This window comes from Enterococcus sp. C102(2024) (genome assembly GCF_040888205.1).
GTDB lineage: Bacteria > Bacillota > Bacilli > Lactobacillales > Enterococcaceae > Enterococcus > Enterococcus faecalis.
The window spans coordinates 173,014-215,309 of the sequence record NZ_JBFOHH010000005.1 but is presented as its reverse complement, the minus strand read 5'-3'; the positions used below and the strand labels follow the sequence as shown (position 1 = coordinate 215,309).

General features: G+C 38.0%; 36 protein-coding genes, 1 pseudogene and 1 other annotated feature (1 of these 38 running past the window's edge). Of the genes and pseudogenes, 5 read left to right on the top strand and 32 right to left on the bottom strand.

The features are described 5' to 3' along the window. Both AB3I34_RS11235 and AB3I34_RS11230 read right to left on the bottom strand, forming a co-directional pair. Window positions 1-1,356, bottom strand: a pseudogene (locus tag AB3I34_RS11235) (WxL domain-containing protein); the annotation flags it as partial. Next, window positions 1,337-1,720 carry an LPXTG cell wall anchor domain-containing protein gene (locus AB3I34_RS11230; RefSeq protein ID WP_010712893.1) on the bottom strand — a complete coding sequence of 128 codons (384 nt, stop codon included), beginning with the start codon at window positions 1,718-1,720 and terminating at the stop codon, window positions 1,337-1,339. The pseudogene AB3I34_RS11235 and the gene AB3I34_RS11230, both read right to left, overlap by 20 nt. Between AB3I34_RS11230 and AB3I34_RS11225 the strand changes: the two genes are divergently transcribed. Further along, a complete protein-coding gene (locus AB3I34_RS11225) occupies window positions 1,719-1,919 on the top strand; it encodes a hypothetical protein (RefSeq protein WP_205216962.1) in 201 nt (66 codons plus the stop codon). The two genes, AB3I34_RS11230 and AB3I34_RS11225, sit on opposite strands and share 2 nt — an antisense overlap. A gap of 156 nt (window positions 1,920-2,075) precedes the next feature. On the opposite strand, the gene AB3I34_RS11220 is transcribed toward AB3I34_RS11225, so the two are convergent. From AB3I34_RS11220 to AB3I34_RS11185, 8 genes are all read right to left on the bottom strand, one after another. Continuing rightward, window positions 2,076-2,687, bottom strand: coding sequence for a YktB family protein (locus AB3I34_RS11220; protein ID WP_085444070.1), 612 nt, complete (start codon window positions 2,685-2,687; stop codon window positions 2,076-2,078). Window positions 2,688-2,721: 34 nt separating this feature from the next. Further along, the gene (locus AB3I34_RS11215) at window positions 2,722-3,279 is read right to left on the bottom strand and encodes a GNAT family N-acetyltransferase (protein WP_085444069.1); all 558 of its coding nucleotides are present in this window, start codon (window positions 3,277-3,279) and stop codon (window positions 2,722-2,724) included. Between the two features lie 84 nt (window positions 3,280-3,363). Next, on the bottom strand, window positions 3,364-4,584 hold the full coding sequence (gene pepT, locus AB3I34_RS11210) for a peptidase T (RefSeq protein ID WP_002375580.1): 1,221 nt from the start codon (window positions 4,582-4,584) through the stop codon (window positions 3,364-3,366). A gap of 21 nt (window positions 4,585-4,605) precedes the next feature. After that, a complete protein-coding gene (locus AB3I34_RS11205; protein WP_002375578.1) occupies window positions 4,606-6,249 on the bottom strand; it encodes a peptide ABC transporter substrate-binding protein in 1,644 nt (547 codons plus the stop codon). Window positions 6,250-6,298: 49 nt separating this feature from the next. After that, window positions 6,299-6,544, bottom strand: a binding site (T-box leader). Between the two features lie 323 nt (window positions 6,545-6,867). Continuing rightward, on the bottom strand, window positions 6,868-7,821 hold the full coding sequence (locus tag AB3I34_RS11200; RefSeq protein ID WP_002375576.1) for a siderophore ABC transporter substrate-binding protein: 954 nt from the start codon (window positions 7,819-7,821) through the stop codon (window positions 6,868-6,870). A 38-nt stretch (window positions 7,822-7,859) separates the two neighbouring features. Next, window positions 7,860-8,615: an ABC transporter ATP-binding protein gene (locus AB3I34_RS11195; RefSeq protein ID WP_002415456.1), complete on the bottom strand. Its 756-nt coding sequence runs from the start codon at window positions 8,613-8,615 to the stop codon at window positions 7,860-7,862. Beyond that, window positions 8,612-9,577 (bottom strand): iron chelate uptake ABC transporter family permease subunit, encoded by a 966-nt coding sequence (locus tag AB3I34_RS11190; protein ID WP_002371665.1) that lies wholly within the window; start codon window positions 9,575-9,577, stop codon window positions 8,612-8,614. Before AB3I34_RS11190 ends, AB3I34_RS11195 begins: the two co-directional genes overlap by 4 nt. After that, on the bottom strand, window positions 9,574-10,521 hold the full coding sequence (locus AB3I34_RS11185) for an ABC transporter permease (protein WP_002375573.1): 948 nt from the start codon (window positions 10,519-10,521) through the stop codon (window positions 9,574-9,576). The genes AB3I34_RS11190 and AB3I34_RS11185 overlap by 4 nt, the downstream gene beginning before the upstream one ends. A 184-nt stretch (window positions 10,522-10,705) precedes the next feature. Between AB3I34_RS11185 and AB3I34_RS11180 the strand changes: the two genes are divergently transcribed. Beyond that, the gene (locus tag AB3I34_RS11180) at window positions 10,706-11,158 is read left to right on the top strand and encodes a YueI family protein (protein WP_002367417.1); all 453 of its coding nucleotides are present in this window, start codon (window positions 10,706-10,708) and stop codon (window positions 11,156-11,158) included. Window positions 11,159-11,372: 214 nt separating this feature from the next. Here the strand turns inward: AB3I34_RS11180 and AB3I34_RS11175 are convergent, their stop codons facing one another. Beyond that, window positions 11,373-11,474 (bottom strand): putative holin-like toxin, encoded by a 102-nt coding sequence (locus AB3I34_RS11175; protein ID WP_228759711.1) that lies wholly within the window; start codon window positions 11,472-11,474, stop codon window positions 11,373-11,375. Window positions 11,475-11,664: 190 nt separating this feature from the next. Beyond that, window positions 11,665-13,935 (bottom strand): bifunctional glutamate--cysteine ligase/glutathione synthetase, encoded by a 2,271-nt coding sequence (gshAB, locus tag AB3I34_RS11170; RefSeq protein ID WP_002354955.1) that lies wholly within the window; start codon window positions 13,933-13,935, stop codon window positions 11,665-11,667. 170 nt (window positions 13,936-14,105) lie between these two features. On the opposite strand from gshAB, the gene AB3I34_RS11165 reads away from it, so the two are divergent. Both AB3I34_RS11165 and AB3I34_RS11160 read left to right on the top strand, forming a co-directional pair. Beyond that, complete coding sequence (locus AB3I34_RS11165; protein WP_002415453.1) at window positions 14,106-14,606, top strand: cysteine hydrolase family protein; 501 nt, start codon at window positions 14,106-14,108, stop codon at window positions 14,604-14,606. Window positions 14,607-15,404: 798 nt separating this feature from the next. Then, complete coding sequence (locus tag AB3I34_RS11160) at window positions 15,405-16,301, top strand: YitT family protein (protein ID WP_002368434.1); 897 nt, start codon at window positions 15,405-15,407, stop codon at window positions 16,299-16,301. 59 nt (window positions 16,302-16,360) lie between these two features. Here AB3I34_RS11160 and AB3I34_RS11155 read toward each other — a convergent pair whose 3' ends face one another. Continuing rightward, on the bottom strand, window positions 16,361-17,227 hold the full coding sequence (locus tag AB3I34_RS11155; protein ID WP_002415662.1) for a helix-turn-helix domain-containing protein: 867 nt from the start codon (window positions 17,225-17,227) through the stop codon (window positions 16,361-16,363). A 187-nt stretch (window positions 17,228-17,414) separates the two neighbouring features. On the opposite strand from AB3I34_RS11155, the gene AB3I34_RS11150 reads away from it, so the two are divergent. Further along, a complete protein-coding gene (locus tag AB3I34_RS11150) occupies window positions 17,415-18,971 on the top strand; it encodes an ABC transporter ATP-binding protein (protein ID WP_002415661.1) in 1,557 nt (518 codons plus the stop codon). Between the two features lie 108 nt (window positions 18,972-19,079). On the opposite strand, the gene AB3I34_RS11145 is transcribed toward AB3I34_RS11150, so the two are convergent. From AB3I34_RS11145 to AB3I34_RS11055, 19 genes are all read right to left on the bottom strand, one after another. After that, complete coding sequence (locus AB3I34_RS11145; protein WP_002354951.1) at window positions 19,080-19,478, bottom strand: VOC family protein; 399 nt, start codon at window positions 19,476-19,478, stop codon at window positions 19,080-19,082. 119 nt (window positions 19,479-19,597) lie between these two features. Further along, a complete protein-coding gene (locus tag AB3I34_RS11140) occupies window positions 19,598-20,083 on the bottom strand; it encodes a cupin domain-containing protein (RefSeq protein ID WP_002381091.1) in 486 nt (161 codons plus the stop codon). Between the two features lie 158 nt (window positions 20,084-20,241). Then, complete coding sequence (ftsY, locus tag AB3I34_RS11135) at window positions 20,242-21,570, bottom strand: signal recognition particle-docking protein FtsY (RefSeq protein ID WP_002415660.1); 1,329 nt, start codon at window positions 21,568-21,570, stop codon at window positions 20,242-20,244. Between the two features lie 2 nt (window positions 21,571-21,572). Next, entirely contained in the window at window positions 21,573-22,400 is an 828-nt protein-coding gene (locus tag AB3I34_RS11130; RefSeq protein WP_002359053.1) for a Cof-type HAD-IIB family hydrolase, read from the bottom strand. Window positions 22,401-22,424: 24 nt separating this feature from the next. After that, window positions 22,425-26,003 (bottom strand): chromosome segregation protein SMC, encoded by a 3,579-nt coding sequence (smc, locus tag AB3I34_RS11125; RefSeq protein WP_002361019.1) that lies wholly within the window; start codon window positions 26,001-26,003, stop codon window positions 22,425-22,427. Window positions 26,004-26,023: 20 nt separating this feature from the next. Then, complete coding sequence (gene rnc / locus AB3I34_RS11120) at window positions 26,024-26,716, bottom strand: ribonuclease III (protein WP_002354946.1); 693 nt, start codon at window positions 26,714-26,716, stop codon at window positions 26,024-26,026. 329 nt (window positions 26,717-27,045) lie between these two features. Beyond that, on the bottom strand, window positions 27,046-28,824 hold the full coding sequence (opp2A, locus tag AB3I34_RS11115; RefSeq protein ID WP_002408275.1) for an oligopeptide ABC transporter substrate-binding protein Opp2A: 1,779 nt from the start codon (window positions 28,822-28,824) through the stop codon (window positions 27,046-27,048). 28 nt (window positions 28,825-28,852) lie between these two features. After that, window positions 28,853-29,776: an oligopeptide ABC transporter permease Opp2C gene (gene opp2C, locus AB3I34_RS11110; protein WP_002415659.1), complete on the bottom strand. Its 924-nt coding sequence runs from the start codon at window positions 29,774-29,776 to the stop codon at window positions 28,853-28,855. A gap of 27 nt (window positions 29,777-29,803) precedes the next feature. Next, complete coding sequence (gene opp2B, locus AB3I34_RS11105; RefSeq protein WP_002354943.1) at window positions 29,804-30,766, bottom strand: oligopeptide ABC transporter permease Opp2B; 963 nt, start codon at window positions 30,764-30,766, stop codon at window positions 29,804-29,806. Then, window positions 30,766-31,710 carry an oligopeptide ABC transporter ATP-binding protein Opp2F gene (gene opp2F / locus AB3I34_RS11100; RefSeq protein ID WP_002415658.1) on the bottom strand — a complete coding sequence of 315 codons (945 nt, stop codon included), beginning with the start codon at window positions 31,708-31,710 and terminating at the stop codon, window positions 30,766-30,768. Before opp2F ends, opp2B begins: the two co-directional genes overlap by 1 nt. After that, the gene (gene opp2D / locus AB3I34_RS11095; RefSeq protein WP_002367425.1) at window positions 31,710-32,750 is read right to left on the bottom strand and encodes an oligopeptide ABC transporter ATP-binding protein Opp2D; all 1,041 of its coding nucleotides are present in this window, start codon (window positions 32,748-32,750) and stop codon (window positions 31,710-31,712) included. Before opp2D ends, opp2F begins: the two co-directional genes overlap by 1 nt. Before the next feature lie 263 nt (window positions 32,751-33,013). Beyond that, on the bottom strand, window positions 33,014-33,253 hold the full coding sequence (acpP, locus tag AB3I34_RS11090) for an acyl carrier protein (protein WP_002354939.1): 240 nt from the start codon (window positions 33,251-33,253) through the stop codon (window positions 33,014-33,016). Between the two features lie 136 nt (window positions 33,254-33,389). After that, complete coding sequence (plsX, locus tag AB3I34_RS11085) at window positions 33,390-34,391, bottom strand: phosphate acyltransferase PlsX (RefSeq protein ID WP_002354938.1); 1,002 nt, start codon at window positions 34,389-34,391, stop codon at window positions 33,390-33,392. Window positions 34,392-34,493: 102 nt separating this feature from the next. Continuing rightward, entirely contained in the window at window positions 34,494-36,530 is a 2,037-nt protein-coding gene (gene recG, locus AB3I34_RS11080) for an ATP-dependent DNA helicase RecG (RefSeq protein ID WP_002415657.1), read from the bottom strand. A 115-nt stretch (window positions 36,531-36,645) separates the two neighbouring features. Then, window positions 36,646-38,322: a DAK2 domain-containing protein gene (locus AB3I34_RS11075; protein WP_002354936.1), complete on the bottom strand. Its 1,677-nt coding sequence runs from the start codon at window positions 38,320-38,322 to the stop codon at window positions 36,646-36,648. A gap of 82 nt (window positions 38,323-38,404) precedes the next feature. Then, window positions 38,405-38,767: an Asp23/Gls24 family envelope stress response protein gene (locus tag AB3I34_RS11070; RefSeq protein WP_002354933.1), complete on the bottom strand. Its 363-nt coding sequence runs from the start codon at window positions 38,765-38,767 to the stop codon at window positions 38,405-38,407. A 211-nt stretch (window positions 38,768-38,978) separates the two neighbouring features. Beyond that, window positions 38,979-39,698, bottom strand: coding sequence for a LytTR family DNA-binding domain-containing protein (locus AB3I34_RS11065; RefSeq protein WP_010712895.1), 720 nt, complete (start codon window positions 39,696-39,698; stop codon window positions 38,979-38,981). A 1-nt stretch (window position 39,699) separates the two neighbouring features. Then, the gene (locus AB3I34_RS11060; protein WP_085444181.1) at window positions 39,700-41,028 is read right to left on the bottom strand and encodes a sensor histidine kinase; all 1,329 of its coding nucleotides are present in this window, start codon (window positions 41,026-41,028) and stop codon (window positions 39,700-39,702) included. 228 nt (window positions 41,029-41,256) lie between these two features. Then, window positions 41,257-42,296, bottom strand: partial view of an ABC transporter permease gene (locus tag AB3I34_RS11055; RefSeq protein ID WP_002375557.1) — the 3' portion only. Its footprint extends 202 nt past the window's final position; 1,040 of the gene's 1,242 nt are visible here — the last part of the coding sequence; its start codon lies off the right edge, out of view; it ends in the stop codon at window positions 41,257-41,259.

Sequence of the window (42,296 nt, the reverse complement as noted above, 5' to 3'; positions counted from 1 at the left end):
GGCTTCATTGACAAATTGGAAATTCACGGTTCTACTTGGGAATTTGTAGTCTTTAGCCGTGTCCACCTCATACACCACATTCAAATCATCATTGTTATCATAAGTCACTGCGTAACTTGGTGTTTTCGTTGTTTTTAAGGTTGCTGGTTTTGTTTTGCCTTTGTACCAGCCTTTGAATTTATAGTTTTTGCCGTTGCTAGCTTTGTAAGTTTCAGGCAAAGTACCACTTTGTTTAAAGGTGTAATTATTATTGGTGATGCTTGTTTTTTTCCCTTGGGTGAAACCTGTTGGTGCAGGGATGGCGGTGCCGTTTACATCTTTGAAGTTTTCGGTGACTTTTTTTAATGCAACGGTAATAACCGATGCTTGTTTTGGCATAAACACCGTATTTTCCAGATTGGCATTTCCATATCTATTGACTGACCAGATAAATGTCCCTGGAACTGTACCAATACTAGTGTTCGTTGTGTCATAATAGTTGGTAAGCAGATCATTATCCGTATGTATCTCAAAACTAGAAGTAGTCAGTTTTGATAAAACAATTTGACTACGAGGGTTTTCAATAGGTCCATTTGCTGCCCCGACTCTCCCATTTACCACTAAAGAAACGACATTACCTGAGATACTTGTTGATTGTACATATTTAGGAACTGTCAGGTGAATGTTGGCCAAATAATTCATATAGGCTCTAGCAGGGGTCGTTGGTAGTGAACTTGTTTGTTCAGGAACAACAATTGCCAAACTATTTTGCGTTTTCGCTATCGATAATTTGCTACTTGTAATATCCACTAAATTTGAATTGTATTCACGCCTAGTTAACGATTTTAAGTCTGCACTTAGGTTAAAATCAGTCATATTTAAAGAAGGCGCATCAGGTGTAGTGATATCAAACGTCATTCTTCCTGCAGGTAACGTAGAGGACCAATCTTGGTATATTTGCGCTCTACCTACAAAGTTAGTCAGTTCCGTTTGTATAGCAGTATAATAATCTTCGTTGCTAATTATAGGTTGAATTTGTTTCGGAGATACAACGCTCGATTCCTCCGTTTGTTTCCTTTCTTCTGTTGTTTCTTTCGTAATCTCCTCTTGCTCTGATTCCTCACTTTCCTGCATGCTTTCTGCCGTACTTTTGACTGTACTTCCTTCCACACTTTCTTTTGTACTTTTCTCTGTACTTTCTTTTATGCTTTCTTCTGTACTAGCTTTCGTCGTTTCTTCCTTCATACTACTCTCCACGGTCGGACTACTTTCAATCGTCACAGTTTCGGCAATAGCCGTGATTCCCGTAATTGAATTCACTAATAACGAGCAACATAATCCCAATGTTACTAGGTGTTTAAATCTGATCTGTTTCATGCTGCCCCTTCTTTCTATGTACCATTCCGACAAGACCAATTAAGGCTAAGCCGAGAATGCTAAGATTTACCTGACTCTTGCTCCCTGTGCTAGGGAGCTGCGAGCCAGTCGTGGTGGCTTGTGCCGAACCACCACCTGAATGACCTCCTTGTGGAGTGCCAGCTTGTCCCTTTGCTTTCCCCTGCGGACTAGCGGCTGGCGCATCTGTTTTCGGCGAGGGCTTTTGGGGAGCGACTTTCGCTGGATTTTTTCGATAGAATTCCACCCCCACCGAACTAGAACCACCATCAGATGCTTCAACATTTATAAAAAAACTAGGGGAAAATAGTAGGCACGCAATAATTAAATAACGCTTTTTTTTCATTTTAAAACCTCCTTTTGAATTTAAGTATCTCTCACAACCTTTTATATACCTCTATGATAGCAAAGAAAATACTCTTAAAAACAACAGTTTTTTCCAGTTAACAACCCTTATTTTAACAAGTTCCTTATATATCGTGTCTTTTACGTTGCGTTATTTAAAGGAAACAAGGGAAAACAGTAAAAACTATCCCCTTTTTTAAAAAAAGCATCTTTAATTTCTTAAATTTCCATTGTCTAAACTAAAGAAAAGCTCACAATGTTAGTGTTGAACACTAACATTGTGAGCTTTTCTCATTTTTGACGATTGGATAATTCGATAAAATAACACTAAGACATAAAATAACTGTCTGTTTCTCTTATTGGGCAATAGCCAATTGGTACAATGGTAGGAGTTGTTGATAGGTTGCCAACATATAAGCTCGTGCTTTTTCAGGATTTTGCCACAAATCGCTATCTTTGGGAATGATGCGCCCAATTTCAAACTCACCTTTTTTTACATCTCTAAAACGAGTTAAGGCTTTTTCTAAATCCGTTTCTGACAGCGGAGTAATTTGAGGAACCGTATGATCCAAGGAAACATACGTATCTTCTGGTAATGCTTGGAATAATTGCTGATTCTCTAAAAAGGCTTGCGCAATCTGCTTTTCATTTTTAGGATTATCAATGAATGACAACCACATAAACACATAGTCGCCCCAAATGCCTAATTGAAAATGCGGCTGCATTTTATACCCGCGCTTATTCGGACTAAGTGCTGACCAAGTATTTTCTGGTGGATACACGGTGCGACGGCGATGTTGCGCAATATGGACAAACAACTCCGTTCCTAGTTCAGGCGCTAGTTGTTCGGCAAAATACGTGTCTAATTCTTGAAAAATAGGTTGAATTTGCGCACGGATAACCGCCATTCGTTCATCTAATCCAGCAACTTCAAAGGCTGCGAATTCTTTTTCTGTAAACATCAACATTTCTCTAATTCCTCTCTTAACTTGTCTTCTGCTTCTATTTTTGTCGATTTTGCCATGTTTCCAGTGTCATCCCACGATAAACATCTGTGACAATTTTCCCTTTACTAATTCGGGCATTGGGCAGTGTTCCTTCGTAGGTAAAACCAATTTTCTCCATGACACGACCAGAAGCTGGATTGTCTTGATCATGTAAAGCAAAGATTCTCATGAGTTTCATTTTTGCAAAACCCAGTTCAACTAACGCCGTCGCGGCTTCAGGCATGTAGCCATTGCCCCAAAAGGCACGGTTCAAGACATAGCCTAATTCTCCAATATTATTGGTTTCATTGACCCGCAAATCAATCGTCCCAATCATTTTGCCCGTTTTTTTCACTTCAATCCCATATTTTCCTAAAGGTTCTCCCATAAAAAATTTAGCAATGTTTTGTCGTGTTTCAGCGATTGTTTGGTTTTTCAAAAATACATAGCGGACCGTTTCCTCATCTGAAGCATATTCGTACATATCTTCTGCATCGGCTAATGTGACAGGTCTTAAAATCAAGCGTTCGGTTTCAATTCGTTGGTTTTCTGCAAAAATCAATGGATAATTCATGAGCAAAACTCCCTACTTTTCTACATACTTTACCGAAAAACAGCGAAACACGCAAGGAAAATCGGCATTTCCTCGCGTGTTTCTTTAATTAGCGTTTAAGCGAATGATGGCAATGATCGTTTGAACAGCTTTGGCCATTGATTCAACGGTAATAAATTCATATTGCCCGTGAAAATTTTCGCCGCCTGTAAATAGATTAGGCGTGGGAATGCCCATGAAAGAAATCTTAGAACCATCTGTCCCGCCACGAAAAGGTGTGATAATTGGTTCAATGTCACAACTTTCCATTGCTTGGACGGCTAATTCCACAGGGGTCCAATCTTTTTCGATGATTTCCTTCATATTATAGTATTGGTCTTGGAAAGTAATTGTTAGTCTGGGTTTATCCGCCAGCGCATTTAAACGTTGGACTTGTTTTTCCAAAAATTGCTTTCTCGCTTGAAAGTTTTCTCGATCATGATCCCGAATGATATAGACAAGTTCTGCTTTTTCAATACTTCCTGTAAATTTATTGAGTAAATAAAATCCTTCATTTCCACGTGTTTGTTCTGGCACTTCCTTTTGCGGCAGTGATTGATCAAGTTGTTCGCCTAATTTAATGGCATTTACTAACGAACCATAGGCCGTTCCCGGATGGACACTGGTTCCCTCAATTGTTATCACAGCTTGAGCAGCGTTAAACGTTTCATACTCGAAATGCCCCACACGGCCACTGTCAATTGTATACGCAAAAGCGACTGGGAAATTCGGCGCATCAAATTGATCGGCGCCGCGTCCAATTTCTTCATCTGGACCAAAGGCGAGCCAAACATCGCCCCGCGGTACTTCTGGATGTGCCAAAAAATACTCAACAGCAGCTAAAATCTCGACAATTCCCGCTTTGTCATCTGCTCCTAAAAGTGTGGTTCCGTCTGTAGTAATCAACGTTTCCCCTTGATACTCTTTTAAATTGGGAAATTCAGCAACCGATAAAACGATGCCTTGTTCTTGATTCAAGAGGACATCTTGACCATCATAATTAGTGATGACTTTGGGACGGATATTTTCTGCTGAAAAATCCGCCGTATCTAGATGTGCAATCAAGCCTATACTCTTCGCTGCCGGTTGGTTACCAGGCAACCGTGCCGTTAAAAAGCCGTTTTGTTCGTTATAATGCACATCGGCCAAACCTAATTCATGAAGTTCTGTTTCAATCATTCTGGCCAAAACCACTTGACCGACCGTCGTCGGTGTGGTTTGACTGTTGGCATCTGAACGGGTGTTAACTTTCACGTAAGTTAAAAATCGTTCGACTAATTTTTCCATTTCTTACTCCTTCTTCCTGAATCATTCTGTTAAATAAGCATTGCGCAAGTGGAAATAATCCCCATACAAGTGATAACTAATGCCTTTCAATTTAGGATTGATTAGATAATTTGAGGCACTTTGATACAGCGGTACTTGGGCAGCATCTTGGTTCAGCAAGATTTCTTCCGCTTCTTTGTATTCTGCAAACTGTTTCTCTGGATTATTGGCATTAATCGTTCGTGCATCTTCTACTAGTTGGTCGTATTTGGCATTATGATAATTGCCATAATTGTAACTTGATTCTCCCGCATATAAGTTAAAGTAAGAGTCTAATTCACTACTGCCGGCAATCCATCCTGAAAGAGACAACTCATAATTTTTTTCACGTCGCGATTGGTTCACATTATTACTTGGTTGCGATGAAATGGTAATTTCTAAACCTGGCAGATTTTCTTGCAACTGACTTTGAACATATTCAGCAATTCGTTTTCCTTGATCTGTATCTGCCGCCAGCAATGAAAGTTTCACTTTTTTACCGACATCCGCTTGGGCTTTCGTCCATTCAGCTTGGGCTTTTTTGACGTCATTTTTCAAATATTCGCCACTGTAAGCTCGGAAATCTTCATCTGTTTCTGGATTCGCATAAAGTTTACTTGGAATTAATCCGTTGAGGGGTTTTGACCCATCGTTTAAGACACTTTGTGTTAAGGCTTCTTTATCTATTGCTTGGCCAATTGCTTTTCGTAAATGAACATTTGCTAATGGCGTTCCTTCTTTTTTGTTGAAATCTAAGAAGTAGTTGGCCACATCTGGATGACTGACATAGCCTGGGTCCTCTTGATATTGTTGAACATATTGTCCGTTAATGCGAACTAAGTCTAGTTCATTCGCTTGATATAAGTTAATCCCAGTATTATCTTCTTTGATTGTGCTAACCGCAACTTCTTCCAGTTTCACTTGATCCGCATCATAGTATTCTGGATTTTTTTTCAATGTCCAAGTATCTGAAGTCGCATCCCAATTGGCTAGCGTAAATGGCCCGCTATAAAGTAAATGTTCACTATCCAAGGCGTAATCTTTTCCTTGCGCTTCGACAAATTTTTGATTTTGTGGCGCTAACCAAGCAATCGAAACGACTGCTAAGAAGGAAGGTTGGGCCTGTTTTAATTCAACAATAAATTCTTTGTCATTAGGGGCTGAAATCCCTAATTCATCGACTGACTTTTCACCGTTACGTATTTCAAAACTATTTTTAACACTGTCTAGTAAATAAGCATTCGGTCCAATCGTCGCTGGTGTCACCAGTTTTTTCCAAGAATAAACAAAATCTTGGGCCGTGATCGGCTCGCCGTTGCTCCACTTAATCCCTTCCCGTAAGGTAAAGTGGTACTTGCGCCCATCGTCACTAATCTTGACGTCTTTAGCAAGAGCTGGCACCGTGGCACTATCATCATCAAACCGATACAGGCCTTCAAATAAATGTTGCGCCATTGTAAAGGTATTTTTATCTGTTGTTTGTGTTGTATCCAATGTTGAGATTGGTGCAGGTGAACTAATACTGATTTTTTGTTCAGCTGCTAAATTTCCCGAATCTACTTTCTCTGCCGCTTCTTTGGTTCCGCCACATGCGGCTAAAAGAAACCCTGTTGCAATCAAACCTACTACTTTTTTCCCCAATTTCATGTTGTTGCCCCCTCATATTTTTTAAACAAATAAAAAAAGCATTCGTCCTAAAAAGGACGAATGCTTATGCAATCGCGGTACCACCTTTGTTGATCTCTTCGCTAAAAAAGATCCGCTCGTTTCCAGTACAATCATACTGTAGCGCTATAACAGGCGCACCTGAATTGGTTTAAGCGAACGGCTTCAACCAACCTGTTCAAAGGCCATTTTCCCCTTTAACGTCACTACCTCTTCTCACCAAACGAGGCTCTCTGCAAGCTATTTTAAAAAGTACTTTCCTTCTCATCACATTTTGTTCTTTTATTTGTTTCATCAATCATACTGATTTACGGATAGTTTAGCAAACATTTTCGAGGCCGTCAACCACATTTTTAATTTAAAACTTTTTTGTTTTTCATTAAGAAGGTCGGGACAGAAGTGTTTAGCTCCGAGAACTCTCAAGGACAAAACTGCGACGAGTCTTTGACGAGAAAGCAATAAGAAGAAATTTCCGAAAATTGTTCTTTAATTTTTGGAGAATTTCAGCTTATTTCCGAAGGAGTTGCTTTTGTTCCCGCCGTTTATCAGCTTTTAAGCCTAGGACAAAAATCCAAAGTGATTTTTGTCCTAGGCTTTTTTTTACTCTAATCCTTTTTTAACATCTTCTATCATCAAATGCATTGATTCTAATCCACCACCGCTTAGATACCAAACATCTGGTTGAAGCATAATGACTTTATCATTTTTACCAGCATCGGTTTTTTGAATCAATTCGTTTGCAGCGACGTTATCTTTTGAATCGTCGCCACCAATTGCTTTGGTGCGATCTACCACAAAGAGAATCCCAGGATTTTTTTCTAAAACATATTCGTAAGAAACACTTTGCCCATGAGTGGAAGCTTCAATCTTATCGTCTGCTGCTTTGAAGCCAAATGTATCATGAATTAAACCGAAACGAGAGCCTTTTCCATAAGCGGAAAGTTGTCCTTCGTTAACTAACACAACAAGCGCATTATTCGCGCTAGCTTCTGCTTGTTTTTTCACGTCAGCAATTTCTTTTTCTAAGCCGGTTATTTTTTCTTTGGCTACCTCTTCTTTATCAAAAATAGTGCCTAACGTTTCGATATTTTGTTTCGTTGATGCCCAAGGATTTTTGGCATCTACAGCTAAGTAAATGGTTGGCGCAATGGCTTTTAATTGTTCTTGATAATCTTGTTGACGACCAGAGATAATAATTAAGTCTGGTTTTAGTTGATTGATTTTTTCTAAATCTGGTTCTTTAATACCGCCTGCTGATTCAACTTTTTGGTATTTTTCCAAATACGCAGGGATATTTTTAGTTGGCGCACCTACCACGCGGTCACCGACACCTAGTGCATCCATTGTATCCAAGGAACCATTATCAAAAACAACGACTTTCTTAGGATTTTTGGGAACGGTTAATTGACCATTGGTGTCTTTGACTGTGACTTCCGTTTTAGCTGTTGTTTCTGTTGTTGCAGAATCTGCTGTTTTTTTATTTGTTTGACAAGCACTTAACATTAACAGTCCCATCATTGAAACTGCCATCATTGCTAAAAATTTCTTTTTCATTCTTTTCCTCCAAAAACGTTATTTTTAAATTGCCCGATTTAATGATAAAGACAAAAGCGTTTTCCTTCAATTTCACAAATCCGGATATTCATTTCATAAAGATCATTTAAAATACTTGTTTGAATAACTTCTTCTGTTGCGCCATGCGCATAGAGCTTTCCGCCTTTCATGGCGACAATTTCATCTGCATAGCTTGCGGCAAAATTAATATCATGTAGAACAATCAGAATCGTTTTTCCTAGTTCATCCACTAAGCGTTTAAGAATCTGCATCATTTGAACCGCATAATTCATGTCGAGGTTATTTAAGGGCTCATCCAATAAAATATAATCGGTATCTTGGGCTAAAATCATGGCAATATACGCCCGTTGTAATTGGCCCCCAGAAAGGGTATCAATGTATTCTTCCGCCATTTCAGTTAAGCCCAATTGTTCCAACGCGTCTGTTACTTTTTCATGATCAGCGCTTTTTAAGCGACCTTTGGAATAAGGAAAACGACCAAAATTGACCAGTTCTCGCACAGTTAATTTAAGTTGTACACCGTTGGCTTGTTTTAAAAGGGCAATTTTTTGTGAAAGAGCTGACTGCTTCCAGGTTTTTACTTCTTGCTTGTCCAGATAAATTTCCCCGGTATCTTTGGGAGTTAAGCGACTCATCATGGCTAGCAGCGTGCTTTTCCCAGCGCCATTTGGTCCAATAAAGGCCGTTAATTTGCCTTCAGAAATAGGTAAATCAATGTCTGAAACGACAAATTTATCGCCATATTTTTTTGATACATCACTCATCTGGATCATGTGCGTTGCTTCCTTTCTGCAATAATTTTCCATATAAAATAAACGCCCCCAACAAATTGAATCACCACACTTAGCGGGGTATTCAAATGAAAGACCTGTTCAACCATCAATTGGCCGAACACCAGTAAAAAGACTGCTATTAAACTCCCTGCCACAAACAGTTCTCGGTGGCGATAGGTTTTCATGAATTGATAACTCATATTGGCCACGATAAAACCTAAAAATGTAATCGGTCCCACTAATGCTGTTGATAAGCCGACCAGACTACTGATCAAACACAACAACACTAATTGAAACTGATTCACAGCAATCCCTAAATTCTGTGCTTGATGGTTCCCTAAATGTAAAACGTCTAAACGGTAACTTTCCCGCCAAAGTATCCCACAAATCATGAGTACCGCCACACCAACGAAAACGAGATACTGACTATTGACGTTACCAAAACTGGCAAACAACTTTCCTTGGAGTAAGTCGTATTCGTTAGGATCCATAATCACTTGTAAAAACGTACTAATACTACTGAAAAAAGTACCTAAAATCATGCCAATCATCAATAATAAAAATAAGTCGGATTGATTTTTGCGTAATAGAAAATACGATAAACTAGTACTTAAAAACACCATTAAAAAGACGTTCATTAAAAACGAACCAAGACTTACTTGACCTAACGCTTGTGCGCCTCCTAAAAGAAAAAATAACACCGTCTGCACAAAGACATACAAGGAATCCATCCCTAAAATGTTTGGCGTTAGGAAATGATTTTGCGTGACCGTTTGAAAACTAATGGTTGAAAAAGCCGCAGCGATTCCGACAAAAATAAAAGCCAATAACTTTTTCCCTCGTAACGCCAAAGCAAAGGACCAATTGCCATACGTGTTATAAGTTAAATAACAAAGACTCACAATTACTACGGCAGCTAAAAGCAAAAGTAATGAAAGCCATTTTTTTAAAGGCCGTTTCATCGTTTGCGCCCCCTTAGTAATAATAAAATGAACAAAATGCTCCCTAATGTTCCGACAACCACGCTGACAGGAATTTCATAGGGGGAAATCAATACTCGTGCTAAAATATCACAGATTAACAAGAATAAACTTCCACAAATCCCAGTTAACCACAAGGTATTTTTCATATGATCGCCATAACGTAAAGACACGAGATTGGGAATCACAACTCCTAAAAACGGAATATTCCCCACCATCAATAAAACGATGGCACTTGCTAAAGCAACCAGCGTCAAACCTAAAAACTGAATTCGCTGGTAATGGACGCCAAGACTATTTGCAAATGCTTCACCCATACCAACGACAGTGAAATGATAAGCAAATAAATAAATAACAAACCACAAAGGAATCATTAAGAATAACCATTCATAATTCCCTTTCATAACTGTGGAAAAATTTCCTTGTAACCAAGCAGACATATTTTGAACCAATTGGTATTGATAGGCAAAAAATGTGGCAATTGAGCCTAGAATGTTACCAAACATCACGCCCACCAAAGGGACCATCACTTGATTCTTACTTGGTAATAATCGAATGAGCGCTAAGAATAATAAGGTCCCGCTTAGCGCAAAAATAAAAGCAATTGCCGTTCGATAGAGAAACGGAGCTGTTGGGAAAAATAACATTGCGACTAAAATACCCAACCTTGCACTATCGGTTGTTCCAGCGACACTAGGAGCGACAAATTTATTTTGTGTGAGTTGCTGCATAATCAATCCAGAAATACTCATCGTACTACCAGCAATGATTAAACTCAACGTGCGGGGAACACGGGTGGTAAATAAAACAAATTGTTGCTGCGCATCTAATTGAAACAACTGAGAAAGTGCAATGTCCTTCACCCCTATCACTAATGACAATAAGCTGAAAAGTAATAGTAGAACAAACAAACCAATCTTTTTCATGAGAAAACTCCATTTTTATTTAATTGAGAATGATTCTCATTCTTAGTTACAGTGTATGAGAAAACCATCACAAATGCAACCACTTTTTTTCCTTTCTTAAAAACTTCTTCTCAAGCCGACTGACCAACGACTTATCTAAGATATGCTATAATGGAGGGAAACGTTAGGAAAGGAGTGTTACTGAATGGCGAATGATGACTTACAACAACGTCTGGATAAAGGAATGTACGGTACGCCCCTCGTCAATCCTGAAGAACAACACAAATACATGGGCACATTTCGTGAACGCTGCCGTCTCTCCATGACCGTCGCTGAAATGAAAGATGCACAGAACCAACAACATTTATTAGAAGAATTAGCGAAGCATCCTGAAGTTACAGTACTTTTAAATGGCGAAATCTCTTCTGACCTGCAAAGTACCTATATTAAATTATTAAATCAGCATGGCGCAACCTTTAAGATTGTTAACAATTTTGTGGAGAACAACCCTGACTCTCTCGGCTTACTGTTAGCTGAAAAACATGCAGTCGATGAACCTGTGATTGACGTTACAGAAAAATATCCTCAAGCAACAGAAACGCCAAAAGAAGAGCCAACAGCTAAAAAAGGCTTTTGGCAAAAGCTATTTCACTCATAAAAAGCTCAAGAAAAGTTATGAGTCATTGGATTGTTTAAACATAAGTTAGGAGCGCTTCCATTTATAATAGAATTGTGCTATTATAAAGATGAAAAAGAGAGGTATGCGGGTACATACCTCTCCTTTATACCAACGCCAGTTATAAGAACTGGTGGCTTACTGAGTTAAGTTTTTATTACTGTTTAACCGTTCGGCCTGTCAAGCTTATGAACGGTTATTTTTTATCGTTTTTCGTTGCTTCAAGGATATCGAAAATCAGTAACGCAACAAGGGTTGCAAAACTAATCATCAATTCCAATGTCGCTTCGATTGACAAAAAAAATGCTCCTTTCGTTAAAGTGCATCGGATACACATAGGCATCACCTGCCTCTCTAACTCAGAGCCACCGTCATACAACTTTCATTGGTAATAGTTTTAGTATAACCTATTGGGTTCACCAAGAAAACGTTTTTATAAAGAATACCGCCAAAAAATCTATTATGAATTTTTTGGCGGTATTCTTTTTTTATTGAACCACTTCTGGGTATAAAAGTTTTAAAACGTCCATTGTCAAGCGTCTACCCTGTCCAGCGTATGGATACACATGCATGTGCATGGCTGGATTAAAGTTCGCTTCGATAATCCCGTACGTTAAGCTATCACGTGTGCCTTTTACGTCTTTGTCAGGAATGATTAAATCAATGCCACAAATTTTGGCTCCTAAAGCAGCTACGGCCTCAATGGCGATTTGTTTATAACTATCATCAATGACATCGGTCATATCAATCGAATCCCCGCCCGTGCTAACATTAGAATTTTCTCGCAAGTACACGATTTGCTCTTTTTCTGGCACAGAATAGATAGTTAAACCTTGTTCTTTCAACATTAGTTTTTCTAAATCATTTAACTGGATTAACTCTAGTGGTGCACGGTGATTGGTCCCCCGCAATGGATCACTATTTTTAGCGGCCACCAATTCTTCTACAGTGTGTTTACCATCTCCGGTAACATTGGCTGGCACGCGCAACATGATGGCTTTTACATCATTATCTAACACAAAGAACCGATATTCTGTTCCAGGTAAAAACTCTTCAATTAAAACCGCTGTGTCCTCTTTAAAAGCAATCCGTAACGCTTCCGTAAAGTCTTCCAACGAAGCGCCTTCTTTAAAAATGGTAATTCCTAAACCGTAATTCGTTGATTTTGGTTTCACGACAAACGCTTTATTGGCGTAGCGTAAATGTGCTTCTTGTGCCTCAATAAAAGATGAAAATTCTTCACCGCCAGGCACATGGAACCCTGCTGCAGACAAAATTTTCTTTGTCACGGTTTTGTTTTCCATAATCAATGGTACCACGTAGTTATCTTTGCTAGTCATGTTGGCATTTTTGACGTATTCAATGTGCTCGCCATGTTGCAGTTTCAAAAATTGCTCTTGTTCATCTAAAATTTCGATTTCCAAACCTTTTTGAATCGCATCAAATAAGAAAATTTGTGTGGATAATTCCATCTCACGGAAACCAGCTAATTGATAAGGGCGTTCAAAGGCCATACTTTGATATTGGTTTCCAAAAATATTTCCCAGTTCACTGTTGGAGTTTTCTTGAATAATCGTCCACATTTTGCCAGAAACGGTGTCTTGTGGATTCCGCAGTTGTTGATAATACTTACCGACAACTTCTTTGCCTTTGCGAATGCCTAGAGCATCTAACATATCAATCATTTCTGAAAAAATCCGATCGCCTTCTGCAATTAACTTAATCGTTTCATGAGGATGACCAAGAGCCACTTGTTCATTAAAAATATCGCCAGTTTTTACCCATTCATCCGCTTCTTCTTTTTCATCTGTCCACAATAAATACAACATAAAATAATGTAAGAAATCCACAGTATCTTCCACAATGCCTAAACGTGAAAAAGGATTTAAGTCTAAATTACGCAACTCGATATAGCGAATACCTGTTTTAGGCAGATCAGACATTTGTTTCCCACCACGTAAGCGCACAGGCGCATAAAATTCTTTTTCTTCAGAAAGTAAACCATTTTCCACCATGCGATGAATATCTTCTAAATAGCGTTCCAATGAGGCATACGATACTTTCACATTGTCATGATTTCTGTAGCCATACGTACTATTCCGAATACTGCGAATGGGTTCTTGCGGTTGGTCGTCATAGACTCTAAAGTAGCCGTCTTCACTAACTGGTGAAGCCCCAAAAAGATACGTAATTAACCAGCGATAACGTAAAAAGTTACGGGCAACTTTCATGTACACTTTCGTTTTAAATTGTTTGCAATCTGTCACTTCGGATTGTTCATCATATAATTGCTGAATCAGGGCTTGGTCATATTCAAAATTAAAATGAATTCCGCTGACCATTTGTTTTCGTTTGCCATACTCTTTTGCCAAATAACGACGATATAACACCGCATCATATTGATCTAATTTAGCGATTTTAATCTCTTCATCTTTTGTTGGTAATTGTGGTGGCATACTTAATGGCCACAACATTTCATCTTCTGGAATCGAACGACGAGCCACATCGTGAATGGCATCTAAAAAACGAAGCATTTCTGTGCCGCTATTTGCTACAGGCGTGATTAGTTCTAATTGTGTTTCACTAAAATCTGTTTGAATATATGGATGATAAGAACGGTTACCAAAAACCGTTGGATGATCAGTTGTCGCTAAAAGCCCTTCTCGTGTACTACGTTGGTTTTCTTTTTCTAAACCAAAACGAGCCATCAATACGTAAGGACGAACATTTTTCTTTTGCATTAATTCTCTATAATTCATCTTGTCGCCTTTCTTTCTACAAACTATCTGTTTCTCTTACTATTATATAGGAAAACGAGTAAATATGCTGTTTTTTTGAACGTTCACTCGGGAATTTTCGAGACACTTTTAGAGAGCGCCTTTTTCCGTTATACTGAAAACAACTAGTTTATAGAAAGTGGGGATTGCTCATGAAAAATCGTGCATTACTTTTAATTGACTTTCAAAAAGGCATCGAAAGTCCGTCGCAGCAATTGTACCGTCTACCAGCAGTGTTGGATAAAGTCAATCAGCGTATTGCTGTCTACCGCCAACACCATGCGCCCATTATTTTTGTTCAACATGAAGAAACCGAATTACCTTTTGACTCAGACTCTTGGCAACTTTTTGAAAAGCTGGATGCACAGCCCACAGATTTTTTCATCCGCAAAACACATGCGAATGCCTTTTACCAAACAAATTTAAATGATTTATTGACGGAACAAGCCGTTCAAACGTTAGAAATTGCTGGTGTCCAAACCGAGTTTTGTGTGGACACTACAATTCGGATGGCTCATGGTTTAGGCTATACGTGTTTGATGACACCGAAAACCACTTCCACCTTGGATAATGGACATTTAACCGCGGCACAAATTATCCAACATCATGAAGCTATTTGGGCTGGCCGCTTTTTGACTTTTTTGAGCCTGTGACAAAAATCACTTTGGATTTTTGTTCCGGGCTCAAAACCTGATAAACGGCGGGAACAGAACCAACACTACGCGTTGCTTCGATCACAACAACTTCTAAGGTGTTTTCTCGACATGCGTCTCGTCACAGTACAGCCTTCAAAAGAGCTACAGCTCTAAGAGTTGCGATGTTTCACTGTGAAGCATGAACAGATGAAATCATCGTACCTACTTGGTGAAGGTCCTTCGGAACTTACAAGGATAAAACTGTGACGAGCCTTTGGCGAGAAAACAATAAGTCGAAATTGACTTTCTCACACAAGTGTTCGGCGCATCTTAATCCTTCCAAGTGTTGAGAATCACGAAGAACGTAGTGATTCGATGATGAACAATACCTACTTGGTCTCCAAAAATTAAAGAGCACCGGGTCCTTCAATTCTAGCATGTTCCATGCGTAGAAATTGATGCGAACGAAACGGAGTGTAGTGTATCATGCAACATCAACTCGTTCCTCGTTGTGTTTTATGACAATTTTCGGAAATTCCTTCTTATTGCTGAGAAACACTATTTGCAAAGCAAATAGATGTTGAACAGTACCTACTTGGTTCTCGGAGCTAAACGGTTCTGTCCCGACCTCTTTTCCAAAAAATTGTTTGTTCACTATGTTTTCTTGTCGTATTTCATGTTAGTATAAGGAAAAAGTGTTCAGTTGATTAGTTGAAGATTTAGAGTGTGGGACATAAGTCGATTAGGCTTGTCTCTCATGTTCTGTCTTTTTTTATGTCATCATTCACTAAACTAATAAATAATTGGAGGTATTTTATGAACAAATTTTTTACAGCCCAACGTTTAAAAGACACCGCCTATGTAACAGTCGGTGCATTCATTTTGGCCATTTCAATCAATGCGGTCTTATTGCCAAATAAACTTGTCGCAGGCGGAGCCAATGGCATTAGTATTGTTATTAATTATGTTTTCGGGATTAGTCCCGCCATTGTTCTTTACGCCATCAATATTCCTCTTTTAGTGCTTTGTTTCTTACTTCTTGGGAAAGAGGTCGGTGTCAAAACCATTTATGGCAGTCTTATTTATCCATTTTTTGTAGGAATTACTTCGGGGATGCCTGTTTTAACACATAATATTTTTCTTGCAGCATTATTTGGCGGTATTATTACAGGTGCTGGCCTAGGCTTGGTTTTCCGTGGCAATGCTTCAACTGGTGGCACAGCAATCATTTCACAAATTGTCAATAAATACTTCAAAGTTTCCTTAGGTATTGCTATTTTATTCGTCGATGGTTTAGTCATTTTATCAGCAATGTATGCTTTTAATGCAGATATTGTGTTATTCTCTTTAATTTGTTTATTTACAATTGGTCGTGTCGTTGACATGATTCAAGTTGGTCTGGTTCGCTCGAAGAATGTGATGATTATTTCACCAAAATATGTCGCTATTCAAGAACGCTTATTACGTGAACTAGATAAAGGTGTGACCTTGGTGCCAATCGAAGGCGGTTATCGAAGCGCGAAAGGCATGCTCTTAATGACCGTCATTCGTGAAAAAGATTTTCCCCGTTTAAAAGAAGCTATTCTTGATATTGATGAAGAAGCCTTTTTGATTTCAATGAGTGCAAGTGAAGTCTACGGGAAAGGATTTAGCTTGAAAAAAGTAGCTGATTCTTATGGTGTTGAAGCAACTAATGCCAATAATTTACAATAGTTTTTTGTAGGAAAAGAGCCGCAAAATCTGTAGAGATTTTGCGGCTCTTAATTTATACTCTATTGTTCAGTCATCTTAAAAAATTCAATTTCTTTATTCAGTTCTTCGATTAATTCGTTTTCATCGGTTAATGTTAAGATTTTCATTCCTCGCTCTATTAGTACGCTATTTTTTTCACAAATTCCCATTCTAACAAAATAAACGCCTAAAAAGTCATATCGTTTTAAATCTAGTGCTAGTTGTTTCATTCGAAGCAAAACATTTTCACACTCAGCCATCTTACAATTTTTCAAATAAATGGTTGATAAATTAGTCAATATAGATATTTCAAGATCTTTAATTTTAGCATATGTACTGTATTTCTTTAAAGAATACAATAACTTATCGGATATGGCTTCGATTGTTTCAAGTGGGAAATAAAACAAAATACCATTAAGTAAGCGAATCTCATTATAATACCATACATCCATTTTCTCTAATCTAGTCCAAATTTGACTAATTAGCAGTTTCGATTTGCACACATTGCTACTCATTGATTCTAATTGGAAGGCTAACTGAGCTTTTAATAGCATCTGAATATCTTTGATATAATAATCATCCGTTATTTTTAAAAATTTTTCGCATCGTTTTAGTAAGTCCTTGATATTCACTTTGTCTGTATTATTTATTAAAGAATTGAATTCTTCAATGATACACTCTCTTTCCTGGGGCTGATAAACATTACATATATACTCGAACTCAGAAAAACTCATATTTATTTGTTGTAATAAATACTCCATAGTTTGATAACTGGGCATTATTTTACAATTTTCTAATTTGGATAAGGTTGTTCTGGATAATGCTTCATGACAAATTTTTTTCTGCGAAATACCTTTAGACTCTCTTACCTCCTTATAAACTTTCCCAAAATTCCATTTCACCACCATCACTCCTTTTTATAATACTTGTGACTAAAGTGTACAAACTGATTTTTTCTTAATTTTATTTGTTAACATAATTCTAATCAAAAATTCAGAAAAATACAAATATAGACTGGAGGTGATTAAATTTACCAATTTTTTGATAGACAATTTCACACTTTTAGACTATTCATAGAAAGGACATCCCACCTCGATGCTTAAATTTTTATTCAGTAAAAATCGAAAGTTATTCCTTGCTACATTTCTGATGACATTACTTTTCGCTACCTACAAACCGATTTTTTCGCTACTGATTTTATTCGACTCAAATTATATTAAACAAGAACAAACTTTACCTTTTTACATCTTAGTTTGTATCAACTTAGGAATTCTATTTAGTCTTGTTTTAATTAATTTAGGATCACAAATTGTTCAACAACATTTTTTTGCCAGTTCTTTAAAAAAAATGAATAATCAAATGTACCAAGCTTTGATTCGGTTACCGCTGGCTACTTTAATAAAAAAATATCCTACAGAAAAAGTTGTTAAAATAATGACGATTGACAATCCTTTTGTGATAAAAAAATATCTAGGTGCGCTAATTAGTTTGATTTATTTTATTTGTTCATTTTCTCTAGGTTCGCTATTAATTCTAACAATTAATTGGCATATTTGGCTCTATTTATTAGCCTTAACGTTGATTTCTTTTTTTACAACGAAACATTTTGTCAAAAAAATCGCTATATATCAAAAAAAATTTAATGATTCACAAGCTAATATTGTACAAACATTGCAAGATATTTTTGAAGACTTAGCAGTATTAAAAATTTTTTCTATTGGCAAACATCTCTTTCCTCGTTTTTCTCAAAAAAACAAAGAAGCTGAAAAACATTTTTTCAAGAATAATTTTTTCCAATCAACGATAACAGTTATTAATGATACTTGTGGGTGGTTTATTCAAATTGGTTTGTTATTAATAGGTATTTTTTTAATTCGCCAGCAAGAATTGACTTTTCCCGAACTATTAGCGATAACACAATCTGTCGAAACAATTACTACTCCTATTTTTTGGCTCTCAACTGTATTAACAGAACTTTATTCTACAAAAGAGATTCGCAAAGTTAATGATGTCTTGCTTTCCACCGAACCTAAACTTCTTCATTCTTCTATAGTTCCCAAAACAATTTTATTTAATAATGTTTTGATTACTTATGAAGAAAAAAATATTGGTCCGATTAATTTAGAATTATATTCAGGAAAAAAGTATATAATCATTGGTAAAAACGGAAGTGGAAAATCATCTTTCCTAAAATTATTGACACAAGAGATAAATCAGTATCAAGGAAAAATATTATTGAATCAACAACAAGAATTACGCACAGTCGACTTCTCGACAATGATTGGCTATGTTTCCCAAAAAGCCAAGCTTTATGATGGGACAGTCGCAGAAAATATTACTTCTTTCAATAAACCTAATAAAGAGAAGTTACATGAAATTGGTAAAAAAGTTTTTGGTGCCAATTTTGAAATAATTTCCAATCAATCTACTGCCACAATCAGTGGTGGTGAGGCTATGTTAGTTTCCTTGGCTCGGGCGCTATATGAAAATCGTCCATTTTTATTGGTAGATGAACCAACTTCTTCAACAGATAAAGAAAATACTGAAAAAGTTTTATCCCTATTAGCTGAAAGTTCTAAAACAGTCCTTGCTGTTCTTCATCATGTAAACAATGATATTTCTAGTAAATTTGATGAAGTAATTCAAATGTAAAAGAATATACACCATTTTCAAAGTTAGACTTTTTAATCTAAGTTTGAAGAATGGCGTATATTTTTGTTTGGTTATAATATTTTTTCTGTAGAGATTTTGCGGCTCTTTTTACATCTTCATCCAGACAGGTTCTAAGCTATTGCCATCCAAATCTTGCACTTCTAAGCCATACATTTGCTCTTCTGGTATTCCCATATCAACTCGGTAACAGTTGCCTCCGTTAGCTTTGGCGGTTTCGCCAAACTGTTTTACGGCTTCGGCACTCTCTAAACTAAAGGAAATTAATGCTCCACTGGTTGTTTGCGCATCAATAATTTGCTTTTCTTGGATAAATTTTCCATAAAAGTCATGGTTCAACAACATAATCCAAAATTGATCATCCCACATCATCGAACTAGCTTCCTCTGTTGAAAATTCTTCGTTCTTTTTGAATCCAAGTTTTTCATAAAATGCTGTAGAACGTTGGACATCCGCTACTGGGAAGTTAACAAAAACCATTGTGCCCATGTGATTCATCCCTTTCTTTTAATCATCTACGACAGCTAACTGTGCGTTGCGACAAAATCAACAAGCTTGTTTGATTTATACTAGCATATTCATAAAAGAAATGTTACTAAAACGTTTTCTTAAGGTAATTCTCGATAAGCCAAGTGCTGAATGATTTCACTATGTTGTGGATAATCGTTTAACAACTCCGCTTGAGTAAATAACTCGAAATCTTCAAACTCAAAGCCTGGTGTAACCACACAACTGACTAACGCAAATCCTGTCGCTACTGTAGAGCCAAAGATTGTGCCGGCAGGAACTGAGAACGAAAGCTGTTGTCCTTGAACTAAGTCTTTCCCTAACTGAACAGCTTGATACGTTCCATCAGGAAAAATACAGTGAACGGTTAACGGCTGACCATCGTGAAAAAACCATAATTCATCCGCTTTTAAACGATGAAAATGTGACGGACTTTCTGTATTTAATAGAAACAAAATCGCTGTATGCAACGCCCGTTCGCCTCGTTTGGTTGGAATCAATTGTTCACTTTTATTGGTTTGTTTAAAATAACCGCCCTCAGGATGCGCTTCTAATCCTAACTTCTCAATCCACATTTGTTCTGTCATCTTCTCCCTCACTCCTTCATTTTTTCAGAAACGATTTAGGAAGAACTTAGAACATCCGTCCTAATCCTAAAATAAACGGCGGGACAGGAGTAGCTTCTTCATTCTTGAAGCTAAATACTCCTGTCCCACGTTCTTCCCAAACCTGTTATTTTCTACAACTAAACATCTTTTAATAAGCCTTTAAATAAGCCCATTGCGAAATCGTTGGCATTGAATGGTTCTAAATCGTTAATGCCTTCACCTAGACCAACTAATTTCACTGGCAAGTGTAATTCATTCCGAATAGCAATGACAATACCACCTTTGGCTGTTCCGTCTAGTTTGGTTAAAACTAAGCCAGTGACATCGGTTGTTTCTTTGAACTGTTTAGCTTGTGTCATCGCATTTTGCCCAGTAGTTGCGTCCACGACTAAGAGAACTTCGTGAGGCGCATCTGGAATTTCTCGTTGGATGACTCGTTTAATTTTTTCTAATTCCTTCATTAAGTTGACTTTGTTTTGTAAACGACCTGCTGTATCCACTAGCAAAACATCGGCCTGTTCTGCTTTGGCACGTTCCACTGCATCGAAAACGACCGCTGCTGGATCGCCGCCAGCATTCCCACGCACAACTTCAACGCCAGCCCGTTCACCCCAAACAACTAATTGATCGATGGCGCCCGCTCGGAACGTATCGGCAGCGGCCATTAAAACTTTCTTTCCTTCCAACTTGTATTGATGGGCTAATTTACCAATGCTGGTTGTTTTACCAACTCCATTAACACCGACAAATAAAATCACGGTTAAGCCATTTGGCTGTAAGTTAATTGCATTATTTTCATTAATTCCTGCTTCTTCATACAAATCAACCATTTTTTCAATGATGGTATTTTGAACTTGAGCTGGTTTTTTCACGTTTCGCAGTTTCACTTCTTGTCGCAAGGCTTCTGTAATTTTTAAGGATGTATCAAAGCCTACGTCTGCACCAATTAACGTTTCTTCTAATTCTTCAAAGAAATCTTCATCGACGCTTCGGAAATTAGCAAACAATTCGTTCAACCGTTGACCAAATGTTTTACGCGTTTTTTCCAAGCCTTTTTCATATTTTTCTTGGACCTGCTCTTCTTTTGACTCTTCAATTTCTTCTGAAACCTGCGTGTCTGTTGGTTCTGCCAACGGAGTTACGACACTACTTTCTTCCTCAGGCGCTTCCACAACAACTTCTTGTGTTTCCTCTGTCAAGATTTCTTCTGGCTCTTCTTCTAACGCTTCTTCTACATCAGCTAATTTTTCCATTTCAGCGTTATCTGTTAAATCGGCTGTTTCTGCAACTTCTTCTGCTGCCGTTTCTGGCGTTATTTGCGCCTCTTCTGTTGCGGTTTCTTTTGATTCAGCAGGCGCTGATTCATCACTAGGTGTTTCGTCTACTGTTTCTTCAATTATCTCTTGTTTTTCTTCTTCCTTTTTTTCAGCGGAAAAAGCTTTTTTAATTTTATCAAAAAATCCCATTCTTATTGGCCTCCTTCCAACGGCGTTAAAATATATTTTTCGACCGCTTTGGCAACGCCATCTTGGTCATTCGTGTCTGTAACGACATCTGCAGCTTCTTTAACTAATGGAATCGCATTTGCCATGGCGACACCTAAGCCAGCGTATTCGATCATCGGTAAATCATTTTCTTCGTCCCCTAAGGTCATGATTTCTTCTGCACGGATTCCTAAATCTTTGGCTAACAAGGAAATACCATAGGCTTTCGTAATCCCTTTTGGCATAAATTCTAATAAGTTATTTCGCGTTTTAATAATTTCAAAGCGCTCATAAAAGGAGGCCGGAATTTCCTTGATGCGTTCATTTAAATACGCTTCATCAATCGCAACAACAACTTTGTTATAAATTCGGTTCGGGGTTAACTCTTCTAATTTGTAGGACTCAAAGGTTAATAATTTGTTTAGAGAACTATAAATTGAAGGATAATTAGGTGCAGAAGGCAGTTGCATCACGACCTCATCGGATAAGACATCAAACGGCATGTTGAGTGTGGTTGCTAATTGGTACAGCTCATGAATCGCTTCCAAGGGCATCAATGTTTTCTCAATAATGGCTCCTGTATCATTTTTTTGAACCAACCCGCCGTTAAAAGTAATGCTATAATCGCCTTCATCTTGTAAACCTAATTCTTCTAAGTAAGGACCAATGGCTGCCAAAGGTCGACCTGTGCAGATAACAACTTTCACGCCTGCTTGTTTCGCAGCCATCAGTGCTTGTTTATTCCGTAAAGAAATCTCTTTTTGGCTATTTAATAATGTTCCATCTAAATCAATAGCAACTAATTTTATCAAACGTTCGCTCCTCCTTGCTTCTGGCTAATTGCTTTTTTCAATTGCGCCACCTTCTTTGACCTCTTCCAAGCGAACTGAAACGATTTTTGAAACCCCAGATTCTTGCATAGTCACGCCATATAAAACATCTGCGGCTTCCATTGTCCCTTTACGATGCGTCACCACAATAAACTGTGTGCCATCTTCAAATTCGCTTAAATAATGGCCAAAACGAGCAACGTTGGCTTCATCTAAAGCTGCTTCTACTTCATCTAAAATACAGAACGGAACGGGTCGAACACGAATAATTGAAAAGAGTAACGCAATCGCCGTTAATGCCCGTTCGCCTCCAGACAACAAGCTTAAATGTTGTAATTTTTTCCCTGGTGGTTGCGCCTCAATCTCAATCCCTGTATTCAAGAGATCCTCTGGGTTGGTTAGCACCAGTTCTGCCCGTCCGCCACCAAACATATTAGGAAATACCACTTTAAACTGGCCACGAATTGCTTCAAAGACTTCTTTAAACCGTTCTTTCACTTCTTGGTCCATTTCATCCATGGTTTCAAATAATTGTTCTTTCGCATTTAATAAATCATCTCGTTGACTGACTAAAAATTGATGGCGCTCATCGACTTGTTCAAATTGCTCGATGGCACTTAAGTTAACAGGTCCTAACCGCTCAATTTCTTGTTTTAGGCGTTTCACTGTTTGCTGCGCTTGCGCTAAATCATCGATTGGGAAATACGCTTCATAGGCAGCTTCAAAGGTTAAGCTGTATTCTTCCTGTAAGTAACTTAACGAGCTATCTAATTGCATTTCTGCACGATTTTTTAGGACTTCAATTTGTGTTTTATCTGCTAAATACTGTTGTTGGCGTTTGTTTTCTTCCGCTAATTTTGTATCTAACTCGTCTACTTCTTCTTGCAACGCTTGTCGTTGACTACGTGCCGTTTGTAAAGACGTTTGCAACGCTGTTTGTTTCTCCGCTAATTGCGCGACTTGTGCCGCTAAGCCTTCTTCGGTTAACTGGTGATCGCTAGAATGGCTACTTAATTGTTGTAGCTGTTGACGGATGGCCGTTTCTCGAATCAACAATTCGTCCAATTGTTCTTGTTTGTCTTGCTTTTGACGAGCAAAATGGGCACATTGTTCCGCCGCTACTGCTTGTTCTGCTTGAACTGTCGTCAAGCGTTCTTGCGCTTGGGCTTTAAAGGTTTCCATTTGGCTAGCTTCTTGTTCCACTTGTTTCATTTCAGCATCTAAACGTTCTTTCGTTGCCGTTAAGTTTGCTTGTTGCTCTGTCAATGTGGCTTTTTTCGTTTGATATTCGGTTAAGAATTGATGCAATTCCCGTGATTCATATTCAAACAGACGTTTTTCTTTTGTTAAACGAGTAATCGTTTCTGTTTGATTGGCTAATTTATTGTCAATTTCTTGTTGTTTTAAGCGATTTTGTTCACCAGCAGAGCGCAACATTTCTGCACGTTCCGTGGCTGTTTTCACTTCTTGCGAGAGCGCTTGGACTTCTTGTTCCACACTTCTTAGTTGTGTTTCTAATTGAGTCATTTGTTCAGTAATTGTTTGAAGTTCTTGCGCTTGTGAAAATAGGCTTCCTTGGTTGCCACGTTTATTGGCTCCCCCAGTCATCGAACCGCCAGGATTCATCACATCGCCTTCCAATGAGACAACACGATATTGGTAATTGACTAATTTTGCTAACTGGTTGGCACTCGTTAAATCTGCCGCTAAAATCGTGACGCCTAAGAGATTTTGAATAACGGTTTGTACTTGTTCTGGATAACGAACTAATTCACTGGCAATCCCTACGAAGCCCGGTGCACCAGCCAAACGATTCTGAACCATCGCCGATACAGAACGCGGCTTAATGGTAGTCAATGGTAAAAAGGTTGCTCGGCCACTGTGTTGTTGTTTTAGGAAGGTAATGCCTGCTCGACCATCTTTCTCATTTTCCACAACAATATGTTGCGCCGCACCACCTAAGGCCGTTTCAATCGCCAACGTATATTCTTTAGGCACTTCAATTAACTCAGCCACTGCGCCAACAATCCCAGTTAATTGGTTTTTGTGACGCAATACAGCTTTCACGCCTTGATAGAAGCCAGCGTAATTTTCTTGAATTTCTTGCAAACTTTTTTGGCGTGCCTTCGCTTGTTGCACTTGATTCATCGCTTGGTACATATCATTTTGACGCTGTGCTAATCGTTCACGTTTGGCTTCAAGCGTTGCTTTCAACGCAGTGTATTCTTCCAGCTGTTCTTGTAAGCCTTGTTTTGCGACTTTTTGCTCTTTTTCTAGCGTTTCTTTCATTGCAAGAGCTTCAACCATCTGTTCTTCTAGCGCTTCGTGTTTTGCTAACGATTGTTGATTTTTAGCTGTTTCTTGTTGATATTGTCGTTCTAAATATTTTAAGTCATTGGCTGTATTGGCTTGCTCTTGCATGACTTCCACATACTGACTGCGCAATTCTTCCATTAATTCTTTAGAAGACTTACTATATTTTTCCACATCTTTCGTTGCCAAAGCCAATGCTTCTTTTAACGTCTGACGTTGTGCCGTTTTTTCTGCGATTGCTGTTTCCAGCGTCTGCAATTCTTCTCGATAACGAACAATTTTTTCGGCCGTTTCTGCCAATGTCTCTTCGTATTCGCTTGCCGTTTGGGAGGTGTGTTTGGAACGTTCAATTAAAACATTTTTTTGTCCTTCTGCTTGTTTCAACGCTTCTGTCACTTGTAATAATTGTTGTTGTTCCGTTTCAATTTGTTCATCTAAACGATTGCGCTTGCTTCGTAAACGTACCAATTTGCCTTCTAAGTCATGGACTTGCTTACTTGCGCCAGCTAACTTTTCTTCAATGGCTGTTAATTCTTGCGTTTTCGTTTCCCAAATAGCTTTTGCTTCTTGAATTTCGGTCACAGTTAAATTGACATCAATTTCGGTAAGTTCTTCTTTCAAAGCTAAATACTTTTTAGCCGCATCTGCTTGGGCGGCTAGAGGAACTAATTGGTCTTCCAACTCGTAAATGATATCTTGGACACGGCTTAAGTTGTCCTCGGTTTCGAAAAGCTTTTGTTCAGCTTTTTTCTTTCGTTGTTTGTATTTTAAAACGCCCGCTGCTTCTTCAAAGATCCCTCGACGGTCTTCAGGTTTACTATTAAAAATCGCTTCAACTTTCCCTTGTGAAATAATTGAAAAAGATTCTTTGCCTAACCCTGAATCCATAAATAAATCTTGAATGTCTTTTAAACGGCACGCTTGTTTATTAATAAAAAAGTCACTTTCGCCCGTTCGTTTTAAACGACGGGTGACACTAATCTCACTGTAATCCAATGCTAAATAATGGTCGCTGTTGTCTAACGTCACGGTAACTTCCGCAATATTTAGCGGCTTACGACCTTCCGAACCGGCAAAGATAATGTCGTTCATTTTGCCACCGCGAAGGTTTTTCGCAGATTGTTCACCTAATACCCAGCGAACGGCTTCCGTGATATTACTTTTCCCACTTCCATTCGGACCAACCACTGCTGTCACATCATCTTCAAATTCAATAATGGTTTTATCTGCAAATGATTTAAATCCTGTAATTTCAATTCGTTTTAAATACACGAATATTGCTCCTTCCAGCCTTACTGAGGAATACTTTTCAGTGCCCGCTCAGCGGCATCCTGTTCAGCTAACTTCTTCGATTTTCCTTGGCCTAACCCAATGAGTTCACCATTCATGTAAACTTCAGTGAAAAAGGTGCGGTCATGAGCAGGGCCTTCTTCTTTAATTAAGCGATATTCAATTGAAACATCGCCTTTGCGTTGTAAAACTTCTTGTAATTGTGTTTTGTGATCCATCTCATGTGAAAAAGCACCGGCATCAATTTTCGGAAAAATAACGTCTTCAATAAATTTCTTGGCTGCGCCAACTTTTTGGTCTAAGTAGAGGGCACCTAAAAAGGCTTCAAATAAGTCACATAATAATGATGCACGTGTTCGTCCGCCCGATGCTTCTTCTCCTTTACCTAATAAAATGTAGTTGTCGAAGTGACATTCTTTCGCAAATTTGGCTAAACTATCTTCCCGAACGATGGCTGCGCGCATCTTCGTTAATTTTCCTTCTGGAAGTTCTGGGAATTTTAAATACAAATATTGTGAAACAATTAATTCTAAAACTGCATCTCCTAAAAATTCAAGACGTTCATTATCGGATAATTTTAAATAGCGATGCTCATTCACATAGGATGAATGAGTAAAAGCTTGCTCTAATAGATTGACATCATGGAAAACAATGCCGTAACGTTCTTTTAACTCTGTTGTTAACTGATTGTCCATTCTCCACATTCCTTTACATTTATTTACACCTTGTTTCATTATACTTTTTTTTTCACTTTTTTTAAATGGTTCTATTCAGAAAAAGCCTGTTATTTACTGTGTTCTCATTATTTTTTAGAAAAAAATAAATAAATAGAGCTGCGACTGAGATAAAAGCGTTTGTTTACGTAAGAGATAGAAAGAGCGTGGGACAAAAATCACTTTGGATTTTTGCGCCACGCTCAAAAACTGATAAACGGCGGGAACAGAAGCAACTCCTTCTTATTTCTCGGAGTTAAACACTTCTGTCCCGACCTCGTTCTATCTCTATTAAATCAGCGGAACGTTGTTTAACGTTTTTCCGCAGTGACACCCACCGTTGCCCATGGATTATCTTTCGTATCAACTGCCCACGTAAAGTCAACTACACGGTCGTTGACAGGCAAGACTTCATTTCTGTAAAGCGTTGGGATTACAAACGCTTCATCAATGGCATACTCTTGCCAATCGTAGAAGGCTTTTTTACGTTTTTCTTCATCAAATGATGCTTTTGAATCGATCGCATCAAGTAATTTAGTATTTTCTTCTGACTCAAAACGTGTGTAGTTAAAGGCTGAGTTTGGACCATATAAGCCGGTTGGTGAAGGATCTGAACCTGTGCCCCACGCGCCTTGATAGATATCTACTTCTGGATCATCATTTTTCAATTTATCATAGAATGCTTGGAAATCAATTAAGCGTCCTGTTGTATACGTTACGTTTAAGCCAATTTCTTTCCATTGTTGGACATAGTAATCAGCAAGTGGTTGTGCAGTTTCGCCACCTGACATTGAAGCAAACTTGATTTCTAGTGGTTTGCCTTCTTTGTCTTCGCGAATGCCATCGCCGTCTACGTCTTTATAACCAGCATCGTCTAATAATTTTTTCGCTTTGTCTAAATCAAGCGTATAGCCTTTCGCTTCGCTATCATGCAAGCTCTTGAAGACTGGTGGAATTAACGTTGTTGCCCCTGTTCGTAAGCCGTTGTAGAATTTTTGGCCGACTGCATCATTGTCAATTGCATAGCCCATGGCTTGACGTAAGCTTTTATCTGCCATTTTAGCTTTTGGATTGTATTTCACTGTATTTGTTTCTTTGTCAAACGTACCCATTTTAAAGCCAATATACGTGTAGGCTTGTTCGGGACGTCCTAAGATTTGATACCCTTCTGTATCTTTGTAGGTTGGATACGTATCTGTTGGCATTGATAATGCAATATCGTATTGTTTCGCTTTCATTGCTTCTACAATGCTCGCAGAAGGAACAGATTTGAACACTAATTTATCTAATTTAGGTTTGCCACCGTAGTAGTACTCATTTGGTAGGTATTCAACAGATTCACCTGTCACAATATTACTCATATAGTACGGTCCAATAGTCACAGGGTTTTTACGAACTGCATCGCTTGATTCCATGTCTTTAACAGCAATTCCTTCAAAGGCATGTTTTGGTAAAACTGAACCCCAAACACCGCCACCTAATTGTTGCATTCCTGGGTGAACTTCTTTGTAAGTGATTTTAACTTCTTTATCATTGACTTTTTCTATGCCAGAAATGGTTGGCGATTTACCATCATGGTAGTCTTCCATGCCAACAATATTCGTAAAGTTATCATCATAACGAATCCCTGTATAGTCTTTATGACCAATGACTTCATAAGAGAAAATCACGTCATCGGCTGTCACATCTTTACCGTCAGACCATTTCAAATTGTCACGTAATTTAATGGTCGCTGTATTGGCATCTTCATCTAATTTCAGATCCGCAGGACCCCCATCGACAATCTTAAAGTCTGCATCATTGTTAAATAATGGCTGTACCGTTGGAAGCATGTATTGTGCATCATAGTTGTCTTGATAAAATTCTTGCTGGAAAAGTCCTTGGAATTGTGTATCCATAACTACAGCGACATCTAATGTCCCGCCATCAATTGCTTTTTTATCATTTTTAACAGCGATTGGCATTTTTGAAATATCTTCTGTTTCCGTTGCTTTATTGCCCCCGCCTTTATTGCCGCCACCACATGCAGCTAACCCGAATACTAACACAGAAGCTAACGTGATTGCACCTAAAATCCGTTTCTTGTTCATCTCTTTTCCTCCCTCATTTTTTGGCTAATTAGCCTAATCGTTGTCGTGCATCTGCTGAGCGCTTAAATGCTTGTCCAACATAGTTTATACTTAACATCAAGACTAAAATTAGAATTGATGCAGGTAACCAAACCCATTGTTTATTGACTAATACATCCCCACTGCTGGCGTAGCCAATTAAGGTTCCTAAACTTGGGACACTTTGTGGTAACCCGAAGCCTAAGAAAGTTAACGTTGTTTCGATCCCGATATTGGCCGCGAAATTAATCGTTAAGTTCGTAATAATTAATGAACTTAAATTCGGCATAATTTCTCGAAACATAATTTTAAAATCGCTTGTTCCCATTGTCTTAGAGGCACTAACGTAATCTCGGCGCCCTTCAGATAACGTTTTACTGCGGAACAACCGCGCTTTTCCAACCCAATAAAACGCACACATAATCCAAATAAAGGACCAGATACTATATTTAGGAATCACAGAAACGAACACAATAATAATTAACATAATTGGCAAAATCATAATAAAATCCACGATACGCATCAAAACATTATCAATCATGCCCCCATAATAACCGGAAATAATCCCTAAACCGACCCCGATAATAGACGTAATAATCGTAATGGCAAAACCGATTAAAATCGAGTTCCTAGCCCCGATAATCAATTGTCCTAAAACATCACGACCCCCTTCATCGGCACCTAAAATGAACTTGGTGCCATTCATTGTAACGGTACCTGGTTCCGCATACTTATCTAAAATACTTACATGCATAACGGCACTTTGGTCTAACACTAACGAACCGATAAAAACGGCTAATAAGATAATGACCAAAAGGATTAAAGAAAACATCGCCATTTTTTCTTTGACGAATTCTCGCGCAATCATCCGAAAGCCCATTGGTGGAATACTTTCTTGTAAGACTTCTTCTCTTTTTTCTTCTGTCAATTCCATTTTTATCACCCTTTCTTCGTGTTTTTTCTACTGAATTCGAATTCTTGGATCAACAATACTCATTACAATATCAGAAATTAAGGTTCCGATAAGGGTTGCCAATCCCAAAATCAACACGAGAGCGGTAATAACGGAATAGTCACGTTGAATGATACTATCAATAAATAATTTTCCAATTCCTGGGAAAGCAAAAATCTTTTCAATAACGACTGATCCGGCAATCAAAGCAGTAATTTCATAACCTAATTGAGAGGCAATTGGTAATGCTGCATTTCTAAAAATGTGTCGATTAAAAATTTTATTCGTTGGCACTCCTTTTGAACGAGCAGTACGAACAAAGTCCATGTTTTTAACATCAATCACTTCACTGCGCAAATATTGAATAGTGACCGCTGTCCCTAGCAACGCTTGAGTGACCCCTGGTAAAATTAAATGCTTCAGTTTATCTAAATAATACGGCCATGTTCCCTCAGCCAAACCAACAGTCACGGTTCCACTCGTTGGGAACCAGTCTAAGCGATACCCAAAAATAAAGAGCATAATCAAGGCAAAGATGAATAATGGCACGGCAAAACTGAAGAAGTTGTAGATAACCACCATTTTGTCAAACCATGAATTTTGGTAACGGCCAGCAATTAAACCGAAAGGAATGGCGATTAAATAAGTGATTATGACTGATACAGCGGCCAATGCAATCGTATTCCCCACCCGACCAGCAATGAGCGTGGACACAGGTAATTTAAAGATAAAACTATGCCCAAAATCTCCATGTAAGGCATTGCCAATCCAACGGAAATATTGTTCGTACCAAGGATCATTTAACCCGGCAGCTTCGCGCATGGCTTCAATCACTTTCGGGTCTTGGTTCGGATTAATCAATCCTGTAAACGGATCACCTGGCATCATTTTAGCCAACAGGAAAATCAAGACACTTAAAATAATCACTTGCGGAATCATCAATAACAAACGGCGTAAAATTGTTTTCCACATTATTCAGCACCTCCATTTTTTAACGCTACTTGGTGGGTTGGACTAATCGAATGTAAGTTATAAACCCGCCCATTTTCATCATAATAGTCTTTATGATTTTCCCGATACTCTTGCTCAACTCTTCTTCGTTCTTCTTTGTGAGCTTCTCGGTTCGCTACGTCAATTTTAGGAATTGCTGAAAGTAAGCGTTTGGTATAAATGTGTTGTGGATTAGTGTAAATATCTTGGCGTGTACCGATTTCTACAAAACGGCCTTTGTACATAATGGCAATGTTGTCACACATATGTTTAACTACGCCCAAATCATGGGAAATAAATAAGTAACTTAACCCATATTCCTGTTGAATGTTTTTCATAAAATTCAGTACCTGTGCTTGCACAGATAAGTCCAGTGCTGAAACAGGTTCATCCGCAATAATTAATTTTGGGCTGGTAGCCACCGCTCGGGCGACGCCTAAACGTTGGCGTTGTCCACCAGAAAATTCATGAGGATATTTGTACAACGCATCTTCTGGCATCCCCACAATATCCAACAAACTTTTGACTTTTTTCTTTTCTTCTTGGTCACTTAACCGTTCAAAATTTCGAATTGGTTCGGCGATAATATCTAGTACTCGTTTTTTAGGGTTTAAACTTGACATCGAATCTTGGAAAATCATTTGGACATCTTTGTTGTATCCAATCGCTTTTCGACTTCGCGGCTTGGTTACATCTTGTCCTTGATAAATAATTTCACCATTTGTAATTTTTTCTAAACCAATAATTGCTTTTCCTGTCGTTGATTTTCCAGAACCCGATTCACCAACTAACCCATACGTTTTACCTTGTTCAATCATGAAATCCACACCATCAACCGCCAAAACATGATCAGTGATTCGATTGAAGAAGCCGCTGCGAATTGGATAATGAACTTTTAAATCTTTAATTTGAATAATTTCTGTCATTACGCTTCCCCTTCCCCGTCTCTAAAATGAAAATGTTTATAACATGTACAACGAACATAATGATTCGGTGCAACTTCATGTAATGTTGGATTTTCTTCATGTTCCGATGCATCAATCCAAGGAATTCGTGGGGCAAACCGACAACCTTTTCTAGGTAATTTGGTTAACGAAGGAACAATCCCTTCAATCACATGAAGTTCTTCTTCATCTGAATTCTCTTGGGGAATGGACTGAAGTAAGGAACGTGTATATGGATGTTTCGGATGACTAAACAATTCTTCAGCAGTGGCTACTTCTACAAACTGACCCGCATACATAACCGCTACACGATCAGCCATTTCCGCAACTACACCTAAGTCATGGGTAATTAAAATAATGCCGCTTCCCGTTTCTTCTTGTAAATCTTTTAACAAATCGAGAATTTGTGCCTGAATGGTAACGTCTAAGGCCGTTGTTGGTTCATCTGCAATTAAAATCGGTGGTTTACACGCGATTGCAATGGCAATAATCACCCGTTGGCGCATGCCGCCAGACAATTCATGAGGATACTGTTTCCCGACACGCTCTGGGTTGGGAATCCCCACTTGATCTAACAGTTCAATGGCCCGTGCTTGTTTTTGTTGTGCGGTCATTTTGGTATGATACGTGAGACTTTCTTTAATTTGGTCTTCAATTCGCATGAGCGGATTCAGTGCAGATAACGGATCTTGGAAAATCATCCCAATATCGTTTCCTCTGACTTTGTTGTACAATGTTTCATTAAACGTAGTTAAGTTTAAATTGTTGTATAAAATTTCCCCAGTAATTTTGGTATGATTGGGATCATGTAAGCCCATAATCGTTGTTGCTAAAGTACTTTTTCCACAACCAGATTCTCCGACGATTGCCAGAATCTCATTTTTCTTCAATTCAAATGAAACATCATCGACGGCATTATAATAATCATCTTTGATTCTAAATGCTGTTTCTAATCCTGAAACCTCTAGTAATTGTTCATTTCCTTGCATCCATACGCACCCCTTACGTCCTTTCAAAAACATTATATAAATTAACTAATATTTAATGATAGCACTTTCTAATTTTTATCAATGTTAATTTACAGCTCATTGTTTTTTCATAATTTTATAGAATTATTCCATAAAAAGCAAGATAAAATAACTTTTTTCGCAGTTATTTTTTTACATGTATGATTTTTTTTACAAAAATATGTGTAAAAATAGCCTTATTGCTTAATAAAATAACCATTATGTACGCAAAAAAAGTCGATCAACACGAATGTCAATCGACTTTGTCTTATTATTTTTTATGAATTACTCACAATATAATCTACAGCGGCACCAACTGTTTCAATTTTTTCTGCATCTTCATCTGAAATCTCTGTTCCAAATTCATCTTCAAGTTCTAAAACAAACTCCATTACGCTAATTGAGTCAGCGTTCAAATCATCTTTAATGTTTAATTGATCTGTTACTTGATCCGCTTCAATATCAAAGTGGTTTGAGATAATCTTCGCTACTTTTTGAAGTACTTCTTCACGAGTCAACTGTATTCACCTCCACTGCTTTTGAAAAAAGGTTCTTTCTTTTACTAAAACGCTAAGATACATTGTACTCACAATTTGGGTATTTGTCCATCTTTTTTTCATTTGAGTAACAAACTGATGTCAAGACAATTGCAAATTACTCTGCTTTGCCTTCATAATATTCCACTAGTTGTGGGACAACTTGGGTTTCTAACATTGTATGAATTTGACGAATGGTGTAGCGGACGGCATCAGGACCCGTGGCCCCATGCGTTTTAATGACTGGCGCTTTTAAGCCAAATAAAACCGCTCCCCCATGTTTTGAGTAGTCCATTTCGTCTTTCATGCCACGCAACGCATTCTTTAATAATAAGGCGCCCATTTTTCCTTTGACACCTTCAGAAAGAATCGCTGTTTTCAGCAAGCTCATCATGTTCATAGCTGTGCCTTCGATGGATTTTAAAACGGCATTCCCTGTGAAGCCATCTGTCACCACCACGTCAGCTACGCCATTTAATAATTCTCGTGCTTCAACGTTTCCGACAAAATTAATCGTTTCATCTGCTGCTAACAATTCGAAGGCTTTTTTCGTTAATTCACTGCCCTTTGTTTCCTCAGTTCCGTTATTTAATAGACCGACACGAGGATTCTGAACGTTCCGAACTTTTTCAGCATAGAATGAACCTAAAACGGCATACTGAACCAAATGTTCTGGTTTATTGTCTGCATTGGCTCCTAAATCTAACATGTCAAACCCTTTGTCTGGTTCTCCCATGACAGGTAAAGTTGACATCAAACCGGGACGTTCCACATTTTTGATGCGGCCGACAATGAACAGACCCGCTGCTAATAGCGCTCCGGTGTTGCCTGCAGAAAAAATCGCATCGGCTTCCCCATTTTTAACTGCTTGCGCTGCTAAAACCATGGAAGCAGTTTTCTTACGACGGATTGCTTTAACTGGCTCATCGTCACTAGCAATTTTTTCATCGGTATGAATAATCGTAATGTTTTTTTCATCGGTGATGTATTTTTTTATTTCGGCTTCTTTTCCATATAATTGAAATTCAATGTCTGGGAAGTCTTGTTTGGCTAGCATAACCCCTTCAACAATTGCTTGTGGGGCGTTATCTCCACCCATTGCATCTACAGCAATTTTCATGAGTGATTCCCTCCTACTTTTTTGTTTCCTAACAAGTATAACATATTTTTTTCAAAGAAATACGCATTGGCTTTTACTTTCTGGCTTCAAAAATTACCTCTTCTAATCGAAAAATTGGGCCGCCTCATCTTGGGGTTTCACTCGATTGGCTAAGCCTTGATAAGCAGGATATTGCCACCACTCTTTCACTTTCCATAGGGCACTTGCTTCTTGGCGCGCAACTTCTAAAATGTTAAAGTCCGTCACGATATCTCCTACCGCAAATTGAGGCACTCCTGATTGCCGTGCTCCGAACACTTCCCCAGGTCCGCGAAGTTCCAAATCACGCTCACTCAAGACAAAACCATTGGTGGTTTCTGTCATGATTTTCATACGCTCAACGCCCATTTCATTTTTCGGATTGGCCACTAAAATACAATAAGATGCACTGGAGCCACGCCCAACACGGCCCCGTAACTGATGTAACTGTGCTAACCCAAACCGGTCTGCATCCATAATTAACATCACTGTGGCATTTGGTACATTCACGCCAACTTCAATAACGGTGGTAGAAACCAATAATTGCAGCTGATTGTCTTTGAACTCCTGCATAATGTCATCTTTTTCTTGATTTTTCATTTTACCATGTAGTAATCCCACTTGATATCTTGGGGAATAAAAGCTTTGCATATGTTCAAAAATTTCTGTTGCGTTTTTCACATCTAAGGCTTCTGATTCTTCAATCAATGGACAAATAATATAGGCTTGATGTCCTCGAGCCAGCTCTTTTTCCATCCATTCTAAAACAGTATCTAACTGCGGCGGCCGAATCCAACGTGTTTCGATTGGAATCCGTCCAGCTGGCATTTCATCAATGATTGATACATCCATTTCGCCATAGGCTGTAATTGCTAACGTTCGAGGAATCGGAGTGGCCGTCATAAATAGAACATCTGGTTTTAAGCCTTTTTCTCTTAATATTTTTCTCTGATTCACACCAAAACGATGTTGCTCATCGGTGATTACCAAACCTAATTGATGAAAACTGACATCTTGTTGTATCAAAGCATGGGTCCCTACCACAATGTCAATCTCGCCATTGGCCAGTTCTTCGAGAATTAGACGACGTTCTTTCGTTTTGGTGGAACCTGTTAATAAGGCCGTTCGAACTTCTAATGGATCAAACAACTGCTGTAAGCTTTCCATGTGTTGCTGCGCTAAAATTTCAGTCGGAACCATCAACGCTCCTTGAAAGCCAGCGGTCATGGTGGCGTATAGCGCAATCGCAGCCACTACCGTTTTCCCACTCCCCACGTCACCTTGAAGCAATCGTTGCATATGCTTTGGACTTCGCAAGTCTCGACAAATTTCATTGGTCACTTTTTTTTGGGCGCCTGTCAATTCAAAAGGCAGTCCTTGGGTGAACGTTTTTAAGCGATCCACGTCATATTGAATAGCTAAACCATTTTTTTCCGCTTTTTCTTGTTTCTTCAATCCTTGCATTTTAAGTTGGAAAAGGAAAAACTCTTCAAAGACTACTCGTCGTTTAGCTTGATGGCTTTCTTCTGGATTACTGGGAAAATGCATCGCCCACATTGCTTCTTTTCTAGGCATCAAGCGGTACTTTTCTAATAAATCATTTGGTAAAATCTCTTCAATCAGTGAACCATACTCTTCAAAAGCAGTGCGGATTAACTGAACCAACGTGCTTTGGCGGACTTTTTTATTCACATGATAAATGGGGGCGAAATCTTCATTGTCTCCTTTAGAAGCTAAGATTTTCATGCCATTTAATGATTTTCTCTTGGCATCCCATTTGCCATAAACAGCAATTTCTTCGGAAAGAACTACTTTGTCTTTTAAAAAAGGTTGGTTGAAGAAGGAAACATTAATGACCGCATGTTCTTGCATCATTCGAAACGTTAACCGGCTCTTCTTATAACCATACCGACTAACGACTGCTTCCGAAACCACTAGCCCTTTTAGCGTAACTTTTTCCTGATCCTGAATCTCACTTAAATCCTTTTCTTGGATATCATCGTAGCGGAAGGGATAATACGTCAATAAGTCTTCAATTGTAGCAATCCCCAGTTCTTGTAAATTTTCAGCACGTTTTGGGCCAACACCGGGCAATACGCTGACTAAATCTGTGATGTCCATAAAATCCCCTCCTCATTAATATACGCAAAAAAATGGATCATTCATTAAATAGGCTGGTTCATTAGCCCTAACTAATGAACCAGCCTATTCGTTTTTATTTTTTCATCACGAAAACCTATTCTGCTGAGAATAAGTATGGATACACAGGTTGTCCACCTTCATGAAGTTCTGTTTCTAGTTCATCGTTTTCAGAAACTAAAATAGCGATTAGCTTTTCAGCTTCTTCAACCGAACCATCTTCGCCGACAATAATTGTCACGATTTCAGTGTCTTCATCGATCATGCGGTTCAACGTGTCTAATGATGCATTAAAACGATCTGCTTCAGAAACGACGATTTTACCATCAATCATTCCTAAGAAGTCATCTTTTTTAATTTCAACGTCATCAATGGTTGTGTCACGAACAGCTGTGGTTACTTGACCACTCACAACGCTGTCTAACATTTCCGTCATACTTGCTTTGTTTTCTTCTAATGATTGTTGATCATTGAAAGCTAACATTGCTGTCATTCCTTGAGAAATGGTTTTAGATGGAACAACCGCTACTGGTACATCGGCAACTTCTGCTGCTTGATCAGCCGCCATAAAGATGTTTTTGTTGTTTGGTAAGATAATGACTTGCTCTGCATTCACTTCTTTGACTGCTTTTAAAATATCTTCCGTACTTGGGTTCATTGTTTGGCCACCACTAATAATGTAGCTTGCACCTAAACTTCGGAATAATTCTTGAACGCCTTCACCGGCTGCAATAGCAATCACAGCAAACGGTACGCGAACTTTTTCAGTCAACGCTTCTTGCTGAGCATCGCGTTCAACTAACGTTTCATGTTGTAAACGCATATTGTCTACTTTTATTTTTACTAACGAACCAAATTTTTGGCCGTAGTTCATCACTTCACCTGGATGCTCAGTGTGTACGTGAACTTTGATAATTTCGTCATCGTTAACGACTAATAGAGAATCGCCTAGTTCATTTAAGTAGTTTCTGAATGTTTCATAATCAAAAGCGCTGTCCACGGTTGGGCCTTCGCCGATACGAACCATAATTTCTGTACAATAGCCAAATTTAATGTCTTCTGTCGCAACGTGGCCACTAACACCACGATGATGTTCAGCATTCACCATTTCGTCCATTTCGGCAGGACTTGGTTCATACGTTTCAGTTGGTAAAAATTCACCACTAAGCGCTTCTAAAAATCCTTCATAGATAAATAGTAGTCCTTGACCCCCACTATCTACAACGCCGACTTCTTTTAGGACAGGTAATAAATCAGGTGTTTTCGCTAAGGCACGTTTAGCACCTGCTACAACAGCTGTCATAACTTCGATACAGTCATCTGTTTCTTTCGCTTTACGTTCACCAGAACGCGCCGCTTCACGAGAAACAGTTAAGATTGTTCCTTCAACGGGTTTCATCACTGCTTTATACGCTGTTTCTACACCATGTGTAAAGGCAGCGGCCAAGTCTTTGGCATTTAATGTTGTAACCTCAGGAATTTGTTTTGAGAAGCCGCGGAATAATTGAGATAAAATAACCCCAGAGTTTCCACGAGCACCCATTAATAACCCTTTGGATAACGCACCTGCTAATTCTCCTACTTTTTCAGAGCGAGAATCGGCCACAGCCTTTGCACCACTGGTCATTGATAAGTTCATATTTGTTCCTGTATCACCATCGGGTACAGGGAAAACGTTTAATGAGTTGACATATTCTGCATTTGTGTGCAGACGAGTCGCACCTGCCTGGACCATTTCCTGGAACTGACCTGCGCTGATTTCTGTTACATTCACCTAAAAAATCCTCCTTCAGATTTACCGCTAACGGCAACACACGACTTCCTTGTGCAATTGCATCGTTGACAGTACACTACCTCTAATCCGGTAATACACGAACTCCTTGAACAAAAACGTTAACTGAATTCGCAGTGACACCTAATAATGTTTCAAGATTATATTTTACTTTTTCTTGGACGTTACGAGAAACTTCAGAAATTTTTGTACCATAACTAACAATCGTGTAGACATCCACTGCGATTCCGTTGTCTTCTTGACGAACAACGACACCACGTGAGTAATTCTCACGACGTAAAATATCGTTTAAGTTATCTTTAATTTGATTTTTGCTTGCCATTCCGACAATTCCGTAAATATCTGTCGCAGCTCCGCCAACTACTGTAGCGATCACATCATTGGTAATCTCAATGGTACCTGCGGGTGTTTGAATTTTTACAGCCATTGATGAAAGCCTCCTTATAAGAGCACATTCGCCCTATTTTCTTCCATAACATTTTATCATATCCAGCCTTTAATTAAAAGGAAGTTCGTCAGATATTATAGACCCTTCCTCATAATTACCAACATTTGTACAATTTACAACGTTTGTCGTGCATTGTCAATGCAGAAAAAGACAAGATTCGACTTGGTTCATTGAATCTTGTCTGGTGATTTTAGAGGTTTTTCATGGCTCTCACTGAGACTAAACATCTTTCTCCATTACTCATTTCGACAATCCGTTCGCTTTTTATAATTTTACTTATATGCTTGCGGTTGATTAAATATGATTTGTGACAACGATAAAAGTCATTAGACTGTTCTTCAATCTCCTTTAAGGAACCATAAAATTCCATTTCTCCGTTTTCAAGATGTAAAACGATTTTATGCGATACGGAAGAAGATTCAAAAAAAATGATTGTTGCCATATCTACAGACCGAATGGTATCGCCGTCCTTAAATTTAAATAATTTTTTTGTAGCTCCACGCTCACTAGTTATACGTTCATGAGCCAATTGAATATTTTCACAGATTTTCTGCTGTAGATGTTCTTTGTTGTCTTTAATGATATAGTCCAGCGCTTCCACTTTATACGTAAACGTCAGATAGGACAGTTCCCCATGTGTTGTGACAAAAACGATTTTACCTAAATTATCGTAGTCTCTGATTTTAGCTGCTAAGGTTAATCCTGACATTTCATGTTGTAAATCAACATCTAGAAAATATAACCCAATTATTCTAGACTGACTTTTGACAAATTCAAGTACTTCTAACGGATTTCCTGTTGAAAAAATCAGTTCCATATCAAGACTTTCCATCATTATGTAATTTTTAACATAGGTTTCCAACATTTGTCGTTGTCGCCAATCATCTTCGCAAATAATAATAGAAATCACCTTATTCGCACCTCCTATTGTTTTCAATCGTCAATTTTTGAGTAAACCATCCATCACTGATGGAGGTAGCTAGTTGAACATTATTTAGGGATTGAAGCAATTCTTGAACATTACTCAATCCCATTCCTCTATCAGTGCCCTTTAATGAAAAACCGCGTTGCTTAAGTAGATGGAATTTTGGTAAATTTTTCCTACATGAATTTTGGATAATAATATGTACAGCAGAGGCATCTTTATATACAGCGATTACAAGCTTACCCTCACCTAAAAATTCGATTTCTTCTATAGAGTTATCTAAAAAAATACCTAGTATTCTAACCAAAGAAATTGAGTCAATGGCTAATTCTTCAATTGGTTCAGTCACTTCTAACTGTACATCCATTCCTTTTTCTTGCGTTGAAATCAACTTAGACACAAGGAGACTTTTAACTTCTCTTACTCGAATGTTTCCAATCGTTTCTAACTTGAACCCATTTTGGTCAATGCATTTTGATGCTTTCTTTATTTTACTGAAATAATAGTCATTAAGACTCTCGTAATCTCCACTTACAATAAAATCTTCTAATGAATTTAGGATATTTTTATAATCATGCCGAAACTTCCGAATCTCCTTGAATTGTTTCTCCATTGCCTCCATATATCTCTGATTTTCTAAATATTCTCTTTCCTTCTGTTGAAGATCATATTTATTTTTGAGCGAACTAAGATACACAATAAAAGAAATTAATGAAACGACTAAATAGAGCGTGAGAAAGATTGAATTTACTACAATTATTTCCTTGTTATTCCCCAGATATTTTCCTAAAATCAGACTGGTATAGTAGATAATCATTGTGCCGATTCCTATCAAATTAAACAGCAGAAGACACTCATTGATAATAGAAAACTTTTTTTCTATTTTTTTTATCCCCTTTATCATTAATATCGTCAGAATTACTGATAGTGCTAGCCGAAATGTACTGTGTAAAAACATAGTTAAATTACTTGAAAAAATTAGTTCTGTGCCAAATATTTTTCCCTTTATAAAGGATACAAACTGACCACTTATAGCTGAAATAATGACGATATAAGAATTTATACCTAAAACTTTAATAAGGCTTTTAGAGATAAAAAAATAACCTAAAATTATTATACTCAAATAAATCCAAGCAAATCCATACATTCCTATAGCAGAAATTATTTTGCCATTCAAAATTGCGATAACCATCAAGCCGAAAATACTATGTAAAGTAATTTTTTTATTAAGCTTTACTACTTTTGACTTTAGATAATTAAAGAACACTTGAAACACTGCCGTGATATTACTTAGAATAAAAAGAAATCTCTCCAAATTAAAACCTCCTTATATTTCAGTTAATAAAAAAAGTATATACTCTAATAAAAGACAATTCAAGCTTTCTTTAAAAGTGAAACTGAGAAAAATTAGTTTTCAGTGCCCGACTATTACGCTATAAACAAAAATTGTACACTCGCTATACTGAGTGTACAATTTCAATTACTTTTTTATTTATCAAAATAAATGTTTTATACATGAGAGTTGCGACAAGATTTTTTATACTCATCTAACATAATATTTCCCAGATTTAAACGCTTTTTTGAAAACATTTATAAGTTTATCTCCACTATAAATAAACACGCCCCCTTGATAAACACTCTTCCCTAGAAACGCTAAAATCATAGTAAAGACCAGATTAATTCCCATCGCTATTGCAAAAGCATTTAACGATGCATCCCCCAGCATATAACGTGCGTACATGACTATCGGTGATAGATACGGTATATAAGATGAAATGATAGTCGCTTGGTTACTTCCTAATCCAGTTGCAAGAATCATTACCATAAACATCGCAATAAATAAAGGAATAATCAAAATATACATCAACTGTTGAACTTCCTGAACAGAGGAAACAACAGAACCTAAAATAGCAGCCGTAACAGAATATAGCAAATAACCTAAAACGAAACATATGACAGCTAAGATGATTGCTTGACTATTTTTGCCTTCACTCAAAAAGTCAAATACTCCTGTACTATCTCCAAAAATTCCATAAGATGCATACGCAGCCCCAAAAATTGCTGCTGCTTGCGTTATCCCAACTAGCCCAATGCCAACAATTTTACCAATTAAATGCTGAACTGGTGTAATTGTTGTGAGTAAAATTTCCATAACTCTTGAACTCTTTTCCACCGCAATGTCTTGGGCAACCATTGTAGAAAAGAGCATAACTGCAATGTAGAGAATAAAACCAACAATATAAACTAGTATTAATGTTTGAACCGAATTATCTTGATTTCCAGCTAAAGATTCTAAGGATAAACGTGTGCTTTCATTCAAAAACTGTTGTTGCGCCGCATCAATATTTAATTGATTTAATTTAATCGATTGATTTACAGTGGTTACAAGACTTTGTAATTGTTCAGACACATTATATTGGAGAGCTCCTTCGTAATAAATTTTTCCTTCGTATAGACCAGTGCTACTTTTTTCAATTTTCAAAATAGTTTTACTCGCTCTATCTTTCAGCTCTTTCTCAGCATCTGATAACTTTTGACCGCCGTCAACAAAGTTCAGATTGGTACCTTTACCAACTTCTTTCA

Bases quoted from the DNA above. Each gene is read 5' to 3' on its own strand.
- opp2F (WP_002415658.1), bottom strand. From the start codon at position 31,710: ATGACAGAAATTATTCAAATTAAAGATTTAAAAGTTCATTATCCAATT.
- AB3I34_RS11195 (WP_002415456.1), bottom strand. From the start codon at position 8,615: ATGATCCAGATGAGTGATGTATCAAAAAAATATGGCGATAAATTTGTC.
- AB3I34_RS11165 (WP_002415453.1), top strand. From the start codon at position 14,106: ATGAAAAATCGTGCATTACTTTTAATTGACTTTCAAAAAGGCATCGAA.
- AB3I34_RS11190 (WP_002371665.1), bottom strand. From the start codon at position 9,577: ATGAAACGGCCTTTAAAAAAATGGCTTTCATTACTTTTGCTTTTAGCT.
- AB3I34_RS11220 (WP_085444070.1), bottom strand. From the start codon at position 2,687: ATGTTGATGTTTACAGAAAAAGAATTCGCAGCCTTTGAAGTTGCTGGA.
- opp2B (WP_002354943.1), bottom strand. From the start codon at position 30,766: ATGTGGAAAACAATTTTACGCCGTTTGTTATTGATGATTCCGCAAGTG.
- AB3I34_RS11160 (WP_002368434.1), top strand. From the start codon at position 15,405: ATGAACAAATTTTTTACAGCCCAACGTTTAAAAGACACCGCCTATGTA.
- AB3I34_RS11070 (WP_002354933.1), bottom strand. From the start codon at position 38,767: ATGGCTGTAAAAATTCAAACACCCGCAGGTACCATTGAGATTACCAAT.
- AB3I34_RS11145 (WP_002354951.1), bottom strand. From the start codon at position 19,478: ATGGGCACAATGGTTTTTGTTAACTTCCCAGTAGCGGATGTCCAACGT.
- AB3I34_RS11215 (WP_085444069.1), bottom strand. From the start codon at position 3,279: ATGAATTATCCATTGATTTTTGCAGAAAACCAACGAATTGAAACCGAA.
- rnc (WP_002354946.1), bottom strand. From the start codon at position 26,716: ATGGACAATCAGTTAACAACAGAGTTAAAAGAACGTTACGGCATTGTT.
- AB3I34_RS11140 (WP_002381091.1), bottom strand. From the start codon at position 20,083: ATGACAGAACAAATGTGGATTGAGAAGTTAGGATTAGAAGCGCATCCT.
- pepT (WP_002375580.1), bottom strand. From the start codon at position 4,584: ATGGAAAAATTAGTCGAACGATTTTTAACTTACGTGAAAGTTAACACC.
- AB3I34_RS11150 (WP_002415661.1), top strand. From the start codon at position 17,415: ATGCTTAAATTTTTATTCAGTAAAAATCGAAAGTTATTCCTTGCTACA.
- recG (WP_002415657.1), bottom strand. From the start codon at position 36,530: ATGGACATCACAGATTTAGTCAGCGTATTGCCCGGTGTTGGCCCAAAA.
- AB3I34_RS11200 (WP_002375576.1), bottom strand. From the start codon at position 7,821: ATGAAAAAGAAATTTTTAGCAATGATGGCAGTTTCAATGATGGGACTG.
- ftsY (WP_002415660.1), bottom strand. From the start codon at position 21,570: ATGGGATTTTTTGATAAAATTAAAAAAGCTTTTTCCGCTGAAAAAAAG.
- gshAB (WP_002354955.1), bottom strand. From the start codon at position 13,935: ATGAATTATAGAGAATTAATGCAAAAGAAAAATGTTCGTCCTTACGTA.
- opp2D (WP_002367425.1), bottom strand. From the start codon at position 32,750: ATGTTTTTGAAAGGACGTAAGGGGTGCGTATGGATGCAAGGAAATGAA.
- AB3I34_RS11205 (WP_002375578.1), bottom strand. From the start codon at position 6,249: ATGAAATTGGGGAAAAAAGTAGTAGGTTTGATTGCAACAGGGTTTCTT.
- AB3I34_RS11230 (WP_010712893.1), bottom strand. From the start codon at position 1,720: ATGAAAAAAAAGCGTTATTTAATTATTGCGTGCCTACTATTTTCCCCT.
- opp2A (WP_002408275.1), bottom strand. From the start codon at position 28,824: ATGAACAAGAAACGGATTTTAGGTGCAATCACGTTAGCTTCTGTGTTA.
- AB3I34_RS11180 (WP_002367417.1), top strand. From the start codon at position 10,706: ATGGCGAATGATGACTTACAACAACGTCTGGATAAAGGAATGTACGGT.
- opp2C (WP_002415659.1), bottom strand. From the start codon at position 29,776: ATGGAATTGACAGAAGAAAAAAGAGAAGAAGTCTTACAAGAAAGTATT.
- AB3I34_RS11155 (WP_002415662.1), bottom strand. From the start codon at position 17,227: ATGGTGGTGAAATGGAATTTTGGGAAAGTTTATAAGGAGGTAAGAGAG.
- plsX (WP_002354938.1), bottom strand. From the start codon at position 34,391: ATGAAAATTGCTGTAGATGCAATGGGTGGAGATAACGCCCCACAAGCA.
- AB3I34_RS11185 (WP_002375573.1), bottom strand. From the start codon at position 10,521: ATGAAAAAGATTGGTTTGTTTGTTCTACTATTACTTTTCAGCTTATTG.